General features: G+C 36.5%; 34 protein-coding genes and 1 pseudogene. 11 read left to right on the top strand and 24 right to left on the bottom strand.

What is annotated here, in order from left to right:
• The 4 genes from J3U18_RS11840 to rpsL all read right to left on the bottom strand — a co-directional run.
• Positions 1-172: GTP-binding protein (locus J3U18_RS11840; protein WP_267354236.1), on the bottom strand; the 172-nt coding region annotated here is incomplete at its 3' end.
• A gap of 68 nt (positions 173-240) precedes the next feature.
• Complete coding sequence (gene fusA, locus J3U18_RS11835; RefSeq protein ID WP_065562791.1) at positions 241-2,346, bottom strand: elongation factor G; 2,106 nt, start codon at positions 2,344-2,346, stop codon at positions 241-243.
• Between the two features lie 109 nt (positions 2,347-2,455).
• Positions 2,456-2,926 (bottom strand): 30S ribosomal protein S7, encoded by a 471-nt coding sequence (gene rpsG / locus J3U18_RS11830; RefSeq protein WP_034883788.1) that lies wholly within the window; start codon positions 2,924-2,926, stop codon positions 2,456-2,458.
• Between the two features lie 100 nt (positions 2,927-3,026).
• Positions 3,027-3,401, bottom strand: coding sequence for a 30S ribosomal protein S12 (rpsL, locus tag J3U18_RS11825; protein ID WP_034883792.1), 375 nt, complete (start codon positions 3,399-3,401; stop codon positions 3,027-3,029).
• A gap of 427 nt (positions 3,402-3,828) precedes the next feature.
• On the opposite strand from rpsL, the gene J3U18_RS11820 reads away from it, so the two are divergent.
• Positions 3,829-5,016, top strand: a complete 1,188-nt coding sequence (locus tag J3U18_RS11820) for a XylR family transcriptional regulator (protein WP_416379963.1) — start codon at positions 3,829-3,831, stop codon at positions 5,014-5,016.
• A 69-nt stretch (positions 5,017-5,085) separates the two neighbouring features.
• Here the strand turns inward: J3U18_RS11820 and J3U18_RS11815 are convergent, their stop codons facing one another.
• From J3U18_RS11815 to parE, 11 genes are all read right to left on the bottom strand, one after another.
• Positions 5,086-6,321 carry an MFS transporter gene (locus tag J3U18_RS11815; protein ID WP_218059969.1) on the bottom strand — a complete coding sequence of 412 codons (1,236 nt, stop codon included), beginning with the start codon at positions 6,319-6,321 and terminating at the stop codon, positions 5,086-5,088.
• An 18-nt stretch (positions 6,322-6,339) separates the two neighbouring features.
• The gene (locus J3U18_RS11810; protein ID WP_267354235.1) at positions 6,340-7,986 is read right to left on the bottom strand and encodes a family 43 glycosylhydrolase; all 1,647 of its coding nucleotides are present in this window, start codon (positions 7,984-7,986) and stop codon (positions 6,340-6,342) included.
• A 359-nt stretch (positions 7,987-8,345) separates the two neighbouring features.
• Positions 8,346-9,803, bottom strand: a complete 1,458-nt coding sequence (xylB, locus tag J3U18_RS11805; protein ID WP_267354234.1) for a xylulokinase — start codon at positions 9,801-9,803, stop codon at positions 8,346-8,348.
• A 70-nt stretch (positions 9,804-9,873) separates the two neighbouring features.
• Positions 9,874-11,193, bottom strand: coding sequence for a xylose isomerase (xylA, locus tag J3U18_RS11800; RefSeq protein WP_267354233.1), 1,320 nt, complete (start codon positions 11,191-11,193; stop codon positions 9,874-9,876).
• Positions 11,194-11,232: 39 nt separating this feature from the next.
• Positions 11,233-12,675, bottom strand: a complete 1,443-nt coding sequence (xylE, locus tag J3U18_RS11795; protein ID WP_065562797.1) for a D-xylose transporter XylE — start codon at positions 12,673-12,675, stop codon at positions 11,233-11,235.
• A gap of 442 nt (positions 12,676-13,117) precedes the next feature.
• Positions 13,118-14,428 (bottom strand): NCS2 family permease, encoded by a 1,311-nt coding sequence (locus J3U18_RS11790; protein WP_065562798.1) that lies wholly within the window; start codon positions 14,426-14,428, stop codon positions 13,118-13,120.
• A gap of 276 nt (positions 14,429-14,704) precedes the next feature.
• Positions 14,705-16,279: a TerC family protein gene (locus tag J3U18_RS11785; protein ID WP_065562799.1), complete on the bottom strand. Its 1,575-nt coding sequence runs from the start codon at positions 16,277-16,279 to the stop codon at positions 14,705-14,707.
• A gap of 143 nt (positions 16,280-16,422) precedes the next feature.
• Positions 16,423-17,868: a TrkH family potassium uptake protein gene (locus J3U18_RS11780; protein WP_220226220.1), complete on the bottom strand. Its 1,446-nt coding sequence runs from the start codon at positions 17,866-17,868 to the stop codon at positions 16,423-16,425.
• A gap of 14 nt (positions 17,869-17,882) precedes the next feature.
• Positions 17,883-18,722, bottom strand: coding sequence for a co-chaperone DjlA (djlA, locus tag J3U18_RS11775; RefSeq protein ID WP_065562800.1), 840 nt, complete (start codon positions 18,720-18,722; stop codon positions 17,883-17,885).
• Between the two features lies 1 nt (position 18,723).
• Positions 18,724-20,952 carry a DNA topoisomerase IV subunit A gene (gene parC / locus J3U18_RS11770; protein ID WP_267354232.1) on the bottom strand — a complete coding sequence of 743 codons (2,229 nt, stop codon included), beginning with the start codon at positions 20,950-20,952 and terminating at the stop codon, positions 18,724-18,726.
• 27 nt (positions 20,953-20,979) lie between these two features.
• Positions 20,980-22,869, bottom strand: a complete 1,890-nt coding sequence (parE, locus tag J3U18_RS11765; RefSeq protein ID WP_267332438.1) for a DNA topoisomerase IV subunit B — start codon at positions 22,867-22,869, stop codon at positions 20,980-20,982.
• A 223-nt stretch (positions 22,870-23,092) separates the two neighbouring features.
• On the opposite strand from parE, the gene J3U18_RS11760 reads away from it, so the two are divergent.
• From J3U18_RS11760 to ubiA, 5 genes are all read left to right on the top strand, one after another.
• Positions 23,093-25,543: a DMSO/selenate family reductase complex A subunit gene (locus J3U18_RS11760; RefSeq protein ID WP_267354231.1), complete on the top strand. Its 2,451-nt coding sequence runs from the start codon at positions 23,093-23,095 to the stop codon at positions 25,541-25,543.
• A 21-nt stretch (positions 25,544-25,564) separates the two neighbouring features.
• On the top strand, positions 25,565-26,179 hold the full coding sequence (locus J3U18_RS11755; RefSeq protein WP_416380421.1) for a DMSO/selenate family reductase complex B subunit: 615 nt from the start codon (positions 25,565-25,567) through the stop codon (positions 26,177-26,179).
• 1 nt (position 26,180) lies between these two features.
• Complete coding sequence (locus J3U18_RS11750; RefSeq protein WP_267354227.1) at positions 26,181-27,020, top strand: dimethyl sulfoxide reductase anchor subunit family protein; 840 nt, start codon at positions 26,181-26,183, stop codon at positions 27,018-27,020.
• Between the two features lie 36 nt (positions 27,021-27,056).
• Positions 27,057-27,632 carry a TorD/DmsD family molecular chaperone gene (locus tag J3U18_RS11745; RefSeq protein ID WP_065733715.1) on the top strand — a complete coding sequence of 192 codons (576 nt, stop codon included), beginning with the start codon at positions 27,057-27,059 and terminating at the stop codon, positions 27,630-27,632.
• A 180-nt stretch (positions 27,633-27,812) separates the two neighbouring features.
• Positions 27,813-28,643, top strand: a complete 831-nt coding sequence (gene ubiA / locus J3U18_RS11740; RefSeq protein WP_065733716.1) for a 4-hydroxybenzoate octaprenyltransferase — start codon at positions 27,813-27,815, stop codon at positions 28,641-28,643.
• A 132-nt stretch (positions 28,644-28,775) separates the two neighbouring features.
• Here the strand turns inward: ubiA and folP are convergent, their stop codons facing one another.
• The 3 genes and pseudogenes from folP to rlmE all read right to left on the bottom strand — a co-directional run bounded on the left by folP (position 28,776) and on the right by rlmE (position 32,360).
• Positions 28,776-29,612, bottom strand: a complete 837-nt coding sequence (gene folP, locus J3U18_RS11735) for a dihydropteroate synthase (RefSeq protein ID WP_267354225.1) — start codon at positions 29,610-29,612, stop codon at positions 28,776-28,778.
• Between the two features lie 192 nt (positions 29,613-29,804).
• Positions 29,805-31,658, bottom strand: a pseudogene (gene ftsH / locus J3U18_RS11730) (ATP-dependent zinc metalloprotease FtsH); the annotation flags it as partial.
• A gap of 75 nt (positions 31,659-31,733) precedes the next feature.
• The gene (gene rlmE, locus J3U18_RS11725; RefSeq protein WP_267332442.1) at positions 31,734-32,360 is read right to left on the bottom strand and encodes a 23S rRNA (uridine(2552)-2'-O)-methyltransferase RlmE; all 627 of its coding nucleotides are present in this window, start codon (positions 32,358-32,360) and stop codon (positions 31,734-31,736) included.
• Positions 32,361-32,458: 98 nt separating this feature from the next.
• Here rlmE and yhbY point away from each other — a divergent pair, with 98 nt between their 5' ends.
• Entirely contained in the window at positions 32,459-32,752 is a 294-nt protein-coding gene (gene yhbY / locus J3U18_RS11720; RefSeq protein WP_065562810.1) for a ribosome assembly RNA-binding protein YhbY, read from the top strand.
• Between the two features lie 44 nt (positions 32,753-32,796).
• Here the strand turns inward: yhbY and greA are convergent, their stop codons facing one another.
• Positions 32,797-33,273, bottom strand: coding sequence for a transcription elongation factor GreA (greA, locus tag J3U18_RS11715; protein WP_065562811.1), 477 nt, complete (start codon positions 33,271-33,273; stop codon positions 32,797-32,799).
• Positions 33,274-33,501: 228 nt separating this feature from the next.
• Here greA and J3U18_RS11710 point away from each other — a divergent pair, with 228 nt between their 5' ends.
• Genes J3U18_RS11710 through hslO form a run of 3 tightly spaced genes read left to right on the top strand, consistent with a single transcriptional unit; the run spans position 33,502 to position 36,417 of the window.
• Positions 33,502-35,100, top strand: a complete 1,599-nt coding sequence (locus J3U18_RS11710) for a hypothetical protein (RefSeq protein ID WP_267354224.1) — start codon at positions 33,502-33,504, stop codon at positions 35,098-35,100.
• Positions 35,101-35,159: 59 nt separating this feature from the next.
• Positions 35,160-35,552 (top strand): ribosome-associated heat shock protein Hsp15, encoded by a 393-nt coding sequence (hslR, locus tag J3U18_RS11705; RefSeq protein WP_267332444.1) that lies wholly within the window; start codon positions 35,160-35,162, stop codon positions 35,550-35,552.
• A gap of 1 nt (position 35,553) precedes the next feature.
• Positions 35,554-36,417, top strand: a complete 864-nt coding sequence (gene hslO / locus J3U18_RS11700) for an Hsp33 family molecular chaperone HslO (RefSeq protein WP_267354222.1) — start codon at positions 35,554-35,556, stop codon at positions 36,415-36,417.
• A 210-nt stretch (positions 36,418-36,627) separates the two neighbouring features.
• Here hslO and tsaA read toward each other — a convergent pair whose 3' ends face one another.
• The 4 genes from tsaA to metN all read right to left on the bottom strand — a co-directional run bounded on the left by tsaA (position 36,628) and on the right by metN (position 40,132).
• A complete protein-coding gene (tsaA, locus tag J3U18_RS11695) occupies positions 36,628-37,335 on the bottom strand; it encodes a tRNA (N6-threonylcarbamoyladenosine(37)-N6)-methyltransferase TrmO (RefSeq protein WP_065562815.1) in 708 nt (235 codons plus the stop codon).
• Between the two features lie 79 nt (positions 37,336-37,414).
• Positions 37,415-38,314 (bottom strand): methionine ABC transporter substrate-binding lipoprotein MetQ, encoded by a 900-nt coding sequence (gene metQ / locus J3U18_RS11690; protein ID WP_267354220.1) that lies wholly within the window; start codon positions 38,312-38,314, stop codon positions 37,415-37,417.
• A gap of 14 nt (positions 38,315-38,328) precedes the next feature.
• Positions 38,329-38,988, bottom strand: coding sequence for a methionine ABC transporter permease (locus J3U18_RS11685; protein ID WP_065562822.1), 660 nt, complete (start codon positions 38,986-38,988; stop codon positions 38,329-38,331).
• Positions 38,989-39,100: 112 nt separating this feature from the next.
• The gene (metN, locus tag J3U18_RS11680; RefSeq protein ID WP_065562817.1) at positions 39,101-40,132 is read right to left on the bottom strand and encodes a methionine ABC transporter ATP-binding protein MetN; all 1,032 of its coding nucleotides are present in this window, start codon (positions 40,130-40,132) and stop codon (positions 39,101-39,103) included.
• A gap of 116 nt (positions 40,133-40,248) precedes the next feature.
• Between metN and gmhB the strand changes: the two genes are divergently transcribed.
• Positions 40,249-40,785: a D-glycero-beta-D-manno-heptose 1,7-bisphosphate 7-phosphatase gene (gene gmhB / locus J3U18_RS11675; protein WP_065562818.1), complete on the top strand. Its 537-nt coding sequence runs from the start codon at positions 40,249-40,251 to the stop codon at positions 40,783-40,785.
• A gap of 36 nt (positions 40,786-40,821) precedes the next feature.
• On the opposite strand, the gene J3U18_RS11670 is transcribed toward gmhB, so the two are convergent.
• The gene (locus tag J3U18_RS11670; protein WP_065562819.1) at positions 40,822-41,541 is read right to left on the bottom strand and encodes a DUF4184 family protein; all 720 of its coding nucleotides are present in this window, start codon (positions 41,539-41,541) and stop codon (positions 40,822-40,824) included.
• Between the last annotated feature and the right edge of the window lie 452 nt (positions 41,542-41,993).

Here is a 41,993-nt window from a genome sequence, read left to right as displayed (position 1 = left end):
CTTTTTCTTCTGGTGCATTATCGATTTGATCGAATGCGCGAGCTTGACCGCCGTATTTTTTAGAAAGTACAGAAGTAATAGCTGCAGTTAAAGTTGTTTTACCATGGTCAACATGGCCGATTGTACCAACGTTAACGTGGGGTTTTGTACGTTCAAATTTTTCTTTAGACATCTTAATGTTCCTTTATTAAATCACTTCCCTAATTTTGTAGGGAAGTGTTACTTTATTTATATAAATAATTATTTCGCTTTACGAGCTTCAATAATTGCTGTTACGATGTTTGAAGGTGCTTCGTTATACTTCAAGAACTCCATAGAGTAAGAAGCACGACCTTGTGTTTGTGAACGAAGGTCTGTCGCATAACCAAACATTTCAGAAAGTGGAACTTGTGCTTTAACTGTTTTACCAGTTGCAGTATCTTCCATACCTTCGATCATACCACGACGACGATTTAAGTCACCGATAACGTCACCCATATAATCTTCAGGGGTTTCAACTTCTACTTTCATAATTGGTTCTAAAAGCACAGGTTTAGCTTTCATGAAGCCTTCTTTAAATGCCATTGATGCGGCAAGTTTAAAGGCAATTTCGGATGAGTCGACATCATGGTAAGAACCAAAATGTAAACGCACACCAAGATCCACTACCGGATAGCCAGCTAAAGGACCTGATTTTAATTGCTCTTGGATACCTTTATCAACAGCTGGAATAAATTCACCAGGAATTACCCCACCTTTGATTTCGTTAACAAATTCGTAACCAGCACCACCCGCTTCTAATGGATACAAGTCGATAACAACATGACCGTATTGACCACGACCACCAGATTGTTTTGCATGTTTACCTTCGATATCTTTAACTGTTGTACGAATTGTTTCACGGTAAGCAACTTGTGGTTTACCGACATTCGCTTCAACGTTAAATTCACGTTTCATACGGTCTACGATGATTTCAAGATGTAATTCACCCATACCAGCAATGATAGTTTGGTTTGATTCTTCATCAGTCCATACACGGAATGATGGATCTTCTTTTGCCAAACGACCTAAAGCAATACCCATTTTTTCTTGGTCAGCTTTAGTTTTAGGTTCTACTGCAACCGAGATAACCGGCTCAGGGAATTCCATTCTTTCAAGAATAATTGGTGAATTTTCAGCACAAAGCGTATCACCAGTTGTGACATCTTTAAGACCGATTGCTGCTGCAATGTCACCTGCACGAACTTCTTTGATTTCTTCACGTTTGTTCGCATGCATCTGTACGATACGACCAAAGCGTTCTTTACGATCTTTAACTGAGTTAAGAACCGAGTCACCAGAGTTAACTACACCAGAGTAAACGCGGAAGAAGGTTAAGTTACCAACAAATGGGTCAGTTGCAATTTTAAATGCAAGTGCAGCAAATGGTTCATCATCACTTGAATGACGTTCTGCTGGTTCACCATTTTGTAATTCACCTTTAATCGCAGGGACATCAGTTGGAGCAGGTAGATACTCAATAACTGCGTCAAGCATGAACTGAACGCCTTTATTTTTAAATGCACTACCACATGTTACCAAGATGATTTCGTTAGCAAGTACGCGTTCACGTAGTGCTTTTTTAACTTCTTCTTCAGTTAACTCATCACCACCTAGGTATTTTTCCATTAACTCTTCGTTAGCTTCTGCTGCAGCTTCGATTAAGTTTGCACGCCATTCTTCAACTTGCTCAACCATGTCAGCTGGCACATCTTCATAAGTAAAGGTTGTACCTTGGTCAGCATCATTCCAGTTAATTGCTTTACGTTTAAGTAAATCAACAACACCAGTAAAGCCTTCTTCAGCACCGATTGGTAATACTAATGGAACAGGCACTGCCGCTAAACGTGTTTTGATTTGTTCAACCACACGTAAGAAGTTAGCACCCATACGGTCCATTTTGTTTACAAATGCGATACGAGGAACTTTATATTTGTTAGCTTGGCGCCATACTGTTTCTGATTGAGGTTGAACACCACCAACCGCACAGTAAACCATTACTGCACCATCAAGAACACGCATAGAACGTTCAACTTCGATTGTGAAGTCAACGTGTCCCGGGGTGTCGATGATATTGATACGGTGTGGTTCAAATTGTTGTCCCATACCTGACCAGAATGCAGTTGTCGCTGCTGAAGTGATAGTAATACCACGTTCTTGTTCTTGTTCCATCCAGTCCATGGTAGCTGCGCCATCATGAACCTCACCAATTTTGTGACTTACACCAGTATAAAACAAAATACGTTCGGTAGTTGTTGTTTTACCTGCGTCAATATGTGCACTGATACCGATATTACGGTAGCGTGCTATAGGGGTTGTACGAGCCATATTAATCCTCTATTTAGAATCGTTTGCTTAATAAAATATCATTTAGGTTGACTGACAGTAGATATGTGCTGTCAGTCTAATTTCAAGCCACTTAATATCAGTGGAAAGATTACCAACGATAGTGTGCAAACGCTCTATTAGCTTCAGCCATACGATGAACATCTTCGCGTTTTTTCACAGCAGTGCCTTTGTTTTCAAAAGCATCCATAAGTTCATTCGCTAGGCGTAACGCCATTGATTTATCGCCACGTTTACGTGCAGCATCTACAATCCAACGCATTGCAAGTGCATTACGACGAACTGGACGCACTTCAACAGGAACTTGGTATGTAGAACCACCAACGCGACGAGACTTAACTTCTACAGTTGGTCTTACGTTATCTAATGCAACTTCAAAAGCTGCTAAGTGGTCTTTTCCACTACGCTCAGCTAATTTATCAAGAGCTGAATATACGATTGATTCTGCGATAGATTTTTTACCATCTATCATTAAAATATTTACAAATTTCGCCAGCAAATCTGAACCGAATTTCGGATCAGGTAAAATTTTTCTTTGACCGACAACATGACGACGTGGCATTGGAATACTCCGTTTATATGTTATAAATTTTCAGGTTTACCCAAAACTCAAATGAGTTAAATGGAATTATTATAGTTTGGCCTTACTTAACGGAGTTCCATTAAGCTTTAGGTCGTTTTACACCGTATTTAGAACGGCTTTGTTTGCGATCCTTAACACCTGCGCAGTCTAATGCACCACGAACAGTGTGATAACGAACACCAGGTAAATCTTTAACACGACCACCACGGATTAAAATCACGCTATGTTCTTGCAAGTTATGACCTTCACCACCGATATAAGAAGTCACTTCAAAACCGTTGGTTAAACGTACACGGCATACTTTACGTAATGCTGAGTTTGGTTTTTTAGGTGTAGTGGTGTAAACACGTGTACAAACACCACGTTTTTGCGGGCATGCTTCAAGGGCAGGAACGTTACTTTTCGCTTCCTTTAGCGCTCTTGGTTTGCGTACCAGCTGATTAATTGTTGCCATTAATAAGCTCCTGATTAATTAAAATAAATTTAAAAATTGCTTTTTAGATACGTAATTAATAACTGTAGCCCAAAGCCTATGTATATAAGTTTTGGGTCGCAAGATTCTAGACCTCAACAGGCATAATGTCAAGTATTACCACAAGTTTATTATGTTATTTAATTAAACTATTTTAGATTGTTAAGCATCAGATAGTTAAACAAAGTTTATCTTTTTCATTCGTAAGTTGTTGGTGAGATTTTATGCATTATTTCTTATCACAATAACTATTTAATGTAGCGTAAATATTTAATGGTAGTGTGACATAGGTATATGGCCATTAAGATAGTAAAAGACAAACTGTATAAATTTAAGCTAAATTTTTGCCTAAAAAAACGGTAATATGATACTGAGTATTGAATAAATGTCGTGTGTAACAATGATGAATATAAACAATGAACCTTACAAAGTTGTATTACTATTTAATGCTAATAATATTTACGATCGTCAAATTTTAAAAGGTATTGGTGATTTTTTGAAGTCACATAATATTCACTGGAATATTTATATCTCTGAAACGCTGCGTTATGACACGACCACCTCTTTTCGTTTTGACTGCGATGGAATTATTGCTAATTTTGATGATCCTGATATTGCCGATTTGCTTAAACATGTTCAAATACCAATAATTGGTGTGGGTAGCTCATATCATGGTAAGTCGAGCTATCCAAATGTGCCTTATGTTGCTGCTGATAATTTTTCCATTATTGAAAGTGCATTTAATCATTTGTGTGCCAAGGGAATTAGTCAATTTGCTTTTTATGGTTTACCGTCAAACCGATATTGCCGATGGGCAGGTGTGCGAGAAGAAATTTTTAAGCAAATCTTGGCGCAGAAAGGATATGAAGGGTTTATTTATCAAGGTTTGTCTACCTCGCTTGATAATTGGCAAGAAGGCTTAGATAAACTTTCTAAATGGTTGCTATCTTTGCCAATGAATACTGGCATTATTGCGGTTAATGATGCTAGGGCACACCATATTTTACAAGCGTGTGATAGAGCAGGCATAAAAATACCGGAAGAGTTATGCCTAATTGGTATTGATAATGAGGAAGTCATCAATGATTTGTCAATGGTATCGTTATCAACCGTTAAGCAAGGCACTGAAGAGATGGGATTTAATGCGGCAAACTTACTCCAAAAACACTTTATTAAAGGTAATGTGCCGGTATGTCCTTTACTTATAGCACCTAAAAAAGTTATTGCTAGACGTTCAACAGATTATCGCTCTATTCACGATCCCTATGTCATCCAAGCCATTCACTATATTCGTGATCACGCCTGTAAAGGAATTAAGGTTGAGCAAGTGATCTCTCAGATGCAGATATCACGCTCTAATTTGGAAATTCGATTTAAATCATCATTAGGTAAAACCATTCATGCGGTAATTCATGAAGAAAAATTTAATCAGGCTAAATATCTTCTGCTTGAGTCATCATTACCCATTCAAACCATTTCTCAGCAATGTGGTTATCCGTCAGTTCAGTATTTCTATTTCCTGTTTAAGAAGCGTTATGGCATGACCCCTAAAGATTTTAGGTGCCAATTTACCACACTAAATTCGGCGACGCTTTAATATCAATAGTAACCGTAATAATAAGGAAAAAGCTCAAATATTGCTGTTGCTTTTTCCTTTTTGATGGGTTTATTTGTCAACTGAACGAATTAAAAATATGGCAGTACCGCCAACAATAGCAAACACAAAAGAGACTATAAAAATAGCGGAAAAGCCAAATAACGTTATCACACAAGCGGCAATAATTGGTGCGAGCGCTTGGGTAATTGTATTACCAAGATTATAGATCCCTAAAAAAAAGGCTACTTGCTGCCGATCAGGTATGACTTGCAAATTTAGTAAATTGTCGAGTGAATTCCATATTCCCATGCCGATTCCCGCAAAAAATGCATAAATTAATACGCCTGTTTGATTTGGACATAGCGATAAACCCAATGCACCAATGCCTAAAAAGAGCGTAGATAAACCAACTGGTAGTTTAAGCACTTTTAATTTATCGCAGATCGGACCGGCAATAAATCCCATTAAAATGCCGAAAATTAACATAATTAAATTAATGAGTTGGATAGCATTTTGTGTATCGGAAGAATTGCTCTGCATAAAATCGGTCAAAATAAAAAGTAGGTAACCGGTAATAGTAAAGTTACTGATGCCTTGAAAAAGCTTACCAATTAACGCCAAATAGTAGTCTCGACCGATTGACCATTTGGGAAATATAGCCAATGCGTTTTTAAATGTTTTATCGCTTTTGAGTAATTTGTTTTCCTTGGTTTGGTTAAGGTTTGACGGCTCTTTTACAATCAATACCGCTAGGAATACGCCAATGAATGTAATGATACCAAAAACGATAAAGCCAAATCGAAAGCTGCCTAAAAACATCGCAGCAAGTATCGTAAAACCGTTGTTACCTAATGCCATACCTAAACCACCATAAGCGCTAGAGGCCGAGCCTTTTCTATCTTCAGCGGCAAAGTCTATCCAAGCTACCATAGGGGCAACAATAAAGTTTAAAGCAACTTGACCGAGTAACCAGCAACACAACAAAAAAGGGATACTGTTAGCTGTTGAGGCTAATATCATGGATAACATAAAGGCGATAGCGCCCACTACAATCCAAGGTGAGCGATTACCGAATTTTGAACGTGTTCGATCTGATAAATAACCTGCAAGCATATTCGATATTGCCGCAACCACCATACCACACGCAGAAAATAGCGCTAATAAGTGGATCTTATTTACTTCATCAATTTGTTGAATTAACGCTGGTAAAAAGAGACTTGATGCGGCAATGTATGGACCTAACCACGATGCAGGGCCGATAATTAGCCCGGGAATAAGTCGAGTTAATGGAATTGTTGTTTTCATAATACTTTACCTAAAATGTTAACCATTGTTGATCACGTAGTAATAATCAAAATCGGCATAAGATTGATGTTGGTAGCTATCGACAGCTGCAATAAAATTAAATAAGCCGGTAAATCCACCTATTTCCCCCGGTTCGCCATTGACGCCTTCATCCGATAAGTAAAGGACATCAATCGTTTGCATAATTGGCATCCATGCTTCATCGAGTCGGTAAAGTAGTGCAACCTTGCCGTGTTGGTAGGATAATTTTAGTTCCACAACTCCGTTTGGGATGGCAATACGGTGATTGACATATTCGATTCTGGTACCCAGTTTTGCTTGTAGTGTGGTTAAAATCGGGGTCTTCAGTTGTTCACTATAGGTTAAATGTAAATAGAGCCAATTATTTGAGTCATAATAAAGACCAACACCAGCGGTTTGTGAGTAGTGTTCCGGGTGGAATTCAACTTTAGTTTGAATGTAATAATCATACGAAGTAGCCCGAGTTGCCATAATCGACGGCTTTACTTGAGAAAATAGCGAGTTTTGTCCATAAATTCTCAAATGACTGTGGCGTTCATGAGTGTTCACCCATTGAGGGGATTGATGTTGATAAGGTGTCATAAAGGACAATTGATAGCCATGCTCGAACTCTTCAATCACGTCATGGCTTATTTCGTCCTCAAGTGGTAAGGCAGAATCAAATTCCATTTTGGCTAAATTAGAGCCGTCTGCCATGATAAGCCAACCATCCTCAGTCCAATGCATTTTTTGGATTGAGGTTTCTCGACCAAGTGGATTGAGTAGTGTGTCTTTTATTGGTCTAGACATCAGATGGGCAATATACCAATCGCCGTTTTGGCTCTGAACAAGTGAGCCGTGTCCAGCTTTTTGCATTAGTGAATTAGGATTGTACATTTCAAAATGGCCGGCATCAGGATCGCCCAATGAAAATAGATGATTAGGTGAGGAAGTGACAATAGGCTCTCCGGACGGGTGGGGCTGATAAGGACCATAAATATCTTTAGCTCGACCGATTTCAATACCGTGCGCATAACCAGTACCACCGGCGGCTATTATCAAATAATAGTTATCAAGCCTTTTATAAATCTGCGGCGCTTCAGCGCAACCTCGAGTTGTAAAACCTTGCGTTAGACGATGCCACGGGCTGGCGAGTTTTCCTTCAGCAAGATCGACTTCAGCAATGACAATATGTCCCGGAGCTTGATAACCTTGTCGGGTTTCCCACTCTAAAATAGTTAAATAATGTTTACCGTCATCATCATGAAACAGCGCCGGATCGAAACCGATAGAGGTAAGATAAATTGGCGCTGACCAAGGCCCTTTAATATTCTCAGCGCAAATTGCATAAGTGTCAGCATTAAACTCTCGCCCGGCCATGTTTATCATATGCGAGTATATTAGCCAAAATTTTTTATTTATCGAATCATAAGACAAATGCGGCGCCCATACACCGGCGGGGGTATTTGTTCCGGATAAATTGACTTCACCATTTTTAAATACATAATCAATTAGTTGCCAATTAGCGAGGTCTTTTGATTGAAAAATTTGAATGATTGGATTCCAATGAAAAGTGGATGTGGCAATATAGTAAGTATCGTTAACACGAATGATTGACGGGTCAGGAGACATGCCCGGTATTACCGGATTTTTTATTTTAGGCATTTTTATTTTCTCTTAATGTTAGATTATTGATAAAAATACTTATCAAAAAAATAAGTTTTAAGGTTGTTTTGCCCAATATAATTTATCTATGCCGATAATGTTATTATCAAATTTGGTTTCAAATTTATGAAATCTTATTAATGAGATATGTGTCACACTCTGAGTAATAAAATTTACCTATTCAATTAACATAATTAGAAAAAAATAGGGTTAACTTAGCAAGTAATATATTGGTTAATAAGCGTTATTTTTAGTTTGGTAAAGATAAATAGTGATAAATTGTTCAATATCTTTAAGAAGGTAAAAAAGGCAGGATAACAGGTGCAGAACACCCTAACAGGGTATTCTGCAAGTCATAATTATGACATCAATGGTTTAAGTTGCTGATAAATATCTCTAAAAATAGTGCGTTGTTGCTGATAATATTGGTAGAGATTGCTATCGGGCTGATGCGTTTGAACAATTGTCAATGGCGCAAGTAGTTCGCTTATCCCCGTATTGGGATGACAAGCGATTTGTGCAAGTTTTGCTGCCCCTAATGCTGGCCCCACTTCGCTACCTTCACAATATTCAATGCAATAACCAGAAACGTCACTCAGCAATTGTCGCCAATAACGGCTGCGGGCTCCGCCACCAATTACCAAAATTTTATCGGGTGTGACGCCAGTTTGATGAACTGCATCTATGCCGTCAGCAAGGGCATAGCTAACGCCCAGTAATACCGCTTTTGCCAGATCGACTTTGTTGTGTTGATAAGTTAAGCCAAAAAATACACCTTTAGCTTCAGGATTATTGTGAGGTGTTCTTTCGCCGGATAAATAAGGTAAAAAATAGACCGAAGGTTTGTCATCGATCGGTTGCGCCTCAATTAGAGTTAGTAAGGTTGGGACATCTTCAATGTCCAGTAACTGACACGCCCAATCGAGGCAAGAAGCACAGCTCAACATTACCGACATTAGGTGCCAGCGGTTTGGTAAGGCATGGCAAAAACTGTGAATGGCTTGCTCGGGGTTGCTAATAAACTGATCGGTCACGGCAAAATAGACGCCGGAGGTACCCAGTGAGAGCATCGCTTGTCCCGATTGATGTAAACCCACCCCAACCGCACCGGCTGCATTATCACCACCGCCAGCAATCACCGCAATCTGATTAATGCCCCAACGTTTAGCGATTTCATCGGTCACATAACCGGTGATCTGATTGCCTTCAAATAGCGTTGGCATATGGTGTCGTGTTAAGCCGCAGGCTTTTAGTAGTTCATCATTCCAATCACGCTTTCTTACATCAAGCCACATTGTCCCGGCTGAATCGGACATATCTGAAGCAAATTGATTGGTTATTTTAAAACGCAAATAATCTTTGGGGAGCAATACTTTATCGATCTGAGCAAAGATTTCCGGTTCATGCTGTTGTACCCATTTAATTTTAGGAGCGGTAAAACCAGCCATCATTAGATTGCCAGTAATTTGACGGGAAGTGGGTACCTGTTGTTCTAGTTGGTGGCATTGAACATCACAGCGCCCGTCATTCCAAAGTATTGCTGGTCTTAATACTTGTGATTGTTGATTGAGTAATACCGCACCATGCATTTGGCCACTTAAACCTATGGCTTTTACCGATTGTAAATTATGTTGCTTACTAAGCTCACACATTGCTGTATCGGTTGCTTGCCACCATTGCTCCGGATCTTGCTCTGACCATAATGGATATGGGCGGGACACGGTGAGTGGTTTGGTTAATGTTGTGATAATATGTTGTTTTTCATTCATTAAAATCACTTTGACACCCGAAGTGCCTAAATCAATACCAATATACATACTCTTCTCCATTTCACAGCTTACTATCAGGGTAAACTATACCCTGATTAGTTTGCTTCGAACAATTAACTTAGCCAAAAATTAACTGATTAACTCGATTTTCTAACTTCTCTTGCTCACCACTGCAAGGTTTTGGTTGCAGATTATTGGCTAAACTATACTGGGCAATATCTTGCAGCGTCATTTTGCCGTGAAGGATTTGTTGACCTAATTCTTCGTCCCAAGCGGCATATCGTTGTGTAACTTTTTGCTCAAGAACGTTATCTTCAATTAGTTTGGCTGCGCACTTCAATGATAATGCCATGGTATCGATTGCGCCAATATGCCCGTAAAATACATCATATTTATCAATACTTTGACGGCGAATTTTGGCATCAAAGTTAAGTCCACCGGTTTTAAAACCACCACTTTTGAGAATTTCGTACATGACAAGGCTATTTTCTTCTACACTATTTGGAAATTGATCGGTATCCCAACCTAGTTGCGGATCGCCTCGGTTTGCATCAAGTGAGCCAAAGATATCAAGTGCGATAGCTGAGGCAACTTCATGTTGGAATGAGTGGCCGGCTAGTGTTGCATGGTTAGCTTCGATATTAACTTTAATTTCTTTTTCTAAGCCAAATTGTTTTAAAAAGCCATAAATAGTTGCGACATCATAATCATATTGATGTTTGGTTGGCTCTTGCGGTTTTGGTTCAATAAGTAAAGCGCCTTTAAAACCGATTTTATATTTGTTTTCAACCACCAATTGCATAAACTTGCCAAGCTGCTCACGCTCTTTTTTGAGATCAGTATTTAACAGTGTTTCGTATCCTTCACGTCCGCCCCAAAGGACATAATTTTGCCCACCTAATTTATGTGTTGCATTCATTGCATGGACAACTTGTGTGGCAGCACAGGCAAATACTTGCGGATCTGGATTCGTGGCGGCACCTGCAGCATATTTAGGATTGGTAAAGCAGTTGGCTGTGCCCCAAAGTAAGTTAACGCCTGTTTGTTGTTGTTTTTCCAACAAAATATCGCTCATTACTGCTAAATTATTGATGTATTCTTTGATTGAATTGCCTTCCGGTGCTACATCGACATCATGAAAAGCATAAAAAGGCACGTTCATTTTATAGAAAAACTCAAAGGCAACATCAGCTTTCGCTTTTGCATTAGCTAAAGGATCTGAGCCTGTTTGCCAAGGATATTGAAATGAGCTTGACCCAAACATATCTGTTCCTGCCCAACAAAAAGTGTGCCAATAACAGATCGATAAGCGTAGATGTTCCGCCATGGTTTTACCCAAAATGATTTGGCTAGGATTATAGTGCCTGAATGCAAAAGGGTTGTCAGTTTGAGTGCCTTCGTAGTTGATGCGTTCTATTTTGTCATAATATTGTTTCATAATATTCTCCTAAATTTGGTTATGAAATTAATGTTGTAATTATTTGTTCCAGAACTGTTCAAGTTCTTCTAAAGATTTTCCTTTCGTTTCAGGTAACCATTTCCATATGAAAATTGCAGCCACTACACTGATAACTCCATATAACCAATAGGCAAATCCATTGTTAAAATGTGAGACAAGGTAGGTGTTTTTATCCATAATAGGAAAGGTCCAGGATACCAAGTAATTTGTAATCCATTGTGCTGCAACAGCGATAGAAAGTGCTTTACTTCGAATGGAGTTAGGGAATATTTCAGATAGTAATACCCAACATACAGGCCCCCATGAGATAGCAAAAGAAGCGATGTAAAACAGCATAGAAGTAAGCGCAATAATTGCTGGTAGTTGTAGAAAGAAAGTTGTTCCTAATGTGATCATGCCAATCGCCATGCCTATAGCACCGATGATCTGTAATGGTTTTCGCCCTAATTTATCAACAGTGAATATTGCAATAGTGGTAAACGAAAGGTTAATAACACCAACAATAATAGTTTGTAATAATGCTGAATCGGTACTTGCTCCTAAGTTTTTAAATACTTCTGGTGCATAGTAAAGTACAACATTAATGCCCATTAATTGTTGGAATGCTGATAATAAAATTCCGATAACAATAACACCAATTCCATATTTTAAAAGTGGACTACTCTTTTTAGTCGAATTAGAAGATAATGAACTAATTATGCTATTAAGAGCTTCTTCAGTTCTTTGACTTCCCAATATACGGGATAGTATATTTTGAGCTTTACTTATTTTATTTTGTGCTGTTAACCAGCGAGGGCTTTCCGGGACGGTAAATAATAAGCCAAAGAAAAGTAAGGCTGGAATAGCTAGTGATAAGAACATATATCGCCAGCCGACAATATTTAACCAATCTTGATCACCTGAACTTGCTATAGCATAATTGACACAATAGACTAGAAGCTGTCCAAAAATAATAGCAAATTGGTTAAAGGAGACGAGTTTACCTCTAATTTCAGCTGGGGCCACTTCGGCAATGTACATCGGAGATAACATAGAAGCTAAACCAACGCCGATACCACCAACGATGCGATAAAAAACAAATTCAGGAACATATCCTGCTAAATAGTAAGGAATTTCTTGAGATTCTACTGAACGAAATCCTAATTCAGGCCAAGCAGATCCAATTGCTGCGATAAAAAATAAAAATGCGGCAATTAATAATGAATTGCGACGACCAAAACGGTTACTTAAATATCCTCCCATTAAACCGCCGATGATACAACCAATTAAAGCACTTGCCACACAAAAGCCTAATAAAGAGTTGGCTGCAGTTTCACTTAGATGTTGAGGTTCAACAAAGACTTTTGAAATAGACCCGACTGTTCCTGAAATAACTGCTGTATCATAACCAAATAATAAACCACCTAAAGTTGCAACTAGAGTGATTCTGAAAACGTATAATGAATTGTAATGCGTACTCATATTTCATTCCTGCTTATCAAGTTAGGTTTAGATAAAAATAATCTAAACTTCTCATTCAATATGCATGAATTATTTAGCTAACAACAATTATTAAATTTCGTAAGCATTTTATGTTTTTTTATTTTTGTGAAGTAGATCAAACTCCATTTAATAAACTACTTGTATAAATTTTATTATTTAAAATATTTTTTAATTAATTGATTTTTAATGAAAATAAGTTTTTGGCCTTATCACTGAAAGTGAATTCTCAGGTGATCGATTTTATTGCTGATAGTTATTATAAGATAAGCAGTAAGGCTTATTTTACTTTATTAGATGATGGCAATTGAGAGATGATCAACAAAATTAGAAAGTTATTTGTTGCTTGATTAGTGGTGAATTTTAACTCAATTTCTTGGATTATTTCTATCGCTTTTCAGCGATAGAAATTTGATGATCAAAATTAATGATGATCGATAAAGATAAATTTTAATGCAAATAGAAGGGCAAAAATAATGACGCAAAGATTTAATTCTTTAAATTTACCAGTTAATGTTTTTAACACAACGTAAGAGATAAAACCAAGTGCTACACCTTCGGTAATAGCAAAAGCGAAAGGCATCATTAATGCGGTAATAAATGCTGGTGTTGCATCAGTTAAATCAGACCAATTAACTTTCATTAAACTTGAAACCATTAAGATTCCTACAAATATTAAAGCACCAGATGTCGCATAAGGTGGAACTAAATGGGCTAAAGGCGATAAAAAGGTCATTAATAAAAATAATAATCCAACTACAACTGCAGTTAAACCTGTACGCCCACCAACTGAAATACCAGCAGAACTTTCAATATAAGTTAGTACTGATGAAGTTCCAAATAAACCACCAAGTGAAGAACTAAAACTATCGATTAATAAAGCTTGACGCATTTTAGGGAAACGCCCTTTTTCGTCAGAAATTCCTGCTTTGTCGGTTAAAGCTAAAATTGTACCGGAAGAATCAAATAGGCTTACAATCATAACTGAAAAAATAACACCCATAATACCCACATTAAGTGAACCAGCTAGATCGACATGACCAACAACACTGCTAACACTTGGTGGAACTGATGCAATTCCTTGATAACTAATATTAGGATCAAGCCAAAGTGCAAGTAAGGTAACAACAAGAATTGAAACTAGTACAGCCGCATGGAAATTACGAGTTGCTAGAATTATTATAATAAAAAATCCTAGTGAACCTAATAATACTTTAAGTGATAAGATATTGCCTAAGGTTAGTAATGTTTCTGGTGATGCGACCACAATTCCCATATTTTGAAATCCCATAAAAGCAATAAATAGTCCAATACCAGCACTTATACCTGCTCGCAAACATTGCGGAATATGTTCAATTAACCAATGGCGAACTTTAAATAATGATAATGCAAAAAAGATTAATGAGCCCCAAAATATTGCCCCCATACCCACTTGCCAAGAATAGCCCATAGCACCGCATATTCCATAGGCAAAGAAAACATTGAGTCCCATAGCTGGAGCTAAAGCAATCGGTAGATTGGCAAACAGCCCCATTAAAATAGTAGCAAAAGCTGTTACGACGCACGTTAGAACAAAAACTGCTGATTTGTCCATGCCAGTTACAGATAAGATAGAAGGGTTAACAAAGATAATATAAACCATGGTTAGAAAAGTTGTACAGCCTGCTATAACCTCTGTACTGATTGTGGTTTTCTTCTCTTTCAGTTGAAAAATTTTTTCGAATAGTGAATTCATAAGTTAAAGCCCAATTTAGTTTGATAGTAATCGATATAACCTTTATTTTTACCTAATTTATTTTGCAGTAAAAATAAAAAAGATACAAAGTTATCACTTCATATCTCAAAAAACGAAAAAACACAGCGCTATTATTGCCTGTAATTTATTTTGGTCAAGCGTTATTCATATTAAGAATATCGTTTAGTAATTGATAGATAATTTTTATAACTTACCTCTAAAATAGTTGTTTAGCTCATCTGAGATGAGCTAAACAATGGGTAGAATATCACTAACCTAGTTCTTTAATATATCTAATTTATTCTTAGTGATTTTCACTTTTAAAATACGGTGACTTTCAATTTCGGCAACTTCAAATAAATAATCGCCAATTTGTATTGTTTCACCGACATTAAGTAAATGTTGGGCTTTTTCCATCAACAATCCAGCAAGAGTATGGTATTCTCGCTTATCATCTATTGGTATAGGAACATACCTTACTAATTCTTCTACAGGGATGTAACCATTAGCAATCCAACTGTTATCATCAATACATTGAATATCGTGTTTGGCATCAATTTCCTCTTCTTCAGTTGGGAAATCACCAGCAATGGTTTCAATAATGTCAGTAACAGACACAACTCCTTGCATTGAACCAAATTCATCAACCACAAACGCAAAATGGGTTTTCGCTTTTTTGAATTGTTCCAGTGCGACAAGTAAAGATACCGTTTCAGGGAAAATTAATGGTTGCTTTATTAAAGAGTTAATATCAATATGCTGTTTATCTTGTAAAACATCTTTCAATAGATCATTAACTTGAATAATGCCTAATGGTTCATCAATTGAAGCATTATCCGTTACGACTAAACGTGAATGAGGATTATCAAATATTTCTTTTAATATCACCTCACGATCATCATTTATATTGACCATATCAACATTTAATCGAGAGGTCATGATGCTACTAACTGAACGTTGAGCCAATCCTAACACTCGCTCGACCATGTTTAATTCTTGATGATTAAATACTGATGTTTTCTTATTATTATCAGAAACAACATCAATATTGTGAGTTTCGGGATCTTCTTCTGCATCGCCTTTGAGTAAATGTAAAATCGCTTCAGCGGTGCGTTCACGTAATGGTTTTTTGTTTAATGCTTTTCGGCGATTGAATATAGCTAATTGATTAAAAAACTCAATCATAATTGAGAAACCAATAGCTGCATATAGGTAGCCTTTTGGAATAATAAACCCAAAACCTTCGGCAACCAAACTAAAACCAATCATAAGTAAAAAACTTAAACATAAAATAACAATCGTTGGATGGGAGTTAACAAAATAGGCCAATGGTTTACTTGCTACCATCATGATACAAATAGCAATACAAACAGCAATAATCATTACTGGAATATGTTCAACCATACCCACTGCAGTAATTACTGAGTCGAGTGAAAATACGGCATCAAGTACAACGATTTGAGCGACAACAGTCCAAAAATGTGAAGTCTTTTTGGGTTTACCATCTTCATGTGAAGCGCCTTCTAAGCGTTCATTGAGTTCCATTGTGGCTTTGAAAAGCAAAAATATACCACCAAGCAACATTATCAATTGCCTAGCATTGAAACTGATTCCGGATATAGAAAATAGAGGGGTAGTGAGTGTAACTAACCAACCAGTAAACATTAATAACAATATTCGTGTAATTAATGCAAAAGCAAGACCAGTAATGCGTGCTTTATCTCGTTCTTGTGGCGGAAGTTTCTCGGCAAGAATGGCAATAAAAACAATGTTATCAATGCCAAGGACGATTTCAAGTACAACTAGAGTGGATAAACCAATCCAAATTGTAGGATCCATGATCCATTCCATATGTCAGGTGATTACCTCTAATGAACACAGCACATGCTGCTTAGTAATTCTGTCTGCAATTGACTAAATAATCAATAAAATATTTATATTTTTAGCCATTTTTCTAAAAAATCCAGGTTTAATACTAAATTGTTAAGTGAAAATTAGCTTCGCCAGAAGGTTGGTGTAAATAAAACCAATAAGGTAAATATTTCAAGTCGTCCAAATAACATGTCCACAACCATTACCCATTTAACCATATCACTTACATGCGCAAAATTATCACTCACACTGCCAAGACCAACCCCCAAATTGTTCAATGATGAGGCAACAATATAAAATGAGTCAGTTGCATCAATTCCAGACGCCATAATGATAAATAGACTAATTAAAAAAACTAATGCATAGGCAGAAAAGAATCCCCATACTGCCTCAATAATTCGTTCCGGTACAACTCGATTATTCAATTTTAAGGTATATATTGCGTTCGGGTGTATAAGACGTTTTAATTCACGTGAACCTTGCATAAATAATAGTAGAACGCGAACAACTTTTAACCCTCCTCCAGTAGAACCAGCACAGCCCCCAATAAATGAAGCACATAATAAAAAGATTGGTAATGAGGATGGCCAAGTATTAATATCATCGACGGTAAAACCGACAGTTGCAGAAACCGACACGACTTGTAACACAATTTTATCAATACCAAGATTTCGTTGTGGTTGATAAAAATAGATAACAAAGGCACAAATAACAATTAAAATAAGAAGGATAAAGATAAACGTTCTGAACTCTTGATCGCGCCAATAAACTTTAAGTGAAATACCATTTAATGCGGCAAAATGGAGTGCAAAATTACAACCAGATAAAATTAGGAAAATAGTAACAATATAGTTAATTGCTGGACTATTAAAATAAGCTAAATTGCTGTCATGAGTTGAGAATCCTCCCATCGATATCGTCGAAAAACTATGCGAAATAGCATCGAAGATATTCATTCCAGCAAACCACAAACTTATTGCGCATAACGAGGTAAGCAAAATATAAATAGACCACAATGTTTTTGCCGTTTCAGCAATGCGGGGACGCATTTTACTATCTTTTTGAGGACCTGGGATTTCAGCTCGATAGAGCTGCATTCCACCAACACCTAATAATGGTAAAATAGCAACTGCAAGTACGATAATTCCCATTCCCCCAAGCCATTGTAGCAATTGACGATAAAATAAAAGGGCCTTAGGTAAATGATCTAAATTAACAATAGTTGTAGCGCCTGTTGTTGTTAACCCAGAAAAAGATTCAAAAAAAGCAGTGGTTAAATTAAGATTGATATGATTATCAAAAAGAAATGGAAATGCACCAATAGTACCTAAAACTACCCAGAATAATACAACAATGAAAAAACCTTCCCTAGTACTCAACTCATGACGCTGATTTCGATTAGGGAACCACAACAATACTCCTAAAATTAATGCAGCGAAGAAAGAACGGACAAAAATTGCGCCAGCACCATCACGGTATATTAATGCGACTAGTGCCGGTATTAACATAAATATCGACAATAATGATATTAATAAACCGATAATTCTTATAATTGAGCGCCAATGCATCATAGTAATAATCTCTATTTGAATCCACGAGATGCTTTTATAAGATCGTAAGCAGCTTGAATTTCTTGTGCTCGCTTTTTGGTTGCCTCTAACATCTCTTTTGGTAAGCCTTTTGATGCTAATTTATCTGGATGATGTTCATTCATTAACCTGCGATAAGCTTTTTTGATTTCAGGAATATCAGCAGATGAATCTATCCCTAAAATTCTATAAGCATTTTGCAAATCTGATTGGTGAGAACTGTTTTGATAATTGCCATAATTATTGCTTTGTTGATATTGACTATTTTGTTGATTATTATAATATTCTTGACGGAAATGAAAGCTTCCCATCATCATCTGAATATATATAACCATTTGTTGGCGAGGAATATGGAATTCTTCAGCAACAATAAACAAAATTTGTGACTCTTTTTCATCTAAATTACCATCAACTAAAGCCGCTTGAATTAATTGTTCACAAAATATATTTAAAACATTTCTTCTAAAACGATATTGAAAGTAGAGTTCTCGTAAACGCGATCGAAGTGGGTAATCACTTGCTTTACCACGATTAAATGACTCTTGGGCTAATTGGCGACCGGCTGCATCAAGTTGTAGCCGATCCATAAATTGCCGAGCAAGATTAATATCATCTTGGGTAACAACACCTTTAGCTTTACTCAGATGCCCCAATACTTCAAAAGCAACAATTAAGTACAAAGTTGGGTTTGATTGTGTCCTTTTTTCATTTAATCTATTGCCAAATGCTTGATACAACATTGGACCTATTAATAGACCAAGTATAAATCCCCATCCGGATTTGAAAACTGAGCTCAGTATTAACCCGAAAATAATGGACCAGATAAAAGACATATTATTCGTTTACCTCAATTCGATCGATTTTTTGTAATCCACGCGGTAGTGATGTTCCTTTACGAGCACGCTCTGCTCTAAATTTTTGTAAATCAGTAGAAGAAAGCGTAAGTTTGCGTTTACCAACATACAACGTCAGTGAGGTTTCAGGCGTTATCAGCATCATATAAGCTAGGCTATCATCGCTGGCAGATAATGAGATAATTTTATTTCCTTTACCTTTAGATAACTCTGGTAAATCTTTCACCGGGAAGATAAGCATTCTACCCGCTTGACTAATTGATAAAAGTAAGCTTTCCTCTGATACTATCTCAATCGGTGCAAGTACATTTGAATTATTAGATAAATTAATTACTGCTTTACCGTTACGATTACGCGCAATTAAATCGCTAAATTGACAAATAAAACCGTATCCGGCACTAGAAGCAAGTAAGAATTTTTGTTCTTCATCGTTTGACATTAAAACATGTTCAATATTTGCACCTGCTGGTAATGCTAATTTACCGGTAATTGGCTCGCCTTGTCCTCGAGCTGATGGTAAAGTATTTGGCTCAATAGCATAACTTCGCCCAGTTGAATCGATAAAGACAACTGGCTGGTTACTTTTACCTTTTGCAGCAGCTTTAAAGCTATCGCCTGCTTTATAACTTAATCCGACGGGGTCAATGTCATGACCTTTAGCCGCTCTTACCCATCCCATTTCAGATAATACAATTGTGACGGGTTCAGAAGGTGTTAATTCTTGTTCAGTGATCGCTTTAGCTTCACTTCGCTCAACGATTGGCGAACGGCGTTCATCGCCATACTTTTCAGCGTCTTCTTGCAATTCTTTTTTGATTAAATTACTGAGTTTTCTTGGTGAAGCAAGTAGAGCTTGTAGTTGATCCCGTTCTTTAGCAAGATCAGCTTGTTCGCCTTTAATACGCATCTCTTCCAATTTAGCTAAATGACGAAGTTTTAACTCTAAAATAGCTTCTGCTTGTATTTCACTTAAGGCAAATCGCTTAATTAATTCTTCTTTTGGTTCATCTTCATGACGAATTATTTCAATAACTTCATCAATATTTAGAAACGCAATTAATAAGCCATCTAAAATATGTAATCTTTTTAGGATTTTATCTAAACGATAATTTAATCGACGTGTTACCGTCAAACGTCGATATTCTAACCATTCAGTTAATATTTCAACTAATCCTTTAACTGATGGACGATTATCAAGTCCAATCATATTCATATTGACGCGATAGCTTTTTTCAAGATCCGTGGTAGCAAATAGATGATTCATAACTTGCTCTAAATCCACTCTATTAGATCTTGGGACAATTACTAAACGGGTTGGATTTTCATGGTCTGACTCATCGCGTAAATCTTCAATTAATGGTAATTTTTTCGCCCGCATTTGCGAAGCAATTTGCTCTAAGATTTTAGCACCTGAAACTTGATGAGGAAGATCAGTAATAACAATATCACCCTCTTCTTTTTTCCAAACTGCACGCATGCGGATTGATCCTCGTCCAGTTTGATAAATTTTAGCAATATCTTCTGGCGCAGTAATAATCTCGGCTTCTGTTGGAAAGTCAGGGCCTTGTATGTGAGCCATCACTTCACTAAGTGTTGCTTTTGGGTTATCTGCTAACATAATAGCAGCATTTGCTACTTCACGAATATTATGTGGTGGAATATCAGTTGCCATACCAACAGCAATGCCGGTTGTACCATTCAATAAAATATTGGGTAATCTAGCTGGCAACATTTTAGGTTCTTGTAAGGTACCATCGAAATTTGGCGTATAGTCAACAGTGCCTTGCCCTAATTCGCCTAATAATAATTCTGCATATTTTGATAGACGAGATTCGGTATAACGCATAGCCGCAAATGATTTAGGATCATCTGGAGCTCCCCAGTTTCCTTGACCATCTACTAATGGGTAACGGTAAGAGAATGGTTGTGCCATTAACACCATTGCTTCATAACAGGCACTATCGCCATGAGGATGGTATTTACCTAACACGTCACCTACAGTACGAGCTGATTTTTTAAATTTAGCCTGAGCATTAAGCCCTAATTCTGACATGGCATAAACAATACGGCGTTGCACAGGTTTTAAACCATCACCAATAAATGGCAGTGCACGATCCATAATGACATACATTGAGTAGTTTAAATATGCGCTCTCTGTAAAAGTACGTAGCGACTGAACTTCTACTCCGTCATGAGTTATCTCACTCATTATTGTTCCTCTAAATTATTCTGTATATTAGACATCAAGTTCAACTTGGTCACCTTTTTCTTGTAACCATTCTCGGCGATCTTCTGCTCGTTTCTTAGCCAGCAGCATATCCATTAATGCCATGGTTTCCTCTGCATTATCTAGTGATAACTGAACTAATCTACGAGTATTAGGATCCATCGTTGTTTCACGGAGTTGTAATGGATTCATTTCGCCTAAACCTTTAAAACGTTGTACATTCGGTTTACCCTTTTTACGTTTAAGCTGATCTAAAATCCCTTCTTTTTCTTCTTCATCAAGGGCATAATGCACTTCTTTACCTAAATCAATACGATAAAGCGGAGGCATAGCAACAAAGATATGCCCATGTTCAACCATCGCCCGAAAATGACGAACAAATAACGCACAAAGCAAAGTGGCAATATGTAATCCATCTGAGTCTGCATCAGCTAAAATACAGATTTTACCGTAGCGCAATTGACTTAAATCATCACTATCAGGGTCAATACCTATGGCAACCGAGATATCGTGGATTTCTTGTGAGCCTAATACCTCGTCTGATGATACTTCCCAAGTATTTAAAATTTTACCTTTTAATGGCATTATGGCTTGATATTCTCTATCTCGTGCCTGTTTGGCTGAACCACCTGCAGAATCACCTTCTACCAAAAATAGTTCAGTACGACTTAAATCCTGTGAAGAACAATCGGCCAATTTACCAGGTAAAGCAGGACCACTTGTGAGCTTTTTACGAATAACTTTTTTAGATGCTCGTAGGCGTTTTTGCGCACTTGAAATGACCATTTCAGCCAATAATTCTGCAATTTGCACATTTTGATTTAACCAAAGACTGAATGCATCTTTAACAATTGCCGAAACGAATGCAGCGCTTTGTCTTGATGAAAGACGTTCTTTGGTTTGACCAGCAAATTGAGGTTCCTGCATTTTTACGGATAACACATATGCGCAGCGTTCCCAAATATCATCGGCGGTCAGCTTTAGGCCTCGAGGAAGTAAATTACGGAACTCGCAAAATTCGCGCATAGCATCAAGTAAACCTTGACGTAAACCATTAACATGAGTACCACCTTGTACAGTTGGAATCAAGTTAACGTAACTTTCAGTTAAAAGTTCTCCACCTTCTGGTAACCAGAGTAAAGCCCATTCGACTGCTTCTGTTTCGCCGGTATGACTACCAGTAAATGGCTCTTCAGGTAATAGTGTGTAACCACTAACAGATTCCATTAAATAATCTTTTAGACCGTCCTGATAACACCAGCGTTGTTCAGTATTGTTAATTTTATCTTTGAAAATGATTTCTAACCCTGGGCAGAGTACCGCTTTTGCTTTAAGTAAATGAGTTAAGCGGGGTACAGAAAATCGTGGTGAATCAAAATACTTTTCATCAGGCCAAAAACGTACTTTTGTACCGGTATTTCGACGACCACATGTACCTATTACATGTAAATCCTCAACTTTATCACCATTTTCAAAAGCGATTTGATAAATTTGCCCATCACGATTTACAGTAACTTCTACACGCTTTGATAATGCATTAACAACGGAGATACCAACACCATGCAAACCGCCTGAAAATTGATAATTTTTGTTGGAAAACTTACCTCCAGCATGTAAACGGCAAAGTAAAAGTTCAATAGCTGGTACACCTTCATCAGGATGAATATCAACCGGCATACCTCGCCCGTCATCAATAACCTCAAGTGAATTATCTTCATAGAGTGTAACTTTAACTTGGCGGGCATGTCCTGCAATAGCTTCATCTACACTATTATCAATAACCTCTTGTCCCAAATGATTTGGGCGAGCAGTATCAGTATACATGCCTGGTCGATGGCGGACAGGATCGAGTCCTTTTAGGACTTCAATATCAACAGCATTATAAGTGGATTGTGACATAAGTTTTCTATTTATTCGAATAAATGGGCATATTATACCAATCTTTCTTTAAGATGCATGAAATTAAATTGATAATGAAAATCAAATTAAATTTTTAATTGATAATAATTCTTATTTTATTAATTTATTTTAAGTTAATTTCGATTTTAGCCTTTTTTCTGTTTTATAATCTTATCTATAGTATTATGATAAATACATCCCAAATAAAAAATAAGGGAATAGGATGAGCAAGTCAGAAAACAAAATAACTCGGCGTGATTTTTTGCAAAAATCACTAGCAATTGGTGGTGTGGCAGCACTAGCAAATAATTTGCAATTACCTTTTGCTTATGCAACATCTGAAACAAATCACGATAAAGCATTGATACCTAATCCCACTAATGATGAAAAGATTTTCTACAGCGCCTGTTTAGTGAATTGCGGTAGTCGCTGCCCACTAAAAGTCCATGTTAAAAACGATATTATTACTAAAATCTCATCCGAAGACGGTATTAATGATCCTATCTTCGGTCAACATCAAATTCGCCCATGTTTGCGGGGGCGAGCAGTACGCTGGCGAACTTACGATCCGGAGCGTTTAAAATACCCTATGGTGCGAATAGGTAAGCGTGGTGAAGGTAAATTTAAACGTATTAGCTGGGATGAAGCAATAACTTTATTGGCAGATAAACTTAAATACACCATTAATCGTTATGGCAATGAAGCTATTTATTGTCAATATGGAACAGGTACCACCGGCGCAAATATCGCCGGACGCAGTGCTTGTAGACGGTTTTTAAGTACTATCGGTGGTTATCTAAATTATCATGGCGATTACTCAAGTGGACAGATAACTGCTATTAAGCCTTATATTTATGGCAATGCTAAAGAGTCGCTCATTGATCAAATTAAACATTCAGATTTGGTTGTTATGTTTGGACATAATGTTGCTGAAACGCGAATGTCAGGCGGTGGGCAAGTAACGGAACTGTTTCATGCTTTAGCGCAAAGTAAAGCCAGAGTGATTATTATCGATCCTAGGCGTAGCGAAAGTGTGGTTGGCTATAATGCCGAGTGGATCCCGATTATTCCCGGTACCGATGCGGCGTTAGTTGCTGCAATTGGCTATGCTTTACTGGAAGAAGATAAAATTGATGAGGCAATGCTTAATCAATATTGTGTGGGTTGGAATGCTGACTCATTGCCGGATAGCGCACCCCCTTTTAGTGATTATAAATCTTATATTTTAGGTTTAGGTGATGATAGAACACCGAAAACGCCGGAGTGGGCAGCAAAAAAAACCGGTATCCCCGCTAAACAAATTCGTAAACTTGCCTTGGATATTGTTAACGCTAAAGCAGCATGGATTTCGCAAGGCTGGGGAGCACAACGTTGGCAAAATGGTGAGCATACTACAAGAGCAATTATGATATTGCCTATTATCACTGGTCAATTTGGTAAACCGGGCACCAATATTGGTACTTGGGGCGGAAGCGTGACTTATCCGGTTCCGGGTCTGAATTTATTAAATCCGATTAAAACCAGTATTCCATTTTTTTTATGGACTAAAGCAATCGAATCACCGCAAAGCATGACCGCAAAAAATGCTTATATACTTGGTAAAGATAAATTGGATGTCGGTATCAAGTTTATCTGGAGTTACGCCAGTAATGTAATTGGTAATCAGCATGCCGATCTTAATCGAACGCACCAAATTTTACAAAATGAATCTCAATGCGAATTTATCTTAGTGTGGGATACTCATATGACCGCATCAGCACGGTATGCCGATCTGTTACTACCGGATGTGTCATCTGTGGAAAGTAACGATTTAATTAATAATTCTTATGCATCCGGTGCTTACCATTATGTTATTCGTATGCAACGGGCTATTAAGCCGCTTTGGGAAAATCGATCGTCTTATGATGTGTTAACTGAGTTATCAGAAAAAATGGGCGTTAAAGATAAATTTACTGAAGGGCGAACGCAAGATGAGTGGATAGCGTATAGCTATGAAAGAATGCGCAAGCAAAATCCTGATTTACCGCCTTTTGCTGACACTGACGGTAAGGGTATTGTCGATCGTAAGTTAGCGGATAGCGATGCGCAAATTGCCTTAAAAGCATTCCGGGATGATCCGATTAATCAGCCATTAAATACCCCGTCTGGCAAAATTGAAATTTATTCAGAAGCGCTGGCAAAAATAGCGGGTGAATGGGAGATTGAGCCGGACGATAAACTCTACCCAATTCCTGCTTATTTGCCTGCTATTGAAGGGAGCGAAGATCAACAAAAACGCGATAAATATCCGCTGCAAATGATTGGATTTCATATTAAAGGGCATTGTCACTCCTCTTATAGTAATCTTCCCCAACTACGAGAAGCTGTTGCCAGTAGCGTTTGGATTAACCCAATTGATGCTGAACAAAGACAAATTAAGCATGGGCAATTAGTTGAAGTATTTAATGATCGTGGTCGGCTTTATATTCCGGCTAAAGTAACGCCTCGTATATTACCGGGCGTGATCGCTATACCTCAAGGGCTATGGGCAAAAACTAATGCTGCTGGCGTGGATATTGGTGGTTGTATTAATCGTTTAACCTCATTGCGCCCGTCAGTGTTAGCGAAGTCAAATTCGCAGCATACTAATTTGGTTGAAATCAAACCATTATCAACTATGCCAGCGGCATCATAATTAAAAAGGGAGATGATTAAAATGCAATATGGATTCTTTATTGATTCTTCCAAATGTACCGGGTGTAAAACCTGTCAATTGAGCTGTAAAGACGAAAAAGATAATGCGCTGGGCGTGCATTTTCGCCGAGTTTATGAGTATGGTGGTGGATCGTGGCAACAAGTGGACGGGATTTGGCAAAATGATACTTTTACTTATTATTTGTCAATCTCATGTAATCATTGTGAGCAACCAACTTGCGTGCAAGGTTGTCCAACTGGTGCGATGCATAAACGCCAACAAGACGGCTTAGTGGTTGTCAATCAAGATGTGTGTATTGGTTGCCGCTATTGTGAAATGCGCTGTCCATATGGTGCGCCACAGTTTGATCAACAAAAGCGGGTTATGTCAAAATGCGATGGTTGTTATGAGCGTGTAGCCGAAGGCTTAAAGCCTGTGTGCGTCGAATCTTGTCCGCAACGTGCTTTAGATTTTGACGAGATAGGGAAATTACGTGAGCGTCATGGTGATGAACGTAATATTGCCCCTTTGCCTAATGCAGAGTTGACTAAACCGAATATTGTTATCAAACCACATGCTTTGGCTAGAAGCTCAGGCGATACACAAGGAAAAGTGCTCAATCCGGAGGAGGTATAATATGCATGAATTACCATTGGTTTTTTTTACGGTATTTGGGCAATTATCTGCCGGAATGGTGCTGTTAAGCAGCTTATCTTGCTTAATGAATTGTTCACAAGCTAATCCCATTATTCGTCAAAAAATTAATCTGTTAGCGATGGTTTTTATGGCTGTTGGTATGCTGCTTGCCTCATTCCATTTAGGTCATCCTTTGCGGGCGTTAAATGTGATCTATGGGATTGGACGTTCGCCGATGAGTAATGAGATTTTCACTTTTGGTGTGGTATTTGGCGTTACATTCGCCTCAGTATTAATCCACTACTTTTCTCTCAATCCGGATAGCCAAAAACTGAAATTGATTAAACCGCTTTGTTTAAAGATTAATCGCCTTCCCTATATCAACCAGCTGATAGCCATCATCTTAATCCTATTGAGTTTAATTTTTGTGTGGACGATTGTTTTAACTTACATGCTACCAACAGTGAAAACATGGGATACCACCTATACCGCAATTCAAATGTATACAGCGATGCTGGCGTTGGGGGGAATTGCTAGTGCAATGCTTGGGTTATATCTTTTAGGCAACGCAGCTTTTCTCATTGGTAGTATATTGATTATATTATTAAAAATTCCCTATTATAATTTAATGACGACCATAAGCCCGGAGCTGGCTTGTGCGCAAGCAAGTTGGATGATTGCTGAGTGCATTTTAATCATAGTGGCACTACTATTGGTTGCTTTTAATATTTACCGTTCCAAACATAATGCAATAATTTGTCTTACTGCTTTTACTTGTGTGTTTATTGCTGAAGTTTGTGGTCGTATTGCCTTTTATAATTTATGGATGATACCGCTATAATATAACAATATAACTGACCGACAACAAGTAACGTCAATGAATAAAGAGAAAAGATTCGATAATCTCACTTGTGCTACCCTAGCAAAAGTACTGGGTGCTTTTTTTTATTATCCGCCTAATAGTCAAACCGTTGAACCGTTGCTTGAGGCTCTATTGCATATTGACCAACTGGCGGATTGGCAAAATCCAGAGCTCATTAGCCAGCAATGCCAGATATTGGCAACGCAAATCAGCCATGCCGATCTGGATTATCAATTCTCGTTATTGTTTGAAGGGCAAGGCAAAATGCCGGCCCCGCCTTGGGGATCTGTCTATTTGGATCAAGAAAAACTATTAATGGGGGAATCGCAAGAGCGCTATCGTCAATTTTTACAGCAGCATGGTTTAACGCTTAATACCGGTATGAATGAGCCGGAAGATCAGTTTGGTTTAATGTTAATGGCTTATGCGATATTGCTGGAAAAACAAAAAACGCAAGCGGCGAATCAACTGATTGATGAACACTTAATGACTTGGTCATCAGCTTATCTAGATCAATTAAAACATAATCAAGTTAGCCAATTTTATCGGGCATTAGCCGTGATGGCAGAGCAGTATTTACTTTTGTTGTAACGCTTTATTACCACAATTAATCAATTTAGTTAGATTAACCGTTTTGGATATGACACGATATTAGGTAAATTGACTTGATTGATTACACATGTAGCAGCATCAAATAAAAACGGTATTTATCCGCATTGCAGCTTTAACAAGATCAGGTATAATCCGCCCATTATAATTGAGGATAGATATATGTTAGCTTATATAAAACTGATGCGGTTAGATAAACCAATCGGCATTTTACTGCTACTTTGGCCGACTTTGTCAGCAATATGGCTTGCTGATCCCTATCCAACTGAAAAACTGGTTTTGATATTTACGCTAGGTGTCATTGTTATGCGATCCGCCGGTTGTGTTGTGAATGATTATGCTGATCGCCATTTTGATGCGCATGTAGAGCGAACTCAAAGTCGTCCGTTGGTGCAGGGTGAATTAACAGCAAAGAATGCTAAATGGACATTATTGATATTATTATTAATGGCCGCTTGTCTATTATTATTTTTAAACGCTTTGTCGTGGTTGATTGCTGGCTTTGCATTGTTAACTGCGATGATTTATCCGTTTATGAAACGTTATACTTATTTTCCACAAATAGTGTTGGGAATTGCATTTAGTTGGAGCATTCCAATGGTCTACGCGGCCACAATTGAACAGTTTCCGTTAACCTGTTGGTTATTGTGTTTGGCAAATATTTGTTGGACAGTTGCTTATGATACCGAATATGCCATGGTTGATCGAAATGATGATATCAAAATTGGCATTAAATCGACGGCTGTTTTGTTTGGTTACTATGATAAATTGTGGATAGGCATTCTACAGATAATAACATTGATTTGCTTGATAATTATTGGTCTCAATAATCATTTATCTTTTATTTATTATTGTGGATTATTGGTTGTGTCGTTACTGTTTATTTATCAACAATGGTTAATCAATGATCGTGATAGAACTCGATGCTTTAAAGCTTTTCAAAATAATAATTATGTTGGTTTTATGATGTTTCTAAGTATTTTTATTGTTTAAAAATTATTTGAAACAGTGATGCCAAAAATTGAAAATTCTCAAGCATAAAACAAAAAGGGATTTTTATAGCATTTGTCTAAAAATTCCCTTTTTAATAAAATAATGGCTTATTTTGTTAAAGTTAAACCCCGTTTATTCCTGTTCAGCTAAAGTGGCTTGCACAATTCGCAGTGCATCAAAGGTTTCTTTTACGTCATGAACTCGAATAATCTGCGCACCTTTCATGGCTGCAATTACTGCACAAGAAACGCTACCTAACATACGTTCTTTAGGCGAAACATTTAATACTTGTCCAATCATGGATTTGCGAGACATGCCAACTAATAGCGGTAAATGAAAGTGATGAAATTTTTCAAGTGTTGCTAGTAATCGATAATTGTGTGCCAATGTTTTACCAAACCCAAAACCCGGATCAAGAATAATTTTTTCTCGTTCAATTCCTGCGTTTATGCAACGATTGATATGTTGAGCAAAAAAATGATCAACTTCTTGATAGATGTCTTGTTGATAATGCGGAGCATTTTGCATAGTTTGGGGATCGCCTTGCATATGCATAATGCAAACCGGTAATCCTGTTTGAGCTGCGGCTTCGACTGCTCCAGATTCTGTTAATGCTCGGATATCATTAATTAAATGTGCTCCTGCTTTTGCTGATTCAGTCATAACTTGAGGCTTAGAGGTATCAACCGAAATCCAAACATCAAAATAGCGAGCCACTTTTTCAACTAAAGGCACAACTCTATCTAATTCTTCTTCAACTGAGACGATGGCTGCACCAGGACGAGTTGATTCGCCCCCTATATCAATAAATGTTGCGCCTGCTTGTATCATATTATCAACTCGACGCATGGCATCATCAAGATTGTTATAATTACCGCCATCAGAAAAAGAATCTGGCGTCATGTTTACGATACCCATTACCTGTGGAAAAGAGAGATCCATAATTTGATTGTTGAAACGAATTTCCATGATTATGCCTTATTTGAGTCATCTGTTTTTTGTTATCGCTAAGCTTTGTTATAAGCTAAACAATAGCAAAAACATTCAAGTTTATTACCTGTTTTGAAAATCACTTTTATTTTAGATTTATTTAAATTATCCGATAAAAAACGCGCCGTAGCGCGTTATAAAAATTAAAACAGATTAATCATCAGATTCAGGTGGTGTACCTTCATTCGGAACTTCTTGAGCTGCTATTTCATCACTGGCTGTCCAACCTTCTGGTGGTGTGACTGGCTGGCGATTCATCAGTTCATCAATCTGTTGTTTATCAATTGTTTCATATTTCAGTAAAGCATCTTTCATTGCATGAAGAATATCAATATTTTCAGTTAGTGTTGTTTTAGCTCGTTGATAGTTTCGTTGAAGGATTGCATCAACTTCTTCATCAATAATTTTTGCTGTACCATCAGATATTTTTTTCATGATTCCATAAGAAGATTCTTCATATTCAAACAATGCAGGTGGTAAACGATCTGAGAAACCCCACTGTGTAACCATTGCTCTGGCTATGTTAGAAGCGTATCGTATATCACTAGATGCACCTGAGGTAATTTTATCTTCACCATAAATTAGGCCTTCGGCAATTCTTCCTGCATAAGCTGTAGATATTTTTGACTCTAACTGAGTACGACTTTGACTAATTTGATCGCCTTCTGGTAAGAAGAAGGCTACACCTAATGCCCCTCCTCGAGGAATAATAGTTACTTTATGAAGCGGATCATGATCTGGCATTAAATAACCTACAATTGCATGTCCCGCTTCATGATAAGCTGTATTGGTTAATTGCTCTTTTGTCATGGATAACGAACGACGTTGAGTACCCATATCGATTTTATCTTTGGCCTCTTCAAACTCATCCATCGTGACTAAACGTTTATTACGACGCGCGGCAAATAGCGCAGCTTCGTTAACTAAATTAGCTAATTGAGCACCGGAATAATTTGGTGTTCCGCGAGCTAATACTGCTAGATTAACATCAGAACCTAAAGGCACTTTACGTACATGTACTGCCAGAATTTGTTCACGGCTTTTTAAGTCAGGTAAATCAATTTGAACTTGACGGTCAAAACGACCCGGACGAAGTAATGCAGGATCGAGAATGTCCGCACGGTTTGTTGCTGCAATAATGATAATACCACTGTTAGCTTCAAAGCCATCCATTTCAACTAACATTTGGTTTAGAGTTTGTTCGCGTTCATCATGTCCGCCCATTGAGCCGGCACCACGTTTTCGACCAACAGCATCAATTTCATCAATAAAGATAATACATGGTGAATGTTTACGGGCTTGTTCAAAGAGGTCACGTACACGTGATGCGCCAACACCGACAAACATTTCAACAAAATCTGAACCTGAAATACTAAAGAAAGGCACGTTTGCTTCACCCGCAATGGCTCTAGCTAATAATGTTTTACCCGTACCCGGAGGTCCTACCATTAAAATCCCCTTAGGAATACGACCGCCTAATTTTTGGTATTTGCCAGGATCACGTAAAAAATCGACGACTTCTGTTACTTCTTGTTTAGCTTCTTCACTGCCTGCTACATCTGTAAATTTAGTCTTAACTTGGTCAGGCGTTAACATTTTGGCTTTACTTTTGCCTACCGACATTGGGCCACCTTTACCCCCGCCTTGCATTTGGCGCATAACAAAGAACCAAAAACCAAGTAATAAGATAATTGGAAACCAAGAAATCAAGATACTAACTAATAAGCTTGGTTTTTCATCTGGACTGCCGTAAACAGCAATATCATTAAGCACCAAGTTATCGACTAGTTTTTCATCAAGGTAAGGGATATAAGTAACATAATTACTACTACTTTTAGTTGTAGCAACAATTTCGCGACCATTAATATGTACTTCTTTGAGTTTGCCGCTCGTTACATCCGAATTAAATTTGGTATAATCGACTTGAGGACCGCTATTGGATAACGCGCTGAATTGGTTGAATACAGCAAACAATACTACCGCGATAACGCCCCAGATCAGTAAATTCTTTACCATGTCGTTCAAAAGAAAAACCTCTCATAAAATTAACAGTTACGACTAAAATTAACCAAGTATGGTACTACAAAATTGTACGGCTGGCTACTTCATCCCCATTGCTACAATATATACTTCTCGAGATCGTGCGCGCGAAGCTTCAGGCTTTCGAATTTTGACTGTTTTAAACAGCGATCTAACTGTTTTTAGATATTCTTCAAAGCCTTCGCCCTGGAATACTTTTACAATAAAACTTCCATTAGGTGCAAGAACGTCTTTACACATATCTAATGCAAGTTCAACTAAATACATAGCTCTTGGTATATCAACTGCAGGCTGTCCACTCATATTCGGAGCCATATCTGACATAACAACTTGTACTTTCTCTTTACCAACGCGCTCAAGTAAGGTATTTAATACGGCTTCATCCCTAAAGTCACCTTGCAAGAAATCAACGCCAACTATTGGATCCATCGGTAATAAATCACAAGCAATAATTCGTCCCTTATTACCGATGAGTGATGCAACATATTGTGACCATCCGCCCGGTGCTGCCCCTAAATCCACGACAGTAATTCCCGGTTTGAATAGTTTGTCACTTTTTTGTATTTCTTCTAATTTAAACCATGCTCTAGAACGTAGGCCTTTTTTTTGTGCTTGTTGTACAAAGCGATCTTTAAAATGTTCATTTAGCCAACGAGTAGAACTTGCTGAGCGTTTTTTGTTACTCACAGCGAATAAATCCTTAGTGTATAGAGGTTACTTCAATTGATTACAAATATATATAAGGGTAGAATAGCAAAATTGCAACTTAATGTGATAAAAAATTAATGAATTTATCGAATAAACAAAAACAGTACTTAAAAAGTGAAGCTCATCATTTAAAACCGATAGTGATGATTGGTGCTAATGGATTTACCGAAGGCGTTCTTGCCGAAATCGAAAATGCACTAAATTTCCATGAGTTAATTAAAATTAAAATCGCTGCCGAAGATCGTGAAACGAAAAAATTAATTTGTGAAGCTATTATCCGCGAAACAAATGCATTACCCGTTCAACAAGTCGGATCTATTTTTACGGTATTTAGACCTAGCGAAGATAAGAAAATTACTTTACCCAAATAAAAAACAGGGCAATAGCCCTGTTTTTTTATTGCAGTTGAGTTTTATTAGATATACTCAACTTTAACAATGTCAAATTCTACATTACCGCCTGGTGTTTTGATTTGGACTGTATCACCATCTTCTTTACCAATAAGACCTCGAGCGATAGGTGAGTTAACCGAAATTAAATTTTGTTTATAATCTGCTTCATCATCGCCAACAATTCGATAAGTTGTTTCTTCATCGGTATCGATATTAATTACAGTCACTGTGGCACCAAAAATTATGCGTCCAGTATTTTTTACCTTGGTAATATCAATAATTTGTGCTTGAGATAATTTGCCTTCGATTTCTTGAATACGACCTTCACAAAAACCTTGTTGTTCTCTTGCTGCATGATATTCCGCGTTTTCTTTTAAATCTCCGTGCGCTCTGGCTTCTGCAATAGCAGCAGTAATTTGAGGTCTTTTTATATTTTTAAGTTCTTCAAGTTCTGCTCGTAATAATTCGGCTCCCCTTACTGTCATTGGGATCTGTTTCATCTCGATTTTTTCCTGTTTATATGGTCAATAAAAAAGAATTTTTCTCCCTAATCAAAGGATGAAGATTAATTCCGTGAATATGTTATTCTAAAGTCATAATTGGCTATATATTAACGTTAAAACTAGTTTAACAACAAATCATTTATATTAAAATCAAGTGCTATTTTACCCAAAATCAGGTATTGTTATATAAATTTTAATCCATTTTTATTACTATACTGCTTATTTATGAGACGGTTACGATCTTGTTTAATTTTGCTCTTTTCGATTATCTGGTTGTTAATTGTAGTTAGTTATTTTGCCTTGCAAACCAATTATGGAGCAAAAATACTGAGTCAACAATTATCAAAGCTTGGAACATACACTATTTCAATTGGTAAGATAAATCATTCATTAGCTAATTTTTATGAGTTAAGTATTGATAATTTATTGGTAATAAATGATAAGCAAGAAGTGACTAAAATTGGAAAGTTAACTATTGGTTTTGATAAGAAAAATTTATGGCAACTTCATCATTTTAATTATATTAATGTGATTGATGGTGAATTTAATGGTGTTGATATTACTAGTTTTTCGGCTAATGTATTAAAGTTTTATAATTCTACAATAAATTTTTCGTTTAATGATGAGCAATATTCTCTTTCTTTAAAAGGCGTTGATGGCCGTATTAAACCTTTTGATTTAAGTAGTAAACAGCCATATCAATTTGATTTCACTTCACAAAAAGCATCATTTAATCAGATACCGATAAACAAAATATTGTTACAAGGATATTATCGTGATGGGGTTACAGCAATCACCAATTTAGGCGGTAATATGGATAATGGTTTTTTTGTTAGTAAATTAAAAGTATTAGCCGATGGTAGCTTAGATATAGCCCAATTAAGATTAAATAATATCCGTTTTCAACCAGATGATTATACTGAATTAAATAAGTATTTGCCTAAATTTCCAAAGTTTAGGTTAGAAGAACTTTTAATTTTAGACAGTAATATTCAATTACCTAATTTAATTATTGCTAAGGGAAATTTTGAAATAACCAATATTAGCTATGATAATCAGTGGAATCTGAATGAAACTTCCTTTATTTTTAATGCAGATAATGTGGTTTGGTTTGATCAAATATATTCTTCTTTATTGCTTCAATTGTCTTTTAAAGGTAATGAAATTGATATCAAAAAAGCGGTTGCTCGATGGCATAACGGTGATGTTCATTTAGATGGTAGTTGGAAAAATAATTCATTACATTTGAATAAGTTATTGTTGACAGGCATCAGTTATGAATTATCTGATGAAGCAAAACAACCGTTATTACCAGATATATTTAATCGTGTTGACGTTGATCAGTTAATCATATTGCAAAGTATGTTAACCAGTATTAAATCTGATTATCCTTTTAACATTGCAAACTTTGATGTTTCGGGGAAAAATGTGAGCTTAGTTGAAGACAACAAATTTGGGTTATATTCGGGCTCACTATTTCTTAAAGCTAATAATGCTTCAGTTAATAAAGTAAGTATTAAATATCCTAGTGTGTCGGTAGATATTGATCTTCAGCATCGCACATTATTAAGTTTTAATGCATTAGTTAATGGCGGAATAATTGACTCAACTGCAATAATTAATCCTTTGCATTCTGAATTTGAATCATTCCACCTCATTAGCAAAGGTACCACAAGTGAGCTGCTTAATCGATGGAAGTTAGTACAGAATCCTCCAGAGTCGTTAAATTATCGAGCTGATTTGCGCGGTAAGATAGCTCCATTTAGTTTATCTGGAATTTTTTCGACAGGTGGCAATGATTATTCAATTCATCCACAACATTGATTTTAATAAAACGATACTTATATTAGTTATAAATGTATTAAGTCTTAAACGAGGAAACAATGCATCTCGTCAGATTAGATAAATGGTTATGGGCCGCGCGGTTTTATAAAACGCGTTCGATTGCTCGTGAAATGATTGAAGGTGGAAAAGTTCATTATAATGGCCAACGAGCAAAGCCAAGCAAAATAGTTGAAGTTGGGGCGATGATAGTGCTTAGGCAAGGTAATGAGCAAAAGACAATTCGAGTTTTAGCCATTAATGACCAGCGTAGAGCCGCAAGAGAAGCGGAATATCTTTACCAAGAAACCCCAGAGAGCATTGAAAAACGTGAAAATATTGCTCAGGCAAGAAAACTTAATGCATTAGCCATGCCGCATCCGGACCGACGACCTGATAAAAAAGAGCGGCGTACATTAATTAAATTTAAATATGAAAGACAACAAGGCAATTAATATGGATACTTTAAATCGGTTTTTATTTGATAATCATCCTGTTCGAGGGGAAATCACTCGACTTGAAAAAACATACCAATCTATTTTAGAAAACCATAATTATCCTATTCCAGTACAGAATTTATTAGGTGAATTATTAGTAGCCACCAGTTTATTAACCTCTACATTGAAATTCGATGGTGATATTGCTGTGCAATTACAGGGGGATGGGCCATTAACATTAGCAGTGGTAAATGGCAATAACCTACAAGAATTACGTGGTGTTGCGCGAGTAAATGGTGAAATTGCCGATAATGCTTCTCTTAAGGAGATGGTTGGCAACGGTTACATTGTAATTACCATAACGCCTAAAAAAGGCGAACGTTATCAAGGCATCGTTGGATTAGAAAAAGAAACGCTAATTGGCTGTATTGAAAATTATTTTATGCAGTCTGAACAACTGCCAACTCGTTTATTCGTTAAAACTGGAGTGCATAATAACACACCGATGGCTGCAGGGATTTTATTGCAAGTGTTACCTGCAAATGAAAATACTCAAGAGTCATTTGAGCTTCTAAGCACATTAACTGAAACCATCACTAGCCAAGAGTTGTTTCAACTTCCTACTGATGAAATTTTATATCGTCTTTATAATCAAGAAGAAGTTCGCTTATTTGAAACTCAACAAATTGTATTTAAATGTGGTTGTTCACGACAACGTTGTGAAGATAGTTTAATGACATTACCAGCCAGGGAAATTGATGAGATTCTTAATGAAGACGATGGCAAAATTGACATTCATTGTGATTATTGTGGAAAACATTATCTGTTTGATGCGATAGATATTGCTGAATTGAGAAATAAGAAAAATAACAATTATCATTGATGCAAATAAAAGGTGCCACTAAAATTATTAAAACTTTAGTGGCAAAGTGAAATATAGGGAATTAAACCCTCATTTAATTTAGCAGAATTAAGCTCTCTTACCAACCTATATTATCGGTATTATGTAACTCTTTTGTAAAGAATTTTTACAAAAAAATATTTAATTACATATCTCATTGTTTTGTAAATTTATCGTTTAAATAAATTAACATTACCGTTCAATAATATGTATATTTTCAATAACGGCTAAGCAGCCTATCACCTTCCATTTAATATTAAAATGATATAGTGAGATTGCATAAGTTTGCTCATGGTTGTTTTTTTGTTTATAAGCTGGTCTTGGATCTTGAGATATTACTTGTTCAATTAATTCGGTTAGTTGTGGATAATCTTGTTGGGATTCAATAAATAATTTAGCGTTAGCTGAGAATGAAACTTCAAGTTTCTGTTCTGGAAGCATTTGAGCGTAACCCGCTTTTGCATCAGGATGGCTATCACAGTAAGGTAAGTAGGGTTTTATATCAATTATAGGTGTGCCATCTACGAGATCTAATCCCCCTAACTTTAAAATCACCTGATTTTTTTCAACAATAATATCTATTAATTCAACAACTGAAAGACCAATATTATTAGGTCTATATGGAGATCTTGTTGCAAATACGCCTAAACTTTTGTTTCCTCCTAAACGAGGTGGGCGTACCGTTAATCTCCTCTTAGTTGGCTCAATATGGTGGAAATGAAATAAAAGCCATAGATGAGAAAACTGTTCTAATCCTTTGACACTGATAGGATTGTTATATGGTGTAAGTAAATGTAGTTCACCTTGAGCAGCTTTGACCAGATTGGGTTGACGAGGCACTGCAAATTTTTCAACATAAGGTGACTGGATGATACCAATTGGTTCAAATTGATATGTCATTGTTGATTCTTTATTTAATTATTTTAATGATTTCCGTCGACGAATGCCGACGGAATATAATAAATTATAGCTTGCTAATTTACCAACCACGAATTGCGCCACCATTAAAAATTTGGTCAGCTTTTTGCGCTACTGCATCAGTTTGGTAAGCTTTAACAAAGTTTTTTACATTTTCATTATCTTTATCCGCTTCACGCGATACGATAATGTTAACATATGGAGACTCTTTATCTTCAACAAAAATACCATCTTTGCTTGGTGTTAAATTTGCTTGTCCAGCAAATGCATTGTTAATAATAGCAAGATCGACTTGCGAATCATCTAGCGAACGAGGTAGCATCGGAGCTTCTAGTTCGATAATTTTATATTCATATGGGTTACTTGTGATATCAAGTACAGTTGGCAATAAACCTTTTGTCTTATCAACAGTAATTAAACCTTCATGTTGTAATAAAAGTAATGCACGACCTAAATTTGTAGGATCATTAGGAATGGCAATTGTTGATTTAGCTGGAATAAAGAACGTTTCGCCTCGAGGTGAGTTTACTTTTACACCTTCCCCAGTTTCACTGTTATTCTCAATCGGTTTTAATTTGTGTGAGTAACTTGCAATAGGGTAAACAAATGAGTTACCAACAACAGTTAATTTATAACCTCTTTCTTTGATTTGTTCATCTAAATATGGTTTATGTTGAAAAGCGTTAATATCAATTAATCCATCATTTAATGCTTGATTTGGAGTAACGTAATCATTAAAAATTACAAGTTCAACATCAAGATTATAAAGGCTTTTAGCTTGTTGTTTGGCTTCTTCTGCTACTTCTTGTTCAGGACCTGAAATTACACCAACTTTAATAGTACTTACTTTTGCTGGTTCTGCTGGTTTGTTATCAGTTACAGACGATTGTTTATTATCACAACCTGTTAAAAAAAATGCACTTACCAAAGTAGTGGCTAGTGCTAGCTGTTTAATTGACATAATTTTCTCCAAAATTAATGATGAGTAACATACCTTACAATCCTATTGCCAATAGCTTGGATTAGGAATACTAATATAACTAATAAAATAACAACTGTATTCATTATAGCGGGTTTGTAACTATTATAGCCATATTGAATAGCCAATTGCCCTAAGCCTCCAGCCCCAACAGCTCCACTGAGTGCAATATAGCCTGTTAATGTTATCAGTGTTATTGTCATGCTATTAATAATAATAGGTAGAGATTCGGGAATAAGAACTTTATATATAATCTGTAATGGTGTGGCTCCCATTGAACGAGCAGCTTCAATTAAACCTTTAGGAATATCCAGTAAAGCATTTTCAATCATTTTTGCAATTAAAGGTGCAACACCTACACTAAGCGGAACAATAACACCTTGTCTACCTAAAAAGGTGGCTTGGCCGGTTATAATGTCCATTACTTCTACTGTGAAAGGTTTTATCCATAAAATTAATATAATAAAAGGAATTGCTCGAAATATATTTGTGAGAAAAGAGAATGTAAAATTTACAATGTCATTTTCAAGTATGTTTCCTTTTCGGGTGACATACAACAATATACCTAACGGTAATCCAATTAACGTTCCATAAAAACCTGATAACAACACCATATAAATAGTATCATCGGTTGCTTGTGCCATTTTGAATAGCATTGCTTCACTAAAACCATTAAATGAAGAACAAAAGGTAACAAAATCTTCCCAGAAACCATGTTGAGCTAAATAGCGAAAAATCGATTCAAATGGTTTAAATGAAGGAATAAAATCAAACATAGCCTAAAACCTCAACTTTAGTATTATTTTTTTCTAGAAACGCAATTGCTGATGCAGTACTTTTCTGTTTTCCTTTCATTTCAGTTAACATCAAACCAAATTTAACGCCACCCGCATAATCCATCTGAGCGCTGATAATATTACTATCAACTTCGAATTCTTTAGCTATTTGAGACAGTAAAGGTAAATCTACCGATACACCAGAAAATTCCAAACGAACAAGTGGATTAAGTCCTTCTTTATGTACTGGTGTTAGTCTAGCTAAATAATCATCTGGAATAGTAAGGTGTAATGTTGATTGAATGAATTGCCTTGCAATATCTGTTTTAGCATGCGAAAACATTTCACCGACTGAAGATTGTTCAACTAATTCTCCGTTACTAATAACTGCTACTTGGTCGCAAATCTGTTTAACAACATCCATTTCATGAGTGATTAATAAAATGGTTAAACCTAGTTTTTGGTTGATATCTTTTAATAATGCTAAAATAGAACGTGTTGTTTCAGGGTCAAGGGCACTGGTTGCTTCATCACATAATAATACTTTAGGATCACTTGCTAACGCTCTAGCAATAGCGACGCGTTGTTTTTGTCCACCCGATAAATTAGCTGGATAGACATCAGCCTTTTCACTTAAACCTACAAGTTCAATAAGCTCATTTACTTTTTGCTTGATTACCTTTTTAGGTGTTTTATTTAGTTCAAGTGGAAAAGCAATGTTATCGAATACAGTTCTAGATGATAACAAATTAAAATGCTGAAAAATCATGCTAATCTTTCGGCGTACTTCAATTAATTTTCGATTAGATAAATGGGTGATATCTTGGTTGTCAAAAAATATTTTTCCACTGGTTGGTTTTTCTAATAGATTGACACAACGTATTAATGTGCTTTTACCTGCGCCTGACTTGCCAATAACACCATAAATTTTACCTTGAGGAACATTTAATGAAATGTCCTTTAAAGCATGGATAGTGGTTTTATTGTGCTCAAAATTTTTTGAGATGTGTTCAAGTTTTATCATGATATATACTAATAAAAAGGAATGGATAAATATTAAGACGTCTAGACATCTATGTCAATCGATAATATCCTATATAAAGCTAGATAGACACCTCTATAAAAGGAAGATGATTAAACATGAAGCCTGCTATATTTTTAGATCGAGATGGTACAATTAATATAGATTACAATTATGTACACACTATTGATAAATTCCACTTTATTGATGGTGTAATTGATGCAATGCGAGAACTCAAAGAAATGGGTTTTTTACTTGTTATTACAACTAACCAATCTGGTATTGCGAGAAACATATTTACTGACGAGCAATTCAATACCTTAACAGAATGGATGGATTGGTCATTACAAGACCGAGGTGTTGACATTGATGGTGTTTATTATTGCCCACATGATCCTCTGGTTGATGACTGTGAATGCCGAAAACCAAATCCCGGTATGATACAAACAGCAGCGAAAGAGTTAAAAATTGATATTGCCAACTCTTATATGGTCGGTGACCGAGTGTCTGATTTATTGTCGGGGAAAAAGGCCGGAGTTAAAAAAACGGTTTTGGTGAAAACCGGTGATGCCATTACTGAAGAAGCATTAGCGCAAGCTGATTGGGTAATTGACAGCTTGGCGGATTTACCCAATAAAATAAAAGCAGAGTCATAATTTTCTAAAAATACTATTGTTATACGGCATTTAAAATTAATGCCGTATAATTTTCACGATAAGAGGTGATAATATTAACCCTAAAAATAGTGCATTAATAAAGTTCACCACACTTTGACCAAAGGTATGAATAGTACTGGCGAAAAAAAGAGAAAAACAACTTAAAAAAATCAAAAACACTGTCCCCCAATATAGAAAGCTAATTTTATTTGTCTTATCAACCAAGATCGGTAATCTGAAAATAAAGAGACATATTAAACTAAATCCTATCAAAGTACTTCCATGTTGGAGTAATTGGTAGATAGGAATATTAGTATTTTTTAATGAAATTGTCTGTTGTAAAAAAGATAGGTGTTGTACAAAAAAGCCCGTTAAGTGGGTAAAACTATCCCAAACTAAATGAGATAGTGCGCCAATTAATGCAGAAGTTATGACAATAAACCAGTGATGGTAGCAATATTCACGCCAATTAAAATTTAGATAATGAGCAAACCGTTTATAAAGAAAATGGGGCAAATTCTTGATCAATTCATTACGAATAATAAAGTGAAAGATAAAAGCAACCATTAATGTTATTGGTAGATCAAAATAAAAGATACCCAATAAAGTATGGCTCATATCACTTTTTATTTTCATTCTAAGAAAATATTCAAAGTCAGGTGACATACTACCTATAATTAAGGTTGTCATGGAAAAAAATTTAGGCTTTTTGTAAAAAGGTAAAACAATTGCTGGATGTGCAAAAGTGAAAGGCATAAAAAATCCACTTAAAAAGTTAGACTGAAATAGAAAAAAGCAATTATATAATCAATAGTAAATTAAAGAAAGTTTGTAAAATTTGTATAGAATTAGTTTATTTTCACAGCGTCATGTGTAAAAAAAACACAAACGGAAATAAATTTGCAATAATCGCTTGCATGATTTTTCTAAGGCTCTATAATGCGCATCCACTGACACGGCGTCAGCGAAAGCAGGCGATAATGAAGTTGGTGAACAAGATCAAAAATATTGAAAAAAGATCTTGACGAATAAAAAGGTGTAGCGTAGTATACGCAGCCCTTGAGACAGCAAACTGAAGCAAGAAATTGTGAAGTTAACTTAAAGCTGTCAGCTCTTTAAAAAAAAGAAACAGACAATCTGTGTGGGCACTTGCGAGACGAAAAATTAAAAGTCTACGGACTCAAAAAATTAAGTCTTGATAAGTGACA

The sequence above is a fragment of the Gilliamella sp. B3482 genome, from assembly GCF_026536805.1.
GTDB lineage: Bacteria > Pseudomonadota > Gammaproteobacteria > Enterobacterales > Orbaceae > Gilliamella > Gilliamella apicola_E.
Note: the sequence above shows the minus strand (reverse complement) of the source record. Positions and strands in the feature narration are given on the sequence as shown.

What these genes read in the sequence shown, in the direction of transcription:
- parC (WP_267354232.1), bottom strand. Translation starts at nt 20,952, where the DNA reads ATGAGTGAGATAACTCATGACGGAGTAGAAGTTCAGTCGCTACGTACT.
- folP (WP_267354225.1), bottom strand. Translation starts at nt 29,612, where the DNA reads ATGGAAATTCGTTTCAACAATCAAATTATGGATCTCTCTTTTCCACAG.
- J3U18_RS11780 (WP_220226220.1), bottom strand. Translation starts at nt 17,868, where the DNA reads ATGCATTGGCGCTCAATTATAAGAATTATCGGTTTATTAATATCATTA.
- J3U18_RS11815 (WP_218059969.1), bottom strand. Translation starts at nt 6,321, where the DNA reads ATGAAAACAACAATTCCATTAACTCGACTTATTCCCGGGCTAATTATC.
- xylE (WP_065562797.1), bottom strand. Translation starts at nt 12,675, where the DNA reads ATGAGTACGCATTACAATTCATTATACGTTTTCAGAATCACTCTAGTT.
- J3U18_RS11755 (WP_416380421.1), top strand. Translation starts at nt 25,565, where the DNA reads ATGCAATATGGATTCTTTATTGATTCTTCCAAATGTACCGGGTGTAAA.
- J3U18_RS11685 (WP_065562822.1), bottom strand. Translation starts at nt 38,988, where the DNA reads ATGCTATTCAAAATGGCACAAGCAACCGATGATACTATTTATATGGTG.
- rpsL (WP_034883792.1), bottom strand. Translation starts at nt 3,401, where the DNA reads ATGGCAACAATTAATCAGCTGGTACGCAAACCAAGAGCGCTAAAGGAA.
- metN (WP_065562817.1), bottom strand. Translation starts at nt 40,132, where the DNA reads ATGATAAAACTTGAACACATCTCAAAAAATTTTGAGCACAATAAAACC.
- J3U18_RS11790 (WP_065562798.1), bottom strand. Translation starts at nt 14,428, where the DNA reads ATGAATTCACTATTCGAAAAAATTTTTCAACTGAAAGAGAAGAAAACC.
- hslO (WP_267354222.1), top strand. Translation starts at nt 35,554, where the DNA reads ATGGATACTTTAAATCGGTTTTTATTTGATAATCATCCTGTTCGAGGG.
- xylB (WP_267354234.1), bottom strand. Translation starts at nt 9,803, where the DNA reads ATGTATATTGGTATTGATTTAGGCACTTCGGGTGTCAAAGTGATTTTA.
- ubiA (WP_065733716.1), top strand. Translation starts at nt 27,813, where the DNA reads ATGTTAGCTTATATAAAACTGATGCGGTTAGATAAACCAATCGGCATT.
- yhbY (WP_065562810.1), top strand. Translation starts at nt 32,459, where the DNA reads ATGAATTTATCGAATAAACAAAAACAGTACTTAAAAAGTGAAGCTCAT.
- metQ (WP_267354220.1), bottom strand. Translation starts at nt 38,314, where the DNA reads ATGTCAATTAAACAGCTAGCACTAGCCACTACTTTGGTAAGTGCATTT.
- J3U18_RS11710 (WP_267354224.1), top strand. Translation starts at nt 33,502, where the DNA reads ATGAGACGGTTACGATCTTGTTTAATTTTGCTCTTTTCGATTATCTGG.
- J3U18_RS11745 (WP_065733715.1), top strand. Translation starts at nt 27,057, where the DNA reads ATGAATAAAGAGAAAAGATTCGATAATCTCACTTGTGCTACCCTAGCA.
- J3U18_RS11785 (WP_065562799.1), bottom strand. Translation starts at nt 16,279, where the DNA reads ATGGAATGGATCATGGATCCTACAATTTGGATTGGTTTATCCACTCTA.
- tsaA (WP_065562815.1), bottom strand. Translation starts at nt 37,335, where the DNA reads ATGACATATCAATTTGAACCAATTGGTATCATCCAGTCACCTTATGTT.
- J3U18_RS11810 (WP_267354235.1), bottom strand. Translation starts at nt 7,986, where the DNA reads ATGCCTAAAATAAAAAATCCGGTAATACCGGGCATGTCTCCTGACCCG.
- rpsG (WP_034883788.1), bottom strand. Translation starts at nt 2,926, where the DNA reads ATGCCACGTCGTCATGTTGTCGGTCAAAGAAAAATTTTACCTGATCCG.
- J3U18_RS11670 (WP_065562819.1), bottom strand. Translation starts at nt 41,541, where the DNA reads ATGCCTTTCACTTTTGCACATCCAGCAATTGTTTTACCTTTTTACAAA.
- gmhB (WP_065562818.1), top strand. Translation starts at nt 40,249, where the DNA reads ATGAAGCCTGCTATATTTTTAGATCGAGATGGTACAATTAATATAGAT.
- fusA (WP_065562791.1), bottom strand. Translation starts at nt 2,346, where the DNA reads ATGGCTCGTACAACCCCTATAGCACGCTACCGTAATATCGGTATCAGT.
- parE (WP_267332438.1), bottom strand. Translation starts at nt 22,869, where the DNA reads ATGTCACAATCCACTTATAATGCTGTTGATATTGAAGTCCTAAAAGGA.
- J3U18_RS11760 (WP_267354231.1), top strand. Translation starts at nt 23,093, where the DNA reads ATGAGCAAGTCAGAAAACAAAATAACTCGGCGTGATTTTTTGCAAAAA.
- xylA (WP_267354233.1), bottom strand. Translation starts at nt 11,193, where the DNA reads ATGAAACAATATTATGACAAAATAGAACGCATCAACTACGAAGGCACT.
- djlA (WP_065562800.1), bottom strand. Translation starts at nt 18,722, where the DNA reads ATGTCTTTTATCTGGTCCATTATTTTCGGGTTAATACTGAGCTCAGTT.
- J3U18_RS11750 (WP_267354227.1), top strand. Translation starts at nt 26,181, where the DNA reads ATGCATGAATTACCATTGGTTTTTTTTACGGTATTTGGGCAATTATCT.
- hslR (WP_267332444.1), top strand. Translation starts at nt 35,160, where the DNA reads ATGCATCTCGTCAGATTAGATAAATGGTTATGGGCCGCGCGGTTTTAT.
- greA (WP_065562811.1), bottom strand. Translation starts at nt 33,273, where the DNA reads ATGAAACAGATCCCAATGACAGTAAGGGGAGCCGAATTATTACGAGCA.